The organism is Paraburkholderia susongensis (genome assembly GCF_900177725.1).
GTDB classification, from domain to species: Bacteria; Pseudomonadota; Gammaproteobacteria; order Burkholderiales; family Burkholderiaceae; genus Paraburkholderia; species Paraburkholderia susongensis.
The window spans coordinates 1-57,223 of sequence record NZ_FXAT01000005.1 but is presented as its reverse complement, the minus strand read 5'-3'; the positions used below and the strand labels follow the sequence as shown (position 1 = coordinate 57,223).

Genomic DNA, 57,223 nt, shown 5'->3' with positions numbered 1-57,223 from the left:
CATTTCCCCATAAAAAACAAAAAGTTACCTGGTGGATGCCTGCTGCTTCTACAAGCTGACTGTCATCCATGATTCACATGTCGTCAATTGACGAGTTAAATTTTTGGAGCTATCTTCGCTTCTCGACAGTGGGTCGAATCAGCGGAACGCGACGCGTTCGTTCAACGCGTGGCTCCGTCGATCAACCGCCGCCGTCCACACCTTTTCACCGGGCGAGCGGCGTGAACCTGAAGGCGCAGAGCACATGAAACCCGCGGCATTTTCATATCACCGTCCTCGCACGCTCGAAGATGCGCTGTCGCTACTCGCGCAGCACGGCTTCGACGCCAAGGTCATCGCGGGAGGGCAAAGCCTCGCGCCGATGATGAACATGCGCTTTGCGCAGCCGGCGCATCTGATCGACCTCAACGCATTGCCGCAACTCAGCGAGGTGACGCTGGCGGGTGAGTTGCTTTCCATTGGCGCGATGACGCGCCATCACGAGGTAGCCACGAGCGGCACAGTACGCGCCGCTTGCCCGCTGCTCGCGGAAGCGGCCGCGACCATCGGCCACTACGCGATTCGCCAGCGCGGCACGCTGGGTGGCAGCCTCGCGCACGCGGACCCTGCGGCGCAGATGCCGCTCATCGCAAGCACGCTGGGCGCGAGTATCGATATCGTCGGACCGGCCGGCAGCCGTCAGGTGCCGGCCGCGGAGTTCCTGATTTCGGTGATGACAACCGATCTCGCAGCTGAAGAAATCATTCGAACCGTGCATTTCCCGGTCGCACGTCCGGGCGAGCGGCACGCATTCGAAATCTTCAGCAGGCGGCACGGCGACTTCGCGATTGCGGCTTGTGCACTCACCGCCATGCTTCGTGGCAATCGGTTCTCGAGCCTGCGCATCGGCCTCGGCGGCGTGGCGGACGCGCCGCTCGTGCTGGACGAACTCGCCGCGGGCTTCATGGGCGCTCCCGCCGATGCGCCAACGCTAGCTGCTATCGCCGACGCGGTGGCAGGCGCGATCGATCCGTACGATCAACCGGACATCAGCGCCGCTTACCGGCGCGATCTCGTCAAGGCACTCACGGCGCGCGCGTTGCGACGCGCGACGCAATCGGTCAACACGAGCTCGAATTGAGTCATGGAAAAAAGCACGATTTATCTCAATGTGAACGGCACGCGTCATGAAGTGCATTGCGAGCCTCGCAAGCTGCTTTCCGATGCGCTTCGTGAAGATTGCCGTCTGACTGGCACGCACGTGGGCTGCGAGCATGGCGTATGTGGCGCATGCACGGTGCTGATCGACAACCGTCCCGCGCGTTCGTGCCTCGCATACGCGGTTCAGATGGATGAAGCGCGGATCACCACGATCGAAGCTGTCGCCGAGGAGGGTCGACTTTCTCCGTTGCAGCAGGCGCTGCATGAATGCCACGGCCTGCAGTGCGGTTTTTGCACGCCGGGCATCGTGATGACCTTCGAGGCTTATTTGCGCGAGCATCCGAGCCCTTCCGAGGCCGAGGTGCGCGAGGCACTTTCCGGCAACCTGTGCCGCTGCACGGGCTACCAGAACATCGTGCGGGCGATCCTGCGCGCGGCCGCGCGGATGCGGGGGGGAAGCGCCGATGTCTGAGCCGACGTTTCGCTATCTCAACAAGGCCGTGCCGCGCACGGAAGACTATCGACTGCTGACGGGCTATGGCCGTTATCTCGACGATATCGAAATCGCGGGCGCGCTGCACGTGAGCTTCGTGCGCTCGCCGCATGCGCATGCGCGGATCGTTTCAGTGGACACCACGACGGCTGCCGGCATGCCTGGTGTCGTGACCGTCGTCACCGGCAGGGAACTCGCGCAGTGGACCACGCCGATCCGTGTGGCCGCGCCGGTCGAGGGCTTGTTGCCGGTCGAGTTCACGACGATGCCGACCGAGGTCGTACGCTTTCAGGGTGACCTGGTCGCATGTGTGGTGGCAACTGACCGGTATCTCGCCGAAGACGCGGCGGAGCAGGTGATGGTCGAGTTCGAGCCCTTGCCTGTGGTGACCGACATGTGGCAGGCGCTCGAAGCCGGTGCCGCGCAAGTCGACCCGGGGGTGCCCGGCAACCTCGTATCGCACCAGACATACTCGAACGGCGACCCGCAGGGCGTGAGCGAGCACGCTCATCGCGTGATCGAAGCGACTTTCCGGCAGCAGCGGCAGACCCATGTGCCAATCGAAACGCGCGGCTGCGCGGCGGTGTGGGACGCCGGGCGCGAGCACCTGACGTTCCACATCGGAACCCAGGTGCCGCATCCTCTGCGCACGCAGCTGGCGCAACGGCTCGGACTCAGCGAATCGCAGGTGACGGTGATTTCACCCGACGTCGGCGGAGCGTTCGGTCAGAAAATCGCCTTGTACCGCGAAGAGCTGAGCGTTGCCGCACTTGCGCGGCATCTGAAGCGGCCGGTGCGCTGGCGCGAAGACCGTCTCGAGAATCTGACCGCGGCGGCCAATTCGCGTGAAGACTTCTGCCGCACGCGCGCCGCGGTTGACGAGCACGGCACGCTGCTCGCGCTCGATCTGGAGATCCGCGAAGACTTCGGCGCGTATTGCTTCTTTCCGGCGAACTACCTCGCGCGCGTCGTCGCGATGGTGTTGAGCGGACCGTACCGGTTGCAGCACTACGCGTTCGACGTGAAGGTCGTGCTCAGTCACAAATGTGGCAACGCACCGATGCGCGCGCCGATGTCCATCACCAGCTGGGTCATGGAAGGAACGATCGAAGCGATCGCGCGCGAGCTGAAGCTGGATCCGGTCGAAGTGCGGCGCCGCAATCTGTTGATGCCGGAGGAACTGCCGTACCGCACTGCTACCGGCGAATTGCTGGCCGACATCACGCCGTCGCAGACCTTCGAAGCGGTGCTGAACGCCTTCGATTACGACGCGTTCCGCTTGCGCCAGCAGGCGGCGAGGGCGAGCGGGCGCTATCTAGGGCTGGGCCTGTGCAACGTGGTCGAGCCGACGACATACGGTTCGCGCTTTTATAAATCGGCCGGCATTCCGGGCTCGGGACACGAGGCAAGCTGGATCCGTATCGAGCCGAGTGGTGTCGTGAACGCGTCGGTGGGTCTCGGCCCGAGCGGGCAGGGCTATGAAAGCGCGATGGCCAATGCGGTGGCCGAAGGGCTGGGTGTGGATCCGTCGAGCGTGCACATTCATCTGGGCCACACCGATATCGCGCCCTACGGCATGGGCAGCCGCGGCGCCCGCAGCGGCACGGCGGGTGGCGGCGCGCTTTATCTGTGCGCGCTCGATGCGCGCCGCAAGGTGCTCGCCATCGCCGCCGGTTGTCTCGAACTGCCCGATGGCGACTCCCTTCGCCTCGTCGACGCGCGCATCGAACGCCGCAGCGGCGACGCGTGGATCGACGCTGGTCTGACGCTCGCCGACGTGGCCCGGCGCGCTTATATGGACCCCACGTCGCTGCCACCGGGTCTCACGCCCGGCCTCGAATTTCACCTGGCCTACGATCCGCCGCCGATGACCTACTCGAATTCGACGCATGGCTGCGAGATCGAGCTGGACGTGGCCACCGGCGCGATCCATGTCGTGCGCTACGTGATCGCCGAAGACTGCGGCACGCTGCTCAATCCCACCGTGGTGACGGGGCAGCAGCACGGCGCGGTGGCGATGGGCCTGTCCGGCGCGCTGTTCGAGCACACGCGCTATGACGAGACGGGACAGAACGTGACCGGCTCGCTAGCCGACTACCTGATTGCCACGTCGACCGAATTACCCAACTTCGAAATCATCCCTTTGCACACGCCTAGCCGCGCGACGGCAGCGGGCATCAAGGGGATGGCCGAAGGCGGCGTGATGGGCGCGCTCGGTGCGTTGACCAACGCAGTGAACGATGCGCTGGCGCCGTTCGGCGTGGTGGCGGATCGTCACCCCCTGACTCCCATGCTGTTGCGCGATCTGCTGCGCGACAAACTCTGACCGGATCAAACACTCATGAATCAATCTGCAAGCAAACCCGCCGTCGGCTTTATCGGCCTCGGCATCATGGGCGCCTCGATGGCGGCACGCCTCGCCGCGGCGGGCTATCCGTTGCACGTCTATAACCGTACGCGTGCGAAGGCCGAGCCGCTGATCGAAGCGGGCGCATGCTGGCACGCCACGCCGAAGGCGCTCGCCGAAGCAGCCGATGTGGTCATCACGATCGTCGGCATGCCCGACGACGTGCGCGCGCTGTATCTCGGCGACGACGGTCTGATCGCGAACGCGCGGCGCGATGCCGTGTTGATCGATATGACGACTTCGAGTCCGCAACTGGCCGAAGAGCTGGCCGCGCACGCCGCGGCGCGCGGCGTTCACATGCTCGACGCGCCGGTATCGGGCGGCGATGTCGGCGCCCGCGAAGGACGGCTGTCCATCATGGTGGGCGGGGCGGGCGACATACTCGCGCGCGTCGAACCGATGCTGCGCTGCCTCGGCACGAACATCGTGCTGCAAGGCGGACCGGGTGCGGGTCAGCACACCAAGCTGTGCAATCAGATCGTGATCGCATCGACGATGCTGGGTGTCTGCGAAGGGCTGGCCTATGCGCACAGCGCCGGACTCGATCCGCACACCGTGTTGAGCGCGATCGGTGGCGGTGCGGCTGGCGGTTTCCAGCTGAACAACCTGGGGCCGCGCATCGCGAAAGGCGATTTCGCGCCGGGCTTCTTTATCGAACATTTCATCAAGGACATGCGGATCGCGCATGAGGAAGCCGCTCACATGGGGCGTGAGCTGCCGGGTCTGGATCTGGTGCGCAGCCTGTATCAGAAGCTTGCCGAGCAAGGCTTCACGCGTAACGGCACTCAGGCGCTCTTCAAACTTTACGAACGCTGAGGAGCGGCGATGAATCTGGCTGGTCACTTCATTCTCCCCGCGCGACCCGAGACCGTGTGGCGTGCGCTGAACGATCCTGCCGTGCTCGAAGCGTGCCTGCCCGGGTGTCGATCGCTCGCGATGCTGGACGAGCGGCACTTCGAGTCGACCGTGCAGATTCGCGTCGGTCCGGTGGCGGCCACTTTCAAAAGCAATGTGGAGCTGTCGGATCTCGATCCACCCAGGGCGTACACGATTGTCGGCTCGGGCAATGCGGGCGCGGTCGGCTTTGCGAAGGTCAGCGCGCGTGTGCAACTCGAACCGCAAGCCGGGACGACCGTGCTCGCTTACGACGCCGATGTCGAAATCGGCGGAAAGCTGATGAGCGTGGGGTCCCGCCTGATTCAGTCGGCGGCGGGCAAGAACCTCGACGCCTTCTTCGGCGCGCTGAAGGCGCACATCGAACAGGAGGCAGCGCCCGCGGACTCCGTGCGGGACCTGAAGCCGGTGCCGCAAGCATCGCCGGACGATGCGCCACTGACGGGCGGCGCGCAAGGTCAGCCGCAGGATGCGGCGAAGCCGTCCACCGTCATGCCGGTATCTCGCCCGATACCCGGAGTGCAGGTCTGGATGGCCGCTGCGGGTTCGGGGCTGGTCGGTTTGCTGGTTGGATTTGTGCTGGGGCACGCAGGCTGACTATCCGCGTTTGCTTCATTGAGTTTTGGGATTGCGACAGGAGGCAATCATGCTAGTGGAAATGCGTACATACCAGATCACGGCAGGGAAGGTGGGCGAGTTCCTGCAAATCTACGAGCGCGAGGGGCTGGAGATCATCAGCCAGTACGCAAGGCTCAAGGGCTGCTGGACCAAGGACTCGGGTACGTTGAATTCGATCGTGTTTTGCTGGGGCTATGACGATTACGCTCATCGCGCCGCGCAGCGCGCAAAGCTGGCCGCCGATCCGCGTTGGCAGGCTTTCACGCCGCGCATCCTGCCCTATCTGGTGCATCAGGAATCGGTGTTCCTCGCGCCCGTGCCGTTTTGCCCCGACGACTGACGCTGCGCGTGAATCTCGCCGCTGTTCTGTGCGACAGCGAGGTCTGTAGTCAATTCAAGGAGTAGAGCTTCAATGCAGAACTTTACGTTTCATAACCCCACACGAATTATTTTCGGCGAAGGCCAGATTGCCGCACTCGATGCCCACGTTCCACCCAATGCGCGGGTGCTGATTACGAGCGGCGGCGGCAGCATCAGGAACAACGGCGTGCTCGCGCAAGTGCAGGCGGCGCTTGGCGAGCGCGCGTGGCACGTGTTCGGCAGCATCGAGCCGAATCCCACTTACGAAACGCTGATGGAAGCGGTTGCGCTCGCGCGTCAGAAGAACGTCGACTTTCTGCTGGCGGTGGGCGGCGGTTCGGTGATCGACGGGACGAAATTCATCGCGGCCGCGCTGAAGTTCGACGGCGAGCCGTGGGACATACTCGCCAAACAGTCTCCGGTGCGCGACGCGGTGCCCTTCGGCAGCGTGCTGACCCTGCCCGCGACCGGTTCGGAAATGAACAATGGCAGCGTCATCAGCCATCGCGCGAAAGGCGACAAGCTGTTTTTCACGAGCGATGCGACCTATCCGCTCTTCTCGGTGCTCGATCCGACGACGACTTATTCGTTGCCGCCGCGGCAGATCGCCAACGGTGTCGTCGATGCATTCGTTCATATCGTCGAGCAGTACCTGACCTATCCGGTCGATGCCAAGGTACAGGACCGTTTTGCCGAAGGCCTGCTGGTCACACTGACCGAAGTCGGCCCGCAAGCGCTTGCCGAGCCGCACAACTACGCGGCGCGCGCCAACCTGATGTGGACCGCGACGCTGGCGCTGAACGGCCTGATCGGCGCCGGCGTGCCGCAGGACTGGGCGACCCACATGCTCGGCCACGAGATCACGGCACTGCATGGACTCGATCACGCACAGACGCTCGCGATCGTGCTGCCGGCCATGCTCAGCGTGCGGCATGAATCGAAGCGCGCGAAGTTGCTGCAGTACGCCGAACGCGTGTGGAACATCACCGAGGGCAGCGAGGACGAACGTATCAGCGCCGCGATCGAGGCGACCCGCGGGTTCTTCGAACGCATGTCGGTGGGAACCCGCTTGCGCGACTACCGGATTGACGAACACTCGATCGGCAAGCTGGTCGCGAAGCTCGAGGAGCACGGGATGACGCAGTTGGGCGAACACGGCGACGTGACGCTCGAAGTGAGCCGTCAGGTCTATCAATTGGCTGTCTGACCAGCCCGCGTTCGTTCGGCGGGTCATAGGAGTGTGATGATGAAAATTGGCTTTGTAGGACTGGGCTCGATGGGCGCCGCGATCGCGAAGAACCTCATCGACGCCGGACATGACGTGCAGGTTTTCAACCGGAGTCCGGCACGCGCCGAACCGTTGCGCAAGGCGGGCGCGAGCGTCGCGCCGAGTCCCGCGCAGGCGGCGCTCGGCGCCGACGTGGTATTCACGATGGTGGCCGACGATGCCGCCCACGTGGCGGTCACGTTCGGCGAGCAGGGCATCGCCACCACGCTGAAACCGGGTGCGCTGCATATCTCGATGAGCACCATCAGTGTCGCCACCGCGCAGGATCACGCGGCGAAGTATCGTGAGGCGGGTCTTGGTTTCGTATCCGCACCGGTGTTCGGTCGGCCCGATGCCGCGGCGGCGCGCAAGCTGTTCATCATGGCGGCTGGAGCGCGCGAACACATCGAGGTTGCCGCGCCGCTTCTGGCAACGCTGGGGCAGTCGGTGGGCATTGTCGGCGAGGATCCTTCGCAGGCGAACCTGGTCAAGCTGATCGGCAATTTCATGCTGTCCGTGATCATCGAAACGCTGGGCGAAGCCTGTGCGGTAGCGGGCAAGGCTGGCATCGATCCGATGCGGCTGATCGAACTGTTGACGAGCGCGAACTTCAATGCGGCGCCGTACAAGATCTACGGTCCGCTGATCGCGTCGCAGCAATTCCAGCCGCCTGGTTTTTCATTGCCGCTCGGCCAGAAGGACAACCGCCTGATGCTGGCGGCGGCCGAGGCGCTCGGCGTTCCGCTGCCGCTGGCAAGTCTCGTGCACGACCGGTTTCTGACGTTGCGCTCGCAAGGGCTCGGCGCCGAGCATGACTGGTCGGCGATGGCGCTTTGCGCGCTCTCCGATGCAGGCATGACCCGCGCGCTTGACGGCAACTGAGCGCGGTAGGCGCGATGCCGCTCGTGATGAGCGGCATTCGCCTAAGCAAGCCCCTCCAGAAGCCCTGACCATTCCGATATCGCCGATCACTATTCGATACACGTTCAATATTCAATCAGCGCTGCGTTGCCGTGGCGACGAGCGCGGGGGCCGCAGCCACATGAGCGAGTTCATCGCTCGACCAGCCACCGCCGAGCGCGTGCAGGAGTTGCACATTCGCGCTTAGCTGGCGTGTCTGGATATCGAGCACGCTGCGCTGCGCATCGAGTGCGGCCGTCTGCGCCTGCACGACATCGAGGTAACCCACCACGCCCTGGCGATATTGCCGTAACGCGAGGTCGACCGAGTACTGGGCGGCATTGGCGGCATCCCTTTGCTCGCCCAGCGCAGTGCCGAGATACGCCAGCAGGGCGAGGTTGTCCTCGACCTGCTGGAATGCAGCCAGCACCACACTGCGGTAACGGTCTCCCGCTTCTTCGGTCGCGGCCCTGGCGGCATCCAGCTGTGCACGACGATACCCGCCGTCGAACACATACTGCACGAGCTGTGGCCCGACCGCCCAGAACAGATTGGGCGCGCTAACGAGGCCGGCGTAGGCCGCGCTTTGCACGCCACCCGCGAGGCTGAGCGTGATGTCCGGAAAGTAGGCTGCTCGCGCAACGCCGATTTTTGCGTTGGCCTCGGCCACCCGGCGTTCCGCTGCTGCGACGTCGGGGCGTCGTTGCAGCAGCGTGGAAGGCAGGCCGGTCGGAATCGACGGCAACGCGATCGCGGCGGTCTGGGACGGCAGACTGAATTCGGATGCGGAGGCTCCCGCGAGAACCGCGATCGCGTGTTCGAGCAGAGCCCGTTGCGCCAGGTTCTGCGACAGTTGCGACTTCGTCGAGGAGAGTTGGGTTTGCGCTCGGGAAACGTCGAGGCCCGACACGATCCCGCCGTTGTGCAAGGTTTGCGTGAGTTGCAGAGCCTTCGCATACGCGACGACAGTCTCGTTCAACAATTCGGTCTGCTGGTCGAGACCGCGCAAGCGGATGTAAGTATCCGCCAGTTCGACCTGCAGGCTCAGCCGGACCGAGGCCAGATCAGCCTGGGTCGCCTGCGCCTCGTCCTTGCCGGCCGCCACGGAGTCGCGCACGCGGCCCCACAGGTCGAGGTCGTAGTCGACTTCGGCGCCCAGCGTGATCGAGTTGTAATCGTTCGGGCCGCCCGCGCGCAACGGCCGGTTGTCGGACTGGCGCTCACGCAGCGGCGCGGCGCTCACGCTGACCGAGGGGTACAGTCCCGACTCGACCTGCGCCACGAAAGCCTGGGCCTGCTGATAGTGCGCGTACGCCGCTCGCAAGTCGGTGTTGTTGGCCAGCAGACGCGCTTCGAGATCATCGAGCTGTGCGTCGCCATACATCTTCCACCAGCCGTCGCGGTCAATGCGGTCGGCGGGCTGTGCCGTGGTCCACGGGCCAAACGTCCTGTATTGCGCGGCGATCGGCGTCGGCGGCACCCGATATTGCGGCGCGAGCGAGCAGGCGCAGAGCGCGGCGACGCTCGCGAGCAGCGCCGGAAGTCCATACTTAGCCATGTGCCACTGCCTTGCTGCTGGTCGACGTCGCGGTTTGCACGCTATCGCCGTCCGCGAGTCCATCGGGCGGTGTATCGATGACGCGATCGGTTGCGGCGAGCCCCGCGCCGATCTCGACCGAATCGCCCAGATCGCGGTTGATCTTCACCTGCTTGAACAGCACGTGACCGTTCGGGCCGAGCGTGGCGACCACGACGCCGCGGCTATCGAAGACGAGCGCGCTGGCCGGCACACGGACCGAATTGGCGGAGGCGGGCAGCGAGAACTTCAGGCTCGCGAAGCCGCCCGGCAGCAGCTTGCCGTCGGCGTTGTCGACCAGCAGTTGGACCAGCGTCGTTCCGGAACTCGAATTGACCGAGTCTGCCGCCGCTATCACGCGCGCGGTGAACTTCTGGTCGGGATACTCGGGAACGCTCAGGGTGGCGGTCGTGCCATCGTGTATCGCAGGCGCGTAGTTCTGCGGCACCTGGACATACACGCGTAACTGCTTGACGTCGGAGACCGCGAACAGCTCCTGTCCCGCTCCGCCGCTGCCGGCATTGACCAACGCGCCGACGTCGGTATCGCGGGCGGTCACCACGCCGTCGAATGGCGCGACGATGCGCGCGAAGGCCTTGGTGGCGACGAGGCGCTCGACGTTGGCCTTCGCGGCTGCGACGATCGCTTCCTTGGCGGCGTAGTCGGCGGTGCGTTGGTCGACATCCTGCTGGGCGACGGAATCCGTGCCGCTCAGCGCTTGCCAGCGCCTGGCCGTCGTACCCGCAACCAGAGCATTCGCCTGCGCGCTCTGGAGATCCGCGCGCGCTTGCAGCAGCTGCTGGTCGAGCTCGGGCGTTTCGATTTCAGCAAGCACCTGCCCCGCTTTGACCGGCGTACCGATATCGACACTCCATGATTTCAGATAGCCGCTGACCTGCGCGAAAATCGGCGCTCGCGTAAATGCTTCGAGACGGCCTGGCAATTGCAGCGTGGGCCCGTCGGCATCCCGCAAGGGCTGGATCACGTTGACGGTCGGTATGGCCTGTGCATCGGTCCAGCTTTTCAGCCTGCGTGCCTCCGCGGCTCGCGAGGTGATGCCGGCAACGACGATGCCTGCGACGAGCAGCAGGCCGACCACGCCTGCTAGCAGAAGCGGGCGGCGCGACGTTGTATGGGTGCGAAAGGTCGATTCAGATGACATGGGCGGGATCTTCCGAGACGGATGCCTGGGTAGCCGCGCGCCGGGGACGCGCGTGCACGATACAGAAAATGACAGGGACGAGGAATAGCGAGGCAGTCGTGGCAAACAGCAGTCCGCCGATCACGGCGCGGCCAAGCGGCGCGTTTTGCTCACCGCCTTCGCCGAGCGCGAGCGCCATCGGCATCATGCCGATGATCATGGACAGCGCGGTCATGAGTACCGGGCGAAAACGCGTGAAGCCTGCTTCGAGCGCGGCTTTGAACGGATCACCGTGGGCGGCGAGCCGTTCGCGGCAGAAGCTGACGACCAGGATCGAATTGGCGGTCGCCACCCCCATGCACATGATCGCGCCGGTCAGAGCGGGGACGGAGAGCGTCGTGTGGGTCGCGAACAGCATCCAGACGATACCGGCCAACGCGGCGGGCAACGCGGTCACGATCACGAACGGGTCCGCCCATGACTGGAAATTGACCACGATCAGCAGATAAATCAACACCACCGCGCCAAGCAGGCCGAACAACATGCCGGCAAAGGCGCTGTTCATCGTTTGCACCTGGCCGAGCAGCGCGACGGTAGAGCCCTTGGGCAAGGCGCTCGCGTTGTCGTGCACGATGCGCTGGATATCGGATGCCACCGCGCCGAGGTCGCGGCCCTGCGTGGTCGCGAAGATCTCGACCATGGGCTGGATGTTGTACTGGCTCACGACCTCGTTGCCGCTGGTGCGCTCGACTGTCGCCAAACCGCCGAGGACCTGGGACGTGCTCGCGCCGCTGGCCGTGATCGGCAGATTCTGCAAGGCGGCGAGCGAATCGAGGTTGTATTGCGGCGTTTGCATCACGATCGGATACGACACGCCGTTCGCGTTATTCAGCCAGAACGTGGGCGCGACCTGACTGGAGCCCGCGAGGTTCACCACCATGCTGTTCGTCACGTCGCGCTCGGTGATGCCGAGCAATTGCGCGCGCGTGCGGTCGACATCCACATTGAAGGTCGGGTTGCCGTGCGACTGCTCGATGCGCGCGTCGACCACGCCCGGCACGTCGCGAACCTCGCGCAGCAGGCGGTCCGCGTAGGCGTAATTGGCGTTCAGGTTGTTGCCGCGAATCTGCAGGTCGATCGGCGCCGGCGAGCCGAAGTTCAGGATCTGACTGATGATGTCCGCCGGCGGGAACGAGAACGTCACGCCCGGGAATTCGCGCGGCAATCTCTCGCGCATGACGCGAACATACTCGTCGGTTGGACGATGGCCATCATTCAGCGCAATCTGGATGTCGCCGTCCTGCGAGCCGACCGTACCGGTATTGTTGTACGCGGTATTGATGCCGCTGACGGGCAGACCCTCGTTGTCGACCACGGTGCCGAGATCCGCCGGCGGGATGATCTGGCGGATCGCGCCTTCGACATCCGCGAAAATCTGCGCAGTCTTTTCGACACGAACGCCGACCGGTGCGCGTACATGCATCAGGATCTGTCCGGAATCGACCGAAGGAAAGAAGTTGCGGCCGAGGAACGGCACCAGCGCGAAGGACAGCATGACAAAGCCGAGGAAGCCACTGACGAATCGTCGCCGGTGCGTCAGCGCCAGTTCGAGCAAGCCGCGGTAGGCGCTACGCACCTTCTCGAAGCGCGCTTCGAAGCCGCGCTGAAAACGCGCGAGCGGGCCGGGGCGCTTCGTCTGAACGGCGTGATCGTCGTGCACATGTTGCTTGAGCAGGTATTTCGCCATCGTCGGCACAAGGGTGCGCGACAGGATGAACGACGAGATCATCGCGAAGATCACCGCTTCAGCCATCGGTACGAACAGGAAGCGCGCGACGCCGTTCAGGAAGAACATCGGCACGAACACGATGCAGATACACAGCAGCGAGACGAAGGCCGGCGTGACAATCTGCGCGGCGCCGTCGAGAATCGCCGTCTCCACCTCCTTGCCATGCTCGAGGTGCCAGTTGATGTTCTCGATCGTCACCGTGGCATCGTCGACCAGAATCCCCACCGCTAGTGCGAGACCGCCGAGCGTCATGATGTTCAACGTCTCGCCGAGCGCGGAGAGTGTCGCGATGGAGCCGAGAATGGCGAGCGGGATCGAGGTCGCAATGATGATCGTCGAGCGCCAGCTGCCGAGAAACAGCAGGATCATCAGGCTCGTCAGCACGGCCGCGATCACGCCCTCGCGCGCGACGCCGGTGATCGCCGCGCGCACAAACAGCGACTGGTCGCCAATGGGTTTGATCTGCAGGTTGGCGGGCCACGACGCCTTTCCTTCGGCAAGCCGCTGCTTGATGCCGGAGATGATGCCGAGCGTCGAGACCGAACCGTTCTTGAGCACGGACATTAGTACCGAGCGCCGGCCGTCGACGTGCACGATATTGGTCTGCGGCGGGCTGCCGTCGCGCACGTTTGCAATGTCACGAATATAGACCGTGGTGCCATTGACCGCCTTGATGGGCAGATCGCCCAAGGCTTTGATCTGCGACGGCGCATTGTTCAGTTGCAACGTGTACTCGTAGTCGCCGATCTTTTCTGTGCCAACCGGCGTAATCAGGTTCTGACCGGCAAGTGCATTGGCTACGTCCTGCGCGGATAAGCCGCGCGCCTGTAGCGCCGCCGGGTCTATGTCGATCTGTACCTGACGTGTCTTGCCGCCGAACGGGTAGGGAATCGCCGCGCCGGCGACCGTTGTCAGAACGGGGCGCACCGCATTGAGGCCCAGGTCACCGAGATTCTGTTCGGAAAGACCTTTCCCAGACAGCGCCAGTTGGATGATCGGTACGGTCGACGCGTTGTAGTTCAGGATCAGAGGCGGCGTCGTACCCGCAGGCAATTGCCGCAATTGAGTTTGCGCGACCGAAGTGACCTGTGCGTTCGCCGTGCTGATATTCACCCCGGGCTGGAAGAATATCTTGATGATCCCGAAGCCGGCGACCGATTCGGCCTCGATATGCTCGACGTCGTTCACCGTGGTCGTCAACGTGCGTTCGAATGGCGAGGTAATGCGGCCGACCATCTGATCCGGCGGCAGACCCGTGTATTGCCACACGACGCTGATTACTGGAATCCTGATATCCGGAAAGATGTCGGTTGGCGTCCTCATCGCGGACAATGGGCCGATGATGAGAATGAAGATCGCGAGGACTACGAAAGTGTAGGGTCGCCGAAGGGCGATACGGACTAGGCCGAGCATGAGATATCTTTGGCTGGGGGTAAAACGTAAGAGTGTCCTGATTGAGACTAGTGCGGCATGCGATGAATCGCAGCCGCGTGCTCGCACCCAACACAAGCACAGGACGCGCGTGATGTGCCGCAACTCAAGCGCGAATGTACACAAAGCTCTGCACTTCTGCTGAAGGCCAAATGAAACGTCGGGCGCTCACGGATGTCGGGTGAGATCATTTCAAATTGCCCGCAGGTACCGTGAATCCCTTGTCGTTGCTGGGCAGCGCGGGTCTCGTAAAAGCGGGACACAGTCTCACTATCGTCACTTCCTGCACAGACCAGATCTTTAGCGTCTTTTTATTACCAATTGTTCAAGAGCCTCATGCGCGTGTCTGGCACAAGATCCGGAGTTTCATTCAATTATGATTATTTCCATTCTTGACGTTAATGATTAAAGTCACTGTCGTCTCGTATCGCGAATCGTTTCCGGATAACTGTCTCTTTGAACGATGCAATACGAGTCCGGTCGATTGGTTTCTGCGTGGAAACTATGAAACTGTCGAGTAACTGCTTGTGGTCGAATCGGACGGTGCCCATTGGCCGGCAAAAGCGCGGCCCGATCAGAACCCGCTCGATACTCGCCTCACATATCAAATCGGTAATCTTCTCGACGCTCGCCGGTAAGAACCATTCCCACAGAATCGCTTCATGGCGTCGCTCAGTGGACGCTGGTTCGAAGGAGATGGGAAGCACGATGATGATCTGTTCACGTTCCACCAGCATGCTGCGCGGCGGCTTGCATCCGCTTTCGGTTGCAGCGCTCGTCGGATTCGCGAGTATCTGTCACGCCCCATCCGCAATGAACACTATCCGACCGCGACCGCGAACACGATCGGGACTGCGATTGAGATGGCGGATCGTCCGCCTTTTAACTGTTGATACAACATGCGCTCATTCACATTAAAGATTCTTGTGGCAATGTTCTCCGCCGTTTCTCTTGCTGCTTGCGCGGACCAGGGCGGCATACCGACGGTGGCCGCCAACTCATCATCTGCTTCGAACGGGGAGGTGGATTACACCGGTCAGCCTTGCGCGAATCAATACCTGCACGTCAAATCGCCGCTGTGCGTATTTCCGCGTCCAGAGTAATGCCAATCACGACGGTCGAAAGCGTATTTGCGTGAGCTCTTCGCACACCTGCCACAATCGTCCGGCAGTTGCAGCGTCTTTTGCCTGAGTCGCGATGTTCGCCTCGCCGATCACGCTGCCGCGTGTCTCCAGAAGGCCCTGTGGACCGTAGTAGCCTCCGTCGCTGACGTTGGGCGAAGTCGCCGCGTAAAGAGTCGGCAGCGCGCCAGCGCGATCGGTGTTCAGCGCAGCGCCGATGAAATGGCCAAGGAGTCCCCGGATAGCTCCGGAAATCGCGGAGTGGTTTCCGCTTCGAAACAGATTCGTGTTTGCGACGCCAGGGTGAGCGGCGACCGACATGACACGGGAGCGGGCAGCGCGCAAACGCCGATCGAGTTCGATCGCGAACATCAGATCAGCAAGCTTGGACTGCCGGTAGGACCGCATCGGCGAATACGCCTTTTTCGCCTGGAGGTCGTTGAAATCAATCTGTCCTTGCTTGTGCGCGATGGAAGCGATCGTGACGATGCGTGGCCGGTCGGGCGATTCAGCTGCGGCTCGTTCGAGAGCGGGCATCAGCAGTGCAGTCAGTGCGAAATGACCGAGCACGTTGGTGCCAAACTGCAACTCGAAGCCGTCGGCAGTCTCGAGCCGTTCTGGCGGCGCCATGACGCCTGCGTTGTTGATCAGAATGTGAATGGGGCGTTGCGCGGCGAGCTCGCTCTGCGCGAACTGGCGTACGGCCGCGAGGGATGCGAGATCGAGAATCGCCAGTTCGGCACGAGCATCGGGCGCGCCGGCGTGCAGACGGGCTAAGGCCGCTTCTCCGCGTTGCCTGTCGCGACAGGCAAGCACGATTTGCGCGCCTTTGCGTGCGAGGGTCAGTGCGGCGTGATAGCCAATGCCGCTATTCGCTCCAGTGATGAGAACTCGCTTGCCGATCTGCGGCGGAATATCGCTTATGGTCCACGGGTTGCGCATAGTGCTCCTGCTGGTGGCGAAATGCGGCCTCCGCGCATATGGCCGAGTATGGACGCAATACTCGGCCGCTGCTCGTGAGCCGCGTCATCAACGTGCTGCAGGCTTGCTAGAGGCCGCGACTCGTGCATTGAGCGCCAAGCCTTTTCTCTGCAACTTCCCGGTATTTATCGTTAAAATCCGCTGAAATTCGCGATGTTTTGGGTGAGCGTCACCCAAAATGTCACGCGGCCGGAGTTCATCGACACGTCCCGCTGGTCTCGAATGCCGCCGCGCCAGCTCGCATGGCTGAACGGTCAGACGTGAACCCGGGGCGGGCCAACCGGCGCGAAGGTCCGCGCCCCCGGCGGTGGCCATTTCTCAACATGCCGCGTTATAGTATGCCGAATAGGGCAGGCGCGGTGGTGCGCCTCGACACCGGGCAGGGTGCAAGTTGACCAACGAAACAAAGAAAAGAGCGCAGCGTCGCAAATCGAATGCGATTTCCGTGGTAGATGTCGCGCGCGCGGCAGGAGTATCGACTGCGACCGTTTCGCGTGTGTTGAACGGTAAAGCAACGGTAGCGGCAGAATTGCAGAGCCGTGTGCGCGACATCGCACGGGAACTCGGCTACACACCGCACGCCGCGGCGCGCGCGCTGGCCTCGCAGCGCTCGAAAACGATCGGCGCGGTGATCCCTTCGCTGGAAAACCAGAACTTCGCGATCGGCGTGTTCGCGCTGCAAAAGCGTATCGGGGAAGCCGGCTATACGTTGCTGCTCGGATGCTCGTACTACGATCAGGAAGATGAGTTGAAGCAGGTCCGCGCCCTGATCGCGGATGGCATCGCTGGGCTGATGCTCGTGGGCCGCAGCCACTCGCCCGCGCTCTATGAACTGATCGAGAAGGAGCGGATTCCGCTCGTCAATGGCTGGACAGTCGATCACGACCATCCGTATGTCGGCTTCGACAACGTCGCGGTAGGCCGTCGCCTCGCCGAGTATCTGCTCGATCTCGGGCATACGCGCTTCGGCATGATCACGCAAATGACGCAGCATAGCGATCGGGCGGCCGATCGGATCACCGGCGTGCGCGCGGCGCTGCAGTCGCGTGGACTGCAGTTGCGCCACGAGCATCTGATCGAGATGCCGCACAAGATCATTGAAGGCCAGATGGCGATGAAGGCGCTGATGAACGGCCCCGAGCGTCCTACCGCGGTGATCTGCGGCACCGATCTGCTGGCGATCGGGGCACTGGCCGAAGCACGCGAAGCAGGCATCGACGTGCCGGGCGAGCTGTCGATCGCGGGCATCAACGACATCGAGTTTTCCAGCTTCACGTCGCCGCCGCTGACCACCATGCGGCTCGCCGCCGATGAAATCGGCGCGCGCAGCGCCGAGTATCTGCTCGCGCGAATCGACGGACGGCCGGTCAGTTCGCAGAACATCGTGCCAACCGACCTGATCGTGCGCGGCACGACGGCACGTCCACGCAAGGTCTAGCTCGCCGGCACGCGGCACACCGCTCGCGATCATCCCGAAACCCTTTGAGAGCGCGCGCAATAGTCCGCGCGCTCCCGCCGGCTACGAGGGAATCAGCACGCGGCTGCGCGTGAGCACCTCTTTTGCCAGCTCCACGATGGTATCCGCGCCGCTCAGACACTCTTCCTGATAAGCGACAAAAAACCCCTGCTGGGTGATCGGCCGTTCGGTGTTCAGCACATGAATCAATCCGGCGTCGATCTCCGTGCGCATGATCGCGGGCGACAGCACGGCGGCCGCATGTCCGGCCGCGACCAGCCGCGACATCATGGACAGGGAGTTGCATGAGCTGACGTTGTCCGGATAGCAACCGGCGCCGCGGAACCAGTTCATCACCAGCGAATGGTTCGAGGAGGGTTGCGAAACGGTGATGATCGGTACCGACGCAAGCTCCTGGGGCGTGACATTGCAACTGGGCACGAGTTGCGGCGACGCAACCCAGTGCAGATCGGTGTAGCCGATAGCAGTCTCGACGACGTGAGGTGCGTCGGTGGAATCGTTCAGTATCGCGATGTCCAGTTCGTGCGCGGCAAGCTTGCTGCCGAGTACGATCCCCAGATCGATTGTGAGTTCGATCTTCATCTGCGGATATCGCGTCTTCAGCTGCGTCAGCAGATCAGCAAGCCCCGCATGGGCGATGGACTCGATCGCGCCGAGACGGAGCAGCCCATACATGGGGTCGGTACGCTTCGCAATCTGTTCGAGCTTTTCCGCCAGCTTCAGGACCTGTTCGGCATTGCCGAGCGCCTCGCGGCCCGCCCGCGTGAGTTCGGAACGCGGGCGGCTGCGCGTGAAGAGCTGCACACCAAGATGCTCTTCGAACTCCTGCATTCGTGCGGAAATGGTCGGCTGCGTGAGATGCTGATGGCGCGCTGCCGCATGAAATCCGCCTAATCGCGCGACCCAATAAAAGGTTTCAATTTGCTGGAGAGAAATGCGCATGATCGGGAGTTTCTATCAAAGGGCGTTGCTAACTTTGATTATCTCCCGGACAATTTTCGTTCGTATACTGAGCCGCTCTTTTCGTCGCGCCGAAACGTAGTGCGTTGATGATCATTTGCGGCCGCGCGATCTCGTGCTCCGATTGATCTGCCGGGCAAAGGAGATGTCGCTTGAAGCAGGCAGGCGTCGGCCGCAACGGGCTGCCGACGCCTGCCCGTTCCGCAAAAGGCGACCGACAGTCATCACCACATCTACGATGCGCGCTATCCCGTCGATCCGTCAGCGCAATTGCAGCCGCCCGACGCGACGCGCCATCGAATCCTCGTCAATAATCCCGCGAGGCTTTACGGCTTTTAGCATGTGTGCGTGCGCGCTCTTCGTCCAGCCGGGCGCGCACCCGAAATCAGAAAGGAGTGACGCTTACGCGTGCGACGGCTCTGCCAGATATCCGTCAACGTGCGCCCTGAGCTCACTCAGCACTTGTGCATGCTGTTCCCACGAAAGCCGGTCGACGCTCATCTTCGGCGTCGCGGGCCGGTCGATGCGGCTATCGTCGACTGCCTGCCCGATATCGACGGCCGCAGTCAGATATGCCCGGTCGCGCTCTGGCGTGAAATCTGTCAGCAGCCGCGCCGCCACGTCTCGCGGGGCGACCATCGCCATGGCGGACACAAGGCCCCAGCCGCCCCAGTTCGATACGCTGGACACGATCAGGTAGTCCGCGGGAATGGCCGCACTGATCAACGGGCCGTTGGGAATGTCGTGGTGGATGATCTGCTCGGGCAGCACGCCCATGCCGATTTCATTGCCGCCGTCGCCGATGCCGATCGTGACCCACGGGCGCGACCACTCCGGGTCCTCGAACAGAAGATGCAGCGGAGCGGTATCGTCGGACATGTCCGCGCCGTACTCGCGGTGCGGCTTGCCGTCGCTTGCGGGCGACACGCGCTCGATCGCGATCATATGGGTGACCGGACGTGGCGCATCGCTTAGCCGGGCTCTGAGCGACTTGACCGATGCCGCGCTCACCGAGGTGATTTCGAACGCGACATCCTTCGGCAATTCAGTGGTGACGGCCCAGACCGCCTTACAGCATGGTGCGTCCGAGATCACGGTCACCGGAATGCCGAGATTCGAAAGTGCAGCGGCCAGATGGGCCATGCCGCCCAGACCGTCGGTCTCAGGCGAGGGCGGGACGGCATTGCGTATGAAGAAGCCAGTCACGATGCCGACGTGCGCGTTCGGCGTGCTCATGATCGAACGCGCGGCCGCTTCGAGTTGACCTTCGACGAACCGCTTCATGCGGCCAATGTCGCGCCGGACGGTTTGGCCGATGATGTCTTCGATTTTCGCTATTCCCATGTTCCATTCCCAGTAACAACGTTGTTGATGCGAGGCGCGGCGATCGCTCAAACCGGGATCTTGGTCTCGTAGTCGATTCCGATCGAACAGAGCAGAAGGCCGACACCCATTGCGGCGAAACACATCAGCGCGAGGAAATAGGAGCCCGTAAATTGAACGATTGCACCGATCGCAATCGGGATCACCATGCCGCCGATATTCCCGCCGAAATTGAGCAGTCCGCCGAGCGTGCCGACCTTGTTGCGCGAGGCGAGCATCGCGGGAATCGACCAGTACAGACCGCCCCACCGCAGAAAAAACAGGGTAATCGACAGCAGGATCACGACCATGCTCGGGCTCGTCGCATGGGCCACCGAAAACACCGCAATCGTGGCAATCACGCCGGCGATACCGAAGAAAGTGCGCATCACGCGGTTCGGCGCGGCGCCGCTCGCGAGCCACTTGTCGGCGACGTAGGCACCGGAGAGTTCGCCGACGAAGCCGCAGAAGAAGATCACGAAGCTGGCGCCGCCCATTTGTTGAATGTTGAAGCCCTGGGCTTTCTGCAAATAGGTGGGCATCCAGGTCAACAGCCCGTAGTAAAGCGTCGTGCAACACATGAAGCCGATGAACATCAGCAGCACTGAACGATATCGGAAGAAATCGAGCGCGTTGCCCGACAGGTTTTGGGCTTCCTTCTCGTCTTCCTTGCGTCGGGCCAGTTCGATGTATTCCGCTTCGGCCTCGTTGACTCCCGCGTGATCGCGCGGTTGATTCTTCACGTAGTACCAGGCGCCTATGCCGCACAGGACCGTGCCGACGCCGGCGATTGCGAACGCTGCGCGCCATGAATGCGCGACCGTGATGAGCCAGGTGATCAGAACCGAGCCAAGCGCTGCGCCGAGCGGCGAGCCACCGTCCATCAGCGATGCGCCGCGAACCCGCTCATGCTGCGTGAGCCACATCGCATTGAGCGCGCCTCCCGCCGAGGCCACAGGCGCTTCCGCCACACCGAGTCCAAGTCTCGTCGCGAGCAGGGACATCGCGTTGGTCGTCAGGGCGCCAAGCCCCTGGAATGCGCCCCACAGCAAGGTGCACAGCGCGAGCACGAGGCGCGGCTTGAAACGATCGACGGCCATGCCGCCCGGAATCTGCATCAGCGTGTATGACCAGAAGAATGAACTCATGATGAGGCCCTGCATCACCGGCGTAAGCGTGAACTCGCCCGCGATCATCGGCATCGCGACGGACAGCGATGCGCGATCGATGTAGTTGACCGTCACCAGCAGCAACATGATGAGAAAAATCTTCCAGCGAACCGATGTCTTCGGCTGGGCGTACGCCACAACCGCGGCTGGTGCTCTGCTCATGCCTGCTCTCCTGATTCGCGATTCGGACGTTGGTACGCGCCTCGCGCGTTGCGCATCGGTCGATGTATGAACGAGTGGTCCGCCATGCGGCGGGCGCCTGTTTCATGCTGGTTGGAAGCGAGTATAAAAGCGCGGGTTGGATTGGAGATAATTGAAAGTGACCCACGCAGCCGATAGAAATTGCTGATCATGGGGCTACCGTCGTGCAGGTTCTGTCCGCAGCTGTCGCTGCGGAAAAGCTGACGGAACACGTCGAGGAGGGCGATGAATGGACGCTCCCGCCGACCCGGCGCAAGCGCACGGCCTGATTCGTTTTTATCGCTAGTTGCGCACGGCTTTGCAGTCGTGCGTGTTGCCGACCAGGCTCATGCGCGCCTGGCCAGATAGGCATCCACCAACTCGACGAGCCGTTCTCGCCCGAAGCTGGTGTCGTGTCCCGCGTGCACGACCTGCACGGGCAATTCGCGCAACCGCTTCATCGTGCGCACGTAGGTTGGGATATCGGCGCCGCCGATTTCATCCAGAAGCGGGCCGTCGTAGATGGCATCGCCGGAAAACAGGGTGCCGGTTGCCGCTTCCCACAGACCGATGCTGCCCGGTGAGTGGCCAGGTAGATGCAGTACCTCGAAATGCCGGTTGCCGAGGTCGACGATATTCCCTTCCTTGACGATTTCCGTGACCGTTGCCGCGCGTATCGCATAGTCGGACATCACGTATTCCGCGCTGGGCAGGGCCGTGATCAGATCGCCGTCGAACGGATAGCCCGCTTCACGATACCGGCGTATTGCCTTCTCGCCCAGCACCGATGCCAGCAGCGTGCCGCGCTCGCGTGGCGAACGCAGATTATCGGCCTCCAGTTCGTGGACCAGCGTATGGGCAAACTCATGATGTCCGCCGATATGATCCGAATGGGTATGCGTCGCCACGGCTGTCACGTTGTTCTGCAACAGACGCTGGGCCGCATCCCGCAAACTGGCGATGCCCATTCCGGTATCTATCATCAGGTCGCGGTCGCGACCTCGCACATGCCAGATATTGCAGCGCATCAGCGGCACGACATGAGGTTCCCAGAGCAGGGTGATATCGTCACTGATACGTTTTATCTCGAACCATCGGTCGGCAATCGGCAGCATAGTCATTGGGCTTCGGTAGTAATCGAGAAGCTACTCTGACACAGTCTGCTGCGCTGATCCAGAGCGAGCCGCTGGCGTTCGCCGCGCGTGCCGCGAAGCTTTAACCGTATCCTCCAATGGGTCGCCCCGTCGTGTGACCATGCGGTATCGGCCCGCTTTCCTTTCGATCGAATTGCAGGCGCGCCGCTTCCATTTCGGTCGTGTGAGTTTCGGCCCACTCCCAGATCCCGCAGATTTTTTCCAGAAGGCTCTTGCCGAGCGGCGTCAGCCGATAGTCGACCCGCGGTGGGATGACCGGATGCACGTGGCGCGACACGAGGCCGTCGCGCTCGAGTTGACGCAAGGTCTTCGTGAGCATCTTCTGACTGACACCATCGATCTGCTCGCGTAGGCGCGAAAAACGCATCTCGCCAAGAGTCCCAAGCGCATCGATTACCAGGATGCTCCATTTGTCCGCGATCTGCTCAATGATGTCGCGCGCAAGATCATCGGTTTTCTTTTGCGCATTGTCGTCGGCGCAATGCGTATCGTCGTAAATTGTGTCCATGGGAGAAAGTGCCGGAGCCACGAAGTGTTTTACGGTCGCCGGAATGGGCTGACATGATGATTGGCGTGTTCGCCTGATCAGTATGCGCCAGTTCCTCGAAAGCATCCGGCACGAGTGCCGTTTGTCGAACAGCGAGTATCGCATGACTATCGAAACGCTGTGATTGAAGTACTTCTGCCGCGCATTGTGAGCGCAAGAAGCGATCCTGTGACAAATCGTCGATGGACTGCGTGCTCTGTGCAGACGAAAATCAGGACTCCGACCAGCATGAAGGAGCATGTCATGGGCCACGCGGAAGTCCGCGAGTTGCAGATCCCCAAACCGATCGGCGGACGCTTGCCGGAGCCGCCGGTATTCGCCAGCCTCGACGCTGAGCGGCAACATCGCAAGCTCAAACTCGCCGCGGCATTTCGCATCTTCGCGCGATTCGGCCTGGCCGAAGGCATCGCCGGACATATCACGGTCCGCGATCCGGAGTTTCACGACCGTTTCTGGGTCAATCCGTATGCGCAGCATTTTTCGTCAATCCATCCGGACGACCTCGTTTGCATCGACGAGGAGGCCAATGTTTATCATGGGACCGGCCCCGTCAACGCCGCTGCGGCAGCGATTCACTGCGGCATCCACGGTGCGAATCCCGATGTCGTCGCAGCAGCCCATACGCATACGACTGCTGGTCGCGCATTTTCAGCGCGCGCCCGGCTGCTTGCTCCGCTCAATCAGGAAGCCTGTCTGTTCCATGAGGACCATGTGCTATTTCGTGGTGACGTAGTCGTGCTCGCCACCGAAGAAGGTCGCCGGATCGCGGAGACGATGGGCACGAAGCGTGCGGCCGTTCTGCTCAATCATGGCCTGCTGACTGTCGGGTCTTCGGTCGACGCGGCGGCGTACCGTTTCATTGCAATGGAGCGTTGTTGCCAGGTGCAGTTGCTGGCCGAGGCGGCGGGTCCGATTGAGCCGCTGTCGGATGAGCACGCGCGGACAACGCATGCGCAACTCGGGTCCGACTATGTAGCGTGGCTCAACTTTCAGGGGCTCTACCAGCAACTCCTGCGCGACAGTCCTGACCTGCGCGAACTCGCCTGAAGCCGCACTTCTCCACGCGGGACGTCCTCAGTCTGGCGCCAGCGTCGTTTCGAAGGCTGCCGTTCGATCGCGCCGACAGCCTTCGCGATAATCGCGCACCGCCTCGCTGAGCCATTGATCGAAGCGCTTGAGCGGCTCCCAGTCACGCTTCTGCTCGGGAAACGAATAGTAGATGGTTTCCGGATTCGGGATCGAATGAGGATGCACCTGGACGAGCGCGCCGCTGCGCAGCTCGCGTTCAATCAGGATCTGCGGAAGCAAGGCCACACCGAGTCCTGAAATCGCGGCGTTGATCGCCATGATGAACATGTCGTAGTGCTGGTTCGCCGCGCTATGTTCGGTGATCTGCGTGGATGCGCTTTCGGACCATGCAAGCCACGCGCGCGGCAGATCGCGAGTGTGAATCCAGGGCAGGGCGCTGATTTTTTCGCTGCTCAAGCCATCGCATCTGCCGAGCAACGCGGGCGCGCAGACGGCCAGAATCCGGTCGTCGCTTACGAGCGGTTGTCCCGGCATGGCGGGCCACAAGCTCTGTGAGAAATAAATCGCGGCGTCGAAGCTTGAATTGTCGAAGAAGGTCGGCTGGTCGCGGCCCATGATATGAAGCTGCAGATCCGGGTTCAGCTCGTAGAAGTCATTGAGACGCGGAATCAGCCATTGAGACGCAAACGTGACACCGACCGCCAACTGAATCTTGACTTCACCCTGCTGGCGAATCAGCTCGAGCGTATCGCGGCGAATCTGGTCGAGATGGACGCGAATTCGCCGCGCGTACTCCGCGCCCGCCGCGGACAGCACCAGACGCTGACGCACCCGCTCGAACAGCGGGATGCCCAGATGCGCTTCCAGCTCGTTGACCTTTTTGCAGACAGCACCGTGCGTTTGCGACAGCTCGATAGCAGCCTTCGAAAAACTTTCATGCCGCGCCGCCGCTTCAAAAGCTTGCAGCGCACTGAGACTGGGAACACCGCGACGCATCGGGAATCCTTGCTGGCGAAAAGAAGTGGGCAATGGATTGCTCGATGATAGTCCCAGGCACGGCGACGCGCTCGCCACGCTCACTCGCTGGCAAGCTGTGGCTGGCCAACGTCGCGCCAACGCATCTCGAGCAACATGACCGTGATCGCAGCGAGCACCATCGCCGCGGCAATGCCGACAAAGGCGAGGACAAACGTGCCGGTCGTATCCTTGACCCAACCGATAAAGTACGGCAACAGAAATCCCGACGACACGCCTATGCTCGTGATCAGCGCGATGCCGGCCGCTGCGGCGCGATCGGTGAGGATGCGGCTAGGCAACTGCCAGAAGGTCGTGATGCTGCAGAAGCAGGCCGCGGAGCCGATTGAAAGAGCGATGATCGACTGATACGGAGATTTCAGCAGCAGGGCCACCGAGAGCGCGGCCGCGCACACGAGCTGGGGTCCTGCCACATGCCGGGCGCTGACCTGGCGACGGCTGACCACACGGCCCCAGATCAGTGTCGCGACAAGCGCGACGCTGAATGGAATCGCTGTAATCAGCCCGATATCCACGAGGCTGTACTTCACCCCAAAAGTGCTTTCAAACGTTTTGACGACTTGCGGCAGGAAGTAGAGCAGGCCGATGATGCCGGCGTTGGTGCCGAAGTAGACGAGACCGAGCGCCCAGACTTTAGGATTGGTGAGCGCTCGCGCGGCGCTGGACGGCGAGGTGGCGGCCGCCGCCTCGGCCCGTTCGGCAGCCAGCGCCGCGGCGATTTCACTCTTTTCCTCGCTGGAAAGCCAGTGTGAGCGGGATGGGTCGTCCGTCAGCCGGAAGTAGACGATGCCGGCCAGTATGATCGCGGGAATCCCCTCCAGCAGAATCATCGCGCGCCAGCCGGTGATGCCGAACACGTTCGCGTGTGTCATCAGCCAGGTGGAGACCGGTGCCCCGAGCATGCCGGTCAGCGGGATCGCCGTCACGAACAGAGACATCATCCATACGCGATTGTGCGCGGGCATCCACAGCGTGAGGTAATACACCATGCCCGGAAACAGGCCGGCTTCGAACGCGCCGAGAAAGAAGCGGGCGATATAGAGCCAGCGCGAGTCGGGAACGAAGCCCGTCAGCGAAGAGAGCAGACCCCAGCTCAGCAGAATGCGCGTCATCCATAGCCGAGCGCCAAACCGATGCATGCAGAGGTTGCTCGGTACTTCGAACAGGATATAGCCGAGAAAAAACAGGCTGGCGGCGAAACCGTATTGCGCCGTCGTCATGTGGAGTTCGGCATTCATGGTCAGCGCCGCATAGCCGATGTTCGCGCGGTCGAGCTGGTTCGCGATATACATCACGATCATCAGCGGCGCGAGCCGCCAGGCGATCCGTTTCATCAACCGATCGGAAATCGCGGCTTTGCGCGGCCTGACATCCATGGCTTTCCTCCAGATTTATGCGTTGCGGAATGCTCTCGAGGATGATTAAGCGCCAAGGTCGAGGGGACGACAATGCACGAAAAATATTGACTTTGTGAGCAAACGTCACAGGCCAGGGCAGCTGCTTTCGATCAACGATTCGCCGCCACGATTCCAGCGGCGGCCAACGCGAGCAGCACCCCGCCGAGCGCGAATGCCCCCTTTCGTCTGAACAGATCGGCAAGGATTGCCCAACGGCCTGAGATAATGCAGCGCTGCGCCCGGGCGGACGAAGAAAATCTTCCTCGTACCCGGACGGTATACCCTATCAAAGCATAAGTCGTCATGTGAAGACTTATTTTTCGGAAGCGATGGACACAGGAGCGTCATGAAGGCCAAACCCAAAGATGTCGCGGAGCCGGGGAGCAAGACCGTAAAGAGTCGCGCGCCGATCAAGCGGCCGATGAAAAAAGCGCCGCAGCGTCTGCCACGTGCTGAGCGGCAGGCGCGCGTGCTGGAAAAGGCCGCCGAATATTTCGCCGAACACGGTTTGAACGCGCAGACTCGCGCGATCGCGGAAGCCTGCGGGGTGTCGCAACGGTTGCTGTATAGCCTGTTTCCCAGCAAAGCCGCGCTGATCGACGAAGTTTATAAGCGCGAAATCGTGGGAACCTTCAAGGCGATATGGTTTGTGCAGTTGAAAGACCGCAGTGTGCCTCTTGAAAGCAGACTCAATACGTTTTATCGCGAGTACTATGAGACCCTGCTGACGCGGCAGTGGCTGCGTCTGTTCCTCTACTCGTCGCTTGAAGACCTGCAATTGGCGCCGGCGTACACGAATGCGGTCGTCACGCATGCGCTCGAAATCATCGTCACCGAGACGGCGCACGAACTGGGATGCGGCGTACCCGCCGATCCGGCGCATCTGACCGAGGTCGGCTGGCTGCTGCATGGAGCGGTATCCCACCTGGCGATTCGGCGCCGTATCTATTCGAACGACAACACCACGCCCGTCGACGCGGTCATTGCGATGCAGGTGCGCGCCTTCCTCACGAGCGTGCCGGCGCTGCTTCCGGCGCTGGCAGGCTCCCGGGCGTGACGCGCTAAAGGCCTGATCGAGCGGGACCTGGTGTTCTCAGTCGCCGATCGGCGCGGCGCCGGGCTTGCGGTTCATTTGCCCGAGCATCAGCAAAAACAGCGCGATCAGCACCAGGACTATCGTCAAGCCGGCAAAGAGCAGCGTCGCTCGCTCGATGCCGGCGCGCTGCACGGCGATGCCCAGCCCGATCACAGGGAGTGAGATCGCGACATACAGCACGACGAAGAAGCTCGACGTGACTTCCGCTCGCCGGTGCGCGGGCGCCGCCGACGCGATCTCGCCCAGGCCCGCGCGGAAGCTGATGCCTTGCCCGATTCCCGCCAGCGCGGTGCCGAGCAAAAGCGCGCCGAGCGAGCGTTCGGGCACGCACAGGCCGACCCACATCAGTCCCATCACGAGTCCGATGCAGCCTGTTGCCTGTCGCCATCGGGCGGCAATGATCGCCTGCACGATCTGCCCGAGCGCGGAGCACGCGAACAGCAGGAACACGATCGCGCCTAAGACGATGCCACTGTGAAAGCCGAGAACGACCCGAATCAGTTGGGGCGCGACCGCTGCAAAGAAACCCACCACGACGAAACCGGCAAACCCCGCTAGCGCGGCAGGGATGAACGCAGCGCGGACCTCGGCGGGAAGCGAAATTTTCTGGATGCCGAGCTTGACCCGCGCGGGAATCGCGGCGGTTTCCGGCACCCGGAAGACGGCAAGCGCGGCGATGGCGATCAGCGCCAGATGAACCGTATAGGGCAACTGCATTGGCCGGGGAAACAGTTCGACCAGCACGCCGCTCAGCAAAGGACCGAGACCCAGCCCGAGCATGTTGGAGGCGGTAGCCGCGAACGTGGCTTTGCCGCGCCACGCGGGCGGCGCGAGTTCGATCACGGCGACGGTGGCGGTTCCTGTGAAGATGCCGGCGGAAATCCCCGACAGCAGACGGCCCAGCATCAGAAGCGCCAATCCGTCGCTGAACACGAACGTGAGCGCCGACGCGGCCGACACACACAAGCCCGCCAGCAGCATGCGACGGCGGCCTAGCTGATCGGACCAGTTGCCGATCAGCAGCAGCGCACCGAGCACCCCGATTGCATATGACGCGTAGATGACGGTGATGACGGTCGGCGTAAAACCATACTGCTGCTGGTAATAGCGATAGATGGCGGTCGGTAGCGTGGTACCCATCATGTTGATTGCGAATGCCAACGCTACAGCCAGAAATGCGAGCGGGGATTGCGGTGCGGCGGAAACGACTTTCATAAGATGTCCCAACGATTGCTTCACGACTGTGCGCAATTATGGGCAATTTTTCGAGACTTTGCTGAGTGCCCGGCGCTCGTGCTCAGCATCGAATTCATGCAGCGGCGTGAGTAGATAGTCGAGTTGCGCCGGATTGCCGATTTTCATTTGCGCGTTGCCGTGCGCATATGCCGCGTCGTAGCAATTAGTTTCCGCCGGGAAAGTATGAAACCTTCAGGTGCCTTCTTGTGATCGCCGGATGCCGCTGAAATAATCGGCAAGCCTGCCCGTCCGATGGGCATGTCGCCATTTTCCGGATCGCTTCGACCCGGATGCGGTGCCTGATATAGCGCTTTTGATTTTGAGCTTCAGATGACTATTGAAACAATCGCAATTGAAGGTTTAACGACTCCCGTTTCACGTATCGGCCTTGGCACCTGGGCCATTGGCGGATGGATGTGGGGCGGCACCGACGAGAAAGAGTCGATCGCGGTGATCCGCCGCGCGCTCGACAGCGGGGTCAATCTGATCGATACAGCGCCGGTGTACGGCTTTGGCGCCTCGGAGGACATCGTTGGCAAGGCGCTGGCCGACGGCTATCGGCACAAGGCGGTCATCGCAACCAAGGTCGCGCTGGAGTGGCACGACGGCGCGGTATTTCGCAATTCGTCGCCGGCGCGCATCCGTCAGGAAGTAGAGGACACCCTGAAGCGCTTGCGCACGGATTACATCGATCTGTATCAGGTCCACTGGCCCGACCCGCTCGTGCCGATCGAAGAGACCGCACAGGTGCTCGACGATCTGCGCAAGGAAGGCAAGGTGCGGGCGCTGGGCGTCAGCAACTTCTCGCCTGCGCAAATGGATGCGTTCCGGCGCGTGGCGCCGCTGTCGGCCACGCAGCCGCCATACAACCTGTTCGAACGGGATATCGACCGTGACGTGCTCCCGTACGCGAAACGGCATGGGCTCGTCGCGCTTGCCTATGGAGCGCTGTGCCGCGGATTGCTGGCGGGGCGCATCGGCGTCGAGACGCGCTTCGAGGGCGACGATCTGCGCCTGCGCGATCCGAAGTTTCGCGAGCCGCGTCGCGAGCAATATGTCGCGGCCGTCAAGGCGCTGAACGCGTTCGCGCGCGATAACTTCGACAAGCCGGTGCTCGCGCTCGCGGTGCGCTGGGTGCTCGATCGCGGTCCGACGATCGCGCTATGGGGCGCACGTCGTCCTGCGCAACTGGACGGCATCGACGACGTGTTCGGCTGGCGCCTCGACGAGAAAGCATTCAGGCAGATCGACGCGATTGTCGCGAACTTCGTCAAAGACCCCGTGGGGCCGGAGTTCATGGCGCCGCCGCAACGCGTGCTCGTAGCGTAACGGGAGGGGCATCGAACATGACGAACCTTCGACGCACCTTCATGATCCAGTCGATCGGCGCGGCCGCGCTTGCGCTCGCAGGACGCCCTGTGTGGGCCGCAGCCGTGTCGCTTCAGGAGAGCGATCCCGCTGCGCAGGCGCTCGGATACGTGGCCGATGCAAGCCGCGTCGACCCGGCGAAATACCCGCATTTCAACCGCAACCAGCGCTGCTCGAACTGCCAGTTCTATCAGGGCAAGCCGGCCGACGCCAACGCGCTCTGTGCGCTGTTCGGCGCGAAGCAGGTGAGCGGTGCCGGTTGGTGCAAGGCCTATCAGGCAAGAGCATGAACGACGCTGAGCCTGTCATCAGGTAGCGCCGGCAGCCGTGGCGTGCGTCGACAACAAGGAGTAAACGGATGGAACTGATTGTGAATGGCGTGCATCACAACGTCGACGCCGACGCGAACATGCCGCTGCTGTGGGCGGTGCGGGATCTGCTGGGACTGCATGGCACCAAGTTCGGGTGCGGCGTGGGCGCATGTGGCGCGTGTACCGTTCATCTGGAGGGCGTGGCGGTGCGATCGTGCGTCACGTCGCTGGCGGATGCGCAGGGCAAGTCCGTGACGACGATCGAAGGCCTTGGCAAAGGCGGCGAACATCCCGTGCAGCGAGCGTGGAAAGCGGCCAATGTGCCGCAGTGCGGCTACTGTCAGCCCGGCCAGATGATGCAGGCTGCGTCGCTGCTCAAACAGACACCGAAGCCGAGCGACGAGCAGATCGTCGAAGCGATGTCGGGCAACGTATGCCGCTGCGGCACCTATCAGCGCATCAAGATTGCCATCAAGGCTGCGGCGGAGCAGGCGTCATGAGCGAGATCGTCAATCTGAGCCGGCGCCGGGCACTGAAGGGCACGTTGGCCGGCGGGATGGTGCTGGGTCTGCATGTCGGCGGCACGCGATTCGCGTTCGCCGCGGCGCCGCTCGCGTCGTCGAACGGCGTCGATGCAGTATTCGCCCCGAACGTGTATGTCTCGGTCGCGCCGTCCGGTGAGATCGTGCTGGTCGTGCATCGCTCCGAGATGGGCACCGGCATCCGCACCAGCCTCGCGATGATCCTCGCAGACGAACTCGACGCCGACTGGAACACGGTCAAGGTCCTGCAGGCGCAAGGCGATGCGAAGTACGGCGACCAGAATACCGACGGCTCGCGCAGCATCCGCCAATTCTTCCAGCCGTTGCGCGAGGCAGGCGGCTCCGCGCGGCAGATGCTGATCGCGGCAGCCGCCGCGCAGTGGCGCGTGAGCCCGGCGAGCTGCCGGACCGAACCAGGCTACGTGGTGCATCCGGCGAGTGGCCGGCGCGTTTCATACGGCGCGGTGGCGCGCGCCGCCGCGCGTCAGCCGGTGCCCGGCCGTGACACCCTGCAGTTGAAAAGCGAGGACACGTGGCGCTATATCGGCAAGTCCCTGCCGATCGTCGATCTCGACGACATCGTTCATGGCCGTGCGATATACGGCATCGATATCGTGCTGCCCGGGATGACCTATGCGTCGGTCGAGCGTTCGCCCGTATACGGCGCGACGCTCAAAAGCGTCGACTCGACCGAAGCGATGAAGGTGCGTGGCGTGCTGCACGTGGTGCGCATTGCTTCGGCACCGTTGCCCGCCGGTTTCCAGCCGCTGGGCGGTGTCGCGGTGATCGCAACCAGCACCTGGGCCGCTCTGCAAGGACGCCAGAAACTCAAGCTCGAATGGGACCTCGGGCCGAACGGCACCTACGATAGCAACGCCTATCGCAAGGCGCTCGAAGATACCGCCCGGCAGCCCGGGAAGGTCGTGCGCAACAACGGCGATACTGCGGGAGCGTTCAGGAGCGCCGCACAGCACGTGTCGGCGGACTACTACGTACCGCATCTGGCGCATGCGGCGATGGAGCCGCTAGCGGCAACCGCATCGTTCGCGAACGGAGCAGTCGAGGTGTGGACCGCCACGCAAAATCCGCAGCAGGCACGCACGACCGTCGCGCAAGTACTCGGCGTGCAGGAACAGGCCGTGACGATCAATGTCACGTTGCTCGGCGGCGGCTTCGGCCGCAAGTCGAAACCGGACTACGTGGCGGAAGCCGCGTACCTGGCGCGCGAAGTCGGCGCCCCCGTCAAGCTGACATGGACGCGTGAAGACGACATACGTAACGATTATTTTCATGCCGTATGCGCGCAGCACATGGAAGGCGGCCTCGATGCGCAGGGCAGGACGATTGCGTGGTTGCACCGCAGCGTGTTTCCGTCGATCGCCTCGACGTTCACGCCGAACGTGATTTATGGTTCGGCGGGCGAACTCGGTCAGGGCGTGACCGACATGCCGTATGAAGTCCCCAATGTGCGGTGCGAGAACGGAGCGGCACCCGCGCATACCCGTATCGGATGGTATCGGTCGGTGTACAACATTCCGCACGGCTTCGCGGTGGGCTCGTTCGTCGACGAACTCGCCGCCGCGGCGCGACAAGACCCGGTGCGGCATCTGCTCGCGCTGCTTGGCAGCCCTCGCCATGTCGATCTGCATGCGATGGGGGTCGACTATCCGAACTACGGCGCGTCGATCGACGAGTATCCCATCGATACCGCGCGCTATGCCGCGGTGGTCCGGGCGGCGGCGGTGCGTTCGAACTGGAGCGCTGCGCTGCCCGCTCGCCACGGGCGCGGCATTGCCGTTCATCGCAGCTTTCTGACCTATGTTGCTGCGGTTGCGCAAGTGCAGGTCGCCGAGGACGGCTCGGTGCGGGTGACACGGGTCGATCTGGCCGTCGACTGCGGACGTATCGTCAACCCCGACCGCGTGATCGCGCAGTTCGAAGGCGCGGTGGTGATGGCTCTCGGCAATACGCTATACAGCGAACTGACGTTCAGTCAGGGAGCGGCCGAACAGTCGAACTTCACCGACTACCGGGTCGCACGCATCGACGCCGTGCCGGAAACCCACGTTTATATCGTGCCGAGCGCCGCACCGCCCGGTGGCGTTGGCGAACCGGGGGTGCCGCCGACAACGGCGGCGATCTGCAACGCGATCTTCAATGCGACGGGCACGCGAATTCGGGCATTGCCGGTCGATAGCGCGCTGTTGAAGCGGGCGTGACCGGCACAAGGGGCACAAGAAGCACAAGGGGCAAGCCTGGTCTGTGCGGATATCGCGATCAACTGATCTGCCGATGGTCGGTGCGACATGAAATGCCGTTGTTCGGCCGCATCTCATTGTGTCGCGCCGACGTGGCGTAAAGCGTCCTCTACGGCCGGATTATGTTGTGCGATCGCCATCTGCAATGCGGTCGCCCCGCGCGCATCGACATGATTCGCGTTGGCGCCGTGGGCGACGAGTACCGGAATCATATCGAGCCGGCCGAATAGCGCCGCAAACGACAATGCCGTTTCCCCCGCATTGTTGGGTTGATCGATGTCGCAATGCGTGTCGAGCAACATCATTGCAATGTTCGTCTCGCCTTTGAATAGGGCTCCCATCAGGGCCGTATTGCCGTTGCGGTCGGCCGCGCAGGCATTCGCGCCAGCCGCAAGGAGAGCTTTCAAGCTCTCGGGATGATTGTCGTACGCGCTAAGGATCAACGCGGTATAGCCCTCGTGCGTTGTTGTTTCTAGCGGGAAATGGGCGGAGATCAACGCCTGAACGATATCGGTGCGTCCCGCACGCGCCGCGGCAAACCAGTCTTCGGTGTAATGCGGCGTGTCCGTCATAGCCGAATACATTCCCGACTGGTACACATGCTGCGCGCAACTCGCAGTCAGGAATGCGCTCAGGGCGGTGAGCGCCGCGGTCCGAACGAGGCGCCGGACAGAAAGAGAGTGTCGCATTGCGTCCTCCGTGAGAAAGCAGACCTATTTAGTGGGGAGACCTGCGCGCACAGGTCTCCCCGGTTGCATCAGTTGTCGCTCAGTTGTGCCGCCGCATCTTTCACGCGGGTCAGATCGGCATGGGTCGCTCGTGCGAGGCGAGTGCCATAGTCGGAATCAGCCTTGTAGAAGTACGAGAGCATCGTGTACCTGTTCGCGTCGTTGGTCACACGACCAAGGTCGCCCGACAGCGCCGTAATCAGGTCTGCCTTGTCGGTCTCGGACAGCGTCCGGTAGTACTCGCCGGCCTGACGGAAGTCGAGCGTCTTGTGAATCGCTCTTTGCTGAGTGGTTCCCCTCAGCGGCGTCTGCACCGACTTGTACTTGTCCTGTTGTGCAATTTCGCCGATTCCGGATGGCTCATAGTTCACCTCGCCCTTTCGATCTTCCCCATTCATGAGGCCGTCCTGGTTGTTGTTGTACACCGGCACGATCGGACGGTTGATCGGCAATTGGTTGTAGTTCGGGCCGAGGCGATACATCTGCGTGTCGGCATAGGCGAACAAACGGCCCTGCAACATCCTGTCCTCGGAAGGCTCAATCCCCGGCACGAGCCGGGACGGTGCGAATGCCGATTCTTCCGTGGACTCGAAATAGTTATCGGGAATCCGATCGAGCGTCATCGTGCCCACTTTCTGCTCTGGAATCGAGGACGGCCATTCCTTCGTGTCATCTAGAGGATCGAAATCGAACCTGTCCAGATCCTTCGGCGAGAGCACCTGGACATACAGGTCCCACTTCGGATACGAATGCGCCTTGACCGAGTTGTACAGGTCATTGGTCATCAGATTCCAGTCAGCGCCGATCGAATGCGGGATGTCATGGGGGCGAATGGTCTTGATACCTTGAAGGCTCTTCCAGTGAAACTTCACGTAATGGACTTCGCCTTTCGCATTGACGAACTTGAAGGCGTGCACAGCATAGCCGTCCATGTGGCGATACGAATCCGGCATGCCCTCGTCCGTGTAAAGGTGCGTGAGCATGTTAGTGGCTTCGGGCGAATGGGCGAAAAAGTCGAACGCCAGATTCGGATCCTGAACGCCCGTCACTGCCGATGGTTTGTTCGCATGCACGAAGTCAGGAAACTTGATCGCATCGCGGATGAAGAAGATCGGCCAGTTGATGCCGACCATGTCCCAGTTCCCTTGCTGCGTGTAGAACTTGATAGCGAAACCGCGCGGGTCGCGTGCCTGCTCGGGTGAGCCGCGATAGCCCATCACCGTGGAGAATCTGACGAAGACCGGCGTCTTCGTTCCGGGCGTGAATACCTGCGCGGAGGTCAGGGCGCTGATGTCCGCAGTCGGCACGAATTCGCCAAAGATCCCGGTGCCGCGCGCATGCACCACGCGCTCGGGTATGCGTTCCCGGTCGAAGCGCTGCAGTTTCTCAATGAGATGAGAGTCCTGCAAAAGGACCGGACCTTCGGGGCCGGCGGTTTGGGAGTTCTGGTTGTCGCCGACGGGCGACCCGCTATCACGGGTCATGCCCGCCGCATGCGCAGGTTGAGCGAGCGCAATTGCAGAGACGATCGAGAAAATGCCTGCAGCAATCTGTGTCTTCAGTACTTTCACTTTTTATTCCTGGTTCAGGGAGGGACCAGGGGAAATCCTAGGGTTCAGCTGTTCATTTATCCAATCCTTTTTCCCTATTATTTCGATAGGCGGCGAATGGATTTGAAAAATAAAAGATGATGAAAAAAAAGAAAATTCAATGAGCATGGATAGAGCTATAGAGTGAGAGTTGGCGATGCGCGCAAGATAGCTGGAATAGGCGCAGGTACTGGGCGCACCATACGTTTCATAAAAAATCGGCTTCGTTAAGTATTGTCGCGCATAGATTTATGAATGAAGCGTCGCAATTCATTGAAGTTGAGAAATGCTATCCGGAAGGTTCGTTAACCGCATTAATTGCGTTTTATAATTGCGGAAAACGGTAGATTGGCAACAGTACAGAGGTGTCGCATTTTCTCGACGAACTTATACGTTGCCAACATCCTGCAATCGGCGGCCTTTTTGAGCCGTCATTTCCAGTCGTACCAATTGCGTCGGACGACGCCCTTTGACCGGGACTCTGTGCGCTTCACGCAATCTGGTCGAACGCTTCTTCTCAATCGTTGCGCTCGCCGCTTCTTCCAATGCGGAGTAGCTGGCCGACAATGCGCTCTAGCCGCGCCCCACGAATGGCATGTTGCTCGCCATGACCGTCATGTTCAGAACGTTGGCGCTCAAGGGCAGGTTGGCGATGTAGCGGACCGCTTCGGCAACGTGTTTTACATCCATCATCGGTTCCGCAGCCATCGTTCCATTTGCCTGACGTACGCCGCGCGTCATGCGCTCGGACAGTTCCGTCAGTGCGTTGCCGATGTTGATCTGACTGCAGACGATGTTGAACTCGCGCCCGTCGAGCGCGATGCTCTTCGTGCCTGATTCAGTCATGTTGTCCTCGTAAAAGAGAAGCGGGAATGTCCAGACGTGTATCTGCGTGAAGAGCGAGGCATCGTCAATGTTGCGGATCAGCGCAGCCGTCTCCCGGCTCCGCGACGGCATCGATTTCCACGCGCACGCCGTTGAGCGCGCATCCGATGGTGGTCCGTACGGGGGCGGCAGTGCCCATCACTTCGGCATAGACAGCGTTGAACCGCTGGAAATCGCGCATATCCGACAGATAAGCCTGGACGCGGACCAGCCGGCTGAAATCGGTGCCTGCGTCATCGAGCACCAGGCGCAAGTTATTGAGCACCGCGATGGTTTGCTCTTCGATCGTTTCACCGAGAATGTTTCGTTCGGCGTCTCGCGGGACCTGGCCCGCCACGAAAATCAGTCCGCCAGCGCGACGCCAGAGGCTGTAGTGACCGCCCCGGGACGGTTGCTTGCTGGATTCGATCATTGCTGGTTTGAGCCTTCGAGAATGCTTCGACAGGGGAAGCTTGCCGGCCTCGTGACGATCATCGGGGCAACGGTATGACAGTGCGTTCGCTTCCGAGCTGATCCCGGTACTCCCAGCGACCGTCGAGGGCACGAACGAGCGCGTTGCTGTACAGGTAGGCCGTGGTGCACGTGTGCTCCGGAACCAGCAATAGCCGATCGCCGACGTTGAGCGTGTCGTTGCGCACGACCGTGTGCTCCTCGTTCATCATGACGATTTCGCCGGCCCCCTGAAAACGTTGTGTCTGCGGCTTGTCCGGAGAGATGGCCTTGCTGCCGGCATCCAGCGTGGCCGTGCCATTGCGCGTGGAGATGACCGTCGTCAGCACGAATCCTGCCGCGAGCCAGACGTGGTGCGCGAGTTCTCGCAGGTGCTGGGCGTTCGAATAGACCCAGGTGCCCGGAGACACATACGGCATCGCGGAGCGCGGCCATAGGTCGAACGTGTAGCTGCACCCTCCGACCGCATCCACTTCGATGCCGTCGCGGCGCAAGCCTGACTGAAGTGTGTCCAATGCTGCGGCAAGCTGATGGACTTTTTCCCGGCGCTCTTCAGCGTCGCCGCGGATGTGGCCATCGTAGAGATGCCAGCCCGCGAGTCGGCCGAGCCCGGCGACCGCACGTGCGAGTTCCAGCGCGCTGTCGTCCATCGGGATTCCCGTGCGCCCCATCCCGGGGTCGAGATCGACACGCAGATTCACTGAGCGCGAGGTGCCGTCCAGTAGCGCGGCCCACACGTCCAGTCCGTGGCGGGAATCGACGAGACCGGTGAGTTCGGCGTTGGGAAAAAATCTGGCCAGTTCGACGAAGCGGCCGATGTTTTGCGGATTGACGGTAGGGAAGGCCCAGGTGACGCGTGTGGCGCCAGCCGCCAATACCATCTCGACTTCGGCGAGCGTACTGGCCTTGAACGCGCCGACGCCATGCGCGAGCAGCAAGCGAATGAGCCACGGTGCGCGATGGGTTTTCACGTGCGGCATCAGACGCTCGACGCCGCCGCACGCTTTTGCGGTGACCGCCAGATTGTGCAGGATGCGGTCTTCGGCCACCACGAAGCAGGGTGTTGCGACCGCCGGCGCGAGGTCGGCGGCAATTGGGCTGATCACGTTGGGTGTTGTCATCTGATGAGGGTTATGACATATCCGGGCGGGGCGGTTGATGCATCGCACGGCGCGGTGAGTGTCGCGGGGCGTGGAGAAGGTATTCTTCGTGGAAACAGATGCCGAATAAAGAGATATTTGTGCATAATTCTTCATTCCAAAAGTGGATGGATTGAAGGAGGTGAAAGCGTGGCGCATCGGTTCACTTTCCAGCAGCTCGAAGCACTGGTGGCGATTGCGGACATGGGGTCGTTCGAGGCCGCGGGGCGCAAGCTCGGTAGCGTCCAGTCCGGCGTGTCGAGGCACGTTCGCGAACTGGAGAGTCAATTCCCGAGGCCGTTGTTCGACCGCATTTCGCGCTCGGCGCGGCTGACCGTCGATGGCCTCGAAGTGCTCTCGCAAGCGCGCGCGATTCTTCAGCAACGCGATGTCCTGCTAAGCCAGTACGCGAGCGAGAAAGTACTGCGGCGCTCGCTGAGATTGGGGATGACCGAGCTTGCAGCGCTCACCTGGCTGCCTGGTTTCGTCGATGCGCTGCGATCCACCTATCCGTTGGTGGATGTCGAGCTGGAGGTGGGCGGCGTCGCCGCGGAGCTTTATGAAAAGCTCAGGCTGGCGCAGCTCGATCTGGCGATCTTGCCCGACACGCCTCGCTGGACGAACATGCTGCGATTTCCGCTCGCCACCGTGCGTAACGGCTGGTATTGCAGCCTCGCGTTCGAGCTGAAGCGGCGCAGGCTGACCGTGTCGGAGCTTGGCCAGTTGACGCTGCTGTCCCAGGCCGCGGACTCGGCCGCCGGACATGTGATGAGCGAATGGCTCGAACGCAACGGCGTGCAACCGCGCAACGTCATGACCTGCAATAGTTTTTCCGCGCTCGGCGGCATGGCGAGTGCCGGACTCGGTGTCGCCTGTCTGCCGAATGCCATTGCTGGCGAACTCGTTGCGCTCGGCAGATTGCGGGAGCTCAAGGTGACACCGGTGATGCCGCCGGTGCGATATGTCGCGGTCGCGCGGCACGATGCATTGACGCCATTTCACCGCAGGGTCATTGCGCTCGCGCGTGCGGCATGCGACTACGAGACGCGCTATCAGGATGCCGGCGCGCGCGAATCGCAGGGCCGTCAGGAGCAATAGTGCGATGCTGAGCGTAAAACAGATCGAAACGTTTTACTGGGTAGCGAAGCTCGGCACGGTACAGCGGGCAGCCGACAAACTCCATATCACCCAGTCGGCCGCGACCAAGCGTCTGCAGGATGTCGAGGCAAAGTCCGCGGCACCGCTGTTCGAAGCGGGGGGAAAGAAGGCACGGCTCACCGCGAAAGGGCACGAGATGTTGACGCTATGCGAGAGTCTGCTCGACAGCATCGGGCGACTACAGGCCTATCGGGACGCGGACCGGCACGTGGCCCGGGTCGTGCAGATCGGACTGACGGAGCTCGTCGCGCTGACGTGGTTTCCGGCGTTCCTGAAAGAGATGCATGAACTTTTTCCGCATCTCACTCTGCAACCCTACGTCGACATGTCCGGCCCACTGCGAGAGCAGGTGATCGACGGACGCCTCGACCTGGCGATCCTGCCTGAGCCGGAGCTACCCGCGTTCGTCACCCGGGTGGCGCTGGGCAGCGCGAGTTTCGCGTGGTTCTGCCGTCCCGGTCAGTTCGACGGCCAGCGCACAGTGTCGCTGCGCGAACTGGGCACCGTCCCCGTGATCGAGCAGGTTCCCGTTTCCATCGTGACCATTCTGGGTTCGCGGGTCCTGGAGAGCGCGGGTGTCGATCCCGAGCGTATTTGCGGCGGCAACAATGCGGTTGCGGTGGGCGGTCTGGTGGCGGCAGGCGTGGGCGTTAGCCTGCTGCCAGTCGATCTGTTCAGAAAGCAGGTCCGGAGCGGGCTGATGCAGATCGTGACGACCGAGCCGGCCGTACCGCCGGTTCGCTACGATGCAATTTTTCTGAAGCAGTCACATTCCGCGTTGGGCTACATGGTCGCCGATGTTGCGCGGCGCTGCTGCAACTTCAGTCTGGACACCTGACGACGGACAGAGCGTGGAGCGCAGCCCCCTGCATCGCGGACCGCGCAAGGAAGCCGCGCTAATCGGCTCACGCAGCGTTTCACGACGCGCTGCCCGAGGGCCGTGTATCGAGTTGCGAGATCGTGCGAGCCGAGCGTTCGATCAGTACCACCACAACGGCGGAGAGACACATCAGCGCGGCGACGAGCAGCATGGGCGCTTGATACGATCCCGTGATGTCGCGCAGCCAGCCCGTGGCATACGGTCCAAGGAAGCCGGCGAGCGTCCCGATCGTATTAATGAGGCCGATGCCGGCAGCCGCTGCTGCGCCGCTCAGGTACCGTGGCGGCAACTGCCAGAATGACGCGTGCGGTGTATAGATGCCAACTGCGCCAAGTGTGAAGGCGAACATGACCTCGTAAGGCGACGAAAGAAAGAGCGCGGCGGCGAACGACAGTCCGCCTATCGCGGCGGGTATCGCGACATGCCATGCGCTGACGGTCGTGCGGCGCGCGTAGTGTCCCCAGGAGACGATCGTGACAGCCGAGACGGCAAACGGAACCGCGGTGATCAGACCGATCTGGAATACCGAATATTTGACCGCGAACATCTGCGAGAAGCCGGCGACGATCTGAGGCAGAAAGAACGACAGCGCGACCACGCCACTGTTGATGCCGAAGTAGACAAGCCCGAAGGTCAGGATACGGCGGTCCGCCAGCGTGCGCCAGGCGCCCTGGGGCGAGTGGCGTTGCGCTTCGGCACGCTCGACGGCGAGGGCCCGGTTGAGCTGGTCTCGCTCGGCCGCGCTCAGCCACGTCGCTTCCTCGGGCCGGTTCTTCATCACGATCGCGGTGACGACGCCCAGCGCAATCGCCGGCAGGCCTTCAAGAAACAGCATCGCGCGCCACCCTGACCAGCCGAAAACCCGCACGTGCTCCATCACGTAGGTCGAGAGCGGCGCGCCAAGCATGTTCGACAGCGGAATCGACAGGAACAGCAGCGACATCAGCCACACGCGTTCCTGACGCGGCAGCCAGAACGTCACGTAGAGGATCATCCCGGGAAAGAAGCCCGATTCGGCGACCCCGAGAAGAAAGCGCAACAGGTATAGCATGCGCGCGCTGTCGACGAACGCGGTCAGAGAAGCGACCACGCCCCAGCTCACGAGAATGCGTGTCATCCACAGGCGCGCGCCGAAGCGCGCCAGCATCAGGTTGCTCGGCACCGCGACGAGGATATACCCGGCGTAGAACAGTCCCGCAGCCAGGCCGAACTGCGAGGCCGACAGGCCGAGTTCATGATTCATCGTCAAGGCGGCATAGCCGACATTCGCCCGGTCCATCTGATTGACGACGTACAGCAGGATCAGCAAGGGTGCCAGACGCCATATCACTTTCCGGGCGATCGCCGGGTCCAGGTGTACGGCCGTGTTCGCGGGCTCACTCATAGCGGTTTCTCCTCAGGTCGAGACTCAAGCTCGGCGCGCGCTGTGCGGCGCCCGGCGGGCAATGCAACGAAGCTGCGCGGCACAGTCGCAGGGCTGTCTGCAAACGGCCGATCGTGTGCGCCAATTTCAGGGGCGCGGCGCCTACCAGCCGCTGAAGCGTCGCCAGCGCGCGAAAACGTCACGACTTTCCGGCCTCACCGCTCGACGCGGAGCGAATTGAGATGGGCATGCAGACGCTTGATGTTGCGCTCCATCCGCACCTCGTCGAGCAACAGGCAGGGCGTATCGAGCGTCTGCAGCGTATCCGCCTGAGTCGTGTCGAATGACATTTCGCGGTTCATGCGCGCTCCCCTGGAATGATCGTGCGGGCATTGGCCTGCCACGCCGGGAGCGTATCGAGCGGCACCACCGGACGCGGCAGCTTTCTGAAATCGAATCGCGAGAGCATCGGCGAAGTGAGCCCTGGCGCATCGACGCTGATGATTCGATCGTCAGAAAAATATTCGTCGAATGCCGCCCGGAAATGACCGCGGGATTTCAGTGCGACGACGCGCGCGCCCGCAATGTCGATGCCGAACATTTCGAAGAACATGGGCTCGTGGCATTGATGCCGCTTGCTGATGACAATGACCGTCACGCCGCCCACCTGCAGCGCAACCGATGGGCCAAGATCGAAGCGGCATCCCGCGAGCTGTCCGCGCCGACCGACACCTTTGCCTTCGTGCAGACGCCGCACGCGGGCGGGCGCCTCGAAGCGCTCCGAATGCACGGTGTTTTCGCTGCGATTGAAGCGGGCGAGCAGTGTTGCGCCGACGCCTGCCTGCACGGCGTCCGCCACGAGCTCCGGATCGGTGACGACGCCCAGAATCGCGCCGTGGACCTCTGCTTCGAGCAGCGCGCGCAGTATGAACGGCGTGTTGCCGCGGCCGCCGCCGCCGGGATTGTCGGCGACGTCAGCCAGCAACACCGGCGCGCGTGTGGCGTCGTCGGCGACGGTCTTCGCGAGGCGGATCGCAGCGTCGAGCGGCGTGAGCTGCGGCACGAATGCAGCGCGTTCCTGCCAGCCGTACGACGCGAGTTCGTTGGCAATGCGGGCCGCGAGCGGCGCGTCGTTGCGCGTCGTCACGAGCACGGTCAGTCCGTTTTTCGGGGTGTCCGCGAACGCGAAGCCGCCGACGACGGAAACGTTCACCACGCGCGCGTCGTCGATCTGTTCGGCACGCCGGATCATCTCCGCATAGGGGCCGGTGCCGGGGGCCGTCAACAGTTGCGTCGGCGGGGCGCAGACCGGCAGCCGCACATGGGCGACCGCGGTATGCATGCCGTTGACGAGCTCGCTCAGAATGCGCGCCGCGTCTGCGCCGCGCTCGGCCATGTCGGTGTGGGGATTGCGGCGATAGGAAATCAACGCGTCCACCGAATCGACCATCCGGTCGGAGACGTTGGCGTGAAGGTCCAGCGTGGCGACAATCGGCACGCTGGGCCCGACGATGCTGCGTACGAGCGCAAACACGGCGCCATCGGGGTCATCCTCTTCGGTCGTGATCGCCGCGCCGTGCTCGCAGATATAGACGGCGTCGAGCGGGAGCGCCAGACGCAAGCCGCGCTCGAACTCCGTCATCGTGTCTTCGAAGAATGCATGCTCGACGGCGCCACCCGACTCGGCGTTGGCAAACAGGACAGGCACAGGTGTCCACGGCCCGATGCTGTCCAGCGTGCGGACGAAGGCGGGGATTTCGGGTGTCATGACTGGCGCGTCGCGCCGTGCGTCGGTCATCAGGTCCGCGCCTTTCAGCCACGCGCGCGAGAGGAAATCCTCACGCGTGGAGACGGGAGCAAACCGGTTGGATTCGATCGCGAAGCCAAGAATGGCAATGCGCGGGCACTTCATGGATGACCTCCTGACGGGAACGGCGTTGAAAAAATTATTGGTAGCCAATAAGCGGGCGGGGTTAACATCGGCTGATTCCTACGTTAAGCCCGCCTTAATGCTTTCCACTGACGATTTGCGATTCTTCGTCGTTCTTGCATCGGCAGCGTCGATGGCCGATGCGGCGCGCAAGCTCGATGTCACGCCGCCGGCCGTGACGCAGCGGCTGAAGCAACTCGAATCACGGCTGAGCATCCGCCTGCTCGACCGCTCCGGTCGGCGTCTCGTCCTGACGGACGAAGGTGAACTGCTCGCCGCGCATGCGCGCAGGATTTGCGGGGATATCGACGACCTGGCCGACTTGCTGTCGTCGCGGCGCAGCACGGTGGCTGGGGACTTGCGCGTGATCGCACCGCTAGGCTTCGGGCAACGCTATATCGCGCCTGCCATTGCGGGCTTTCGCAGCATGTATCCGGAGGTGACGGTGAGCCTGACGCTCTCCGATCGCCCCACGCGCATTGCGGACGACATGTGGGAGCTCATGATCCACATCGGCGAGATGCGCGACTCGTCCCTCGTCAGCAAATATCTCGCTCCGAACCGCCGCGTTCTCTGCGCGGCGCCGCAGTATCTCACCCGGCACGGCGTGCCGGCGCATCCGGACGACCTCCGCGCCCACGACTGCATAGCGCTGCGCGAAAACGACGAAGACGTGACGATGTGGCGCTTCACGCCAGGCGAGCGGGGAACGGCAGCAAACGTGAGGATCGAACCGGTGCTATCGAGCAATGACGGTGGCACGGTTCGCGATTGGGCGCTCGCAGGACTCGGCGTCATCGTGCGTTCGGAATGGGATGTGGCCGAGCATTTGAGGGCGGGCGCGCTCGTGCCCCTGCTCGAGGACTGGAAGCTCCCCGACGCGGATATCGTCGCGCTGGTCAATTCGCGGCACGGCCGCTCGGCGAGGGCGACGCGTTTCCTCGACTATCTGCGGGAGTCGATGTCGCCGCCGCCATGGCTACCTTCGGCAGGCGGCGAGGGCAAACGCCCGCGCGCTGAGGGAACGCAGCGGACCGCGGCCCGCTGAAGCGCAAGTGAGCCACCCGGCAGAGCCTCGCGGCTTTACCACGGCCACGCGATCGAGGTGCCGAGCTTTTTCTGAGCCGCACGTTCCCGTAGCAGGCTTGCCACCGTCAGGTCCTGCAAGGCGAGGCCGGTCATATCGAATACGGTGATGTCCTCGCGCTGGCGCTCGACGCGCACCTTGCCGTCCAGCACTGCTCCGAGCTCGATGGTCCGGGTGTCCGGCGCCCATTGAGCCTCGCCGATTTGCGCTACCTGGCCCGCGTCGTCGACGAAGAGCCGCACGCGTTTCAGGAGACCTTCCGGCAGTTCCCGTTTGCCCTTCGTGTCTGCACCGACGCAATTCAGATGCGTGCCCGGCCGCACGGCATTTGCGTCGAACAGCGGCCCTCTACCGGGCGTTGCGGTAATGACGATGTCGCTGTGCTCGACGGCCGCGTTGCGCTCCAGCGCGAGCGAGATGTCACAGCGTTCGCGGAAAAGCGATTCAAATGCCTCGTCATCCTTTCCATTGGACGTGACGTACCGCACCTTCCCGATGGAAGAGAAGATGCGAAGCGCGAATGTCAGCTGGATGCGTGCCTGCACACCCGTGCCGAATACGCAAACGGTCTTGCTGTCGGCACGGGCAAGCAGCTCGAGTCCCAAACCGCCCGCTGCGCCCGTGCGCATCGTGGTGATCGCATTGCCATCGATCACGCAAGTCGGACGGCCCGTCAGCGGATCGACGAGCATGATCGTGGCCTGGTGGGGCTCCCCGCCGATCTCGCGGTTGTCGGGCCAGAAGCCCGCGGCCTTGAAGCCGAGCAGCGACTGGGTCTGGACATCGCCGGATTTGATCCCGAAGATTCCGCCGCCTTCGAGCCGTTCGCGCACGACCTGGAACACCCGGCCTTGCCGCCGGCTGTGCAGCACGAATGCCTCGCGCGTCGCGGCTAGCGCGTCGTCCATGGACAGCAGGGACTCGACAGCGTGCTTGTCGAGAAGGAGCAAATCTTGATGCCGGGTGGTTATGGTCATGGCAGGCGGGGATTCGTGGCGCAAAACGCGAGATCAAGTATCGCGGCTGCGCGCGGCGATCGGGTTAACCGCGCCTAACTTTGTCATTAAGCACGAGTTAATAGTGACCGTGCGGCGTCCCGGCTCATGTCCACGCGGTGTTCACAACCGCGTGGCCGCCTCCGGGCAGGTGATATTCACGAGCGCCACGAATTTCAACTGCCAAAGAAAATGTCGCAATAGCTCGCCGGGCCAACACACGACGACGGCGCCGGCTTGGGCAGATGCAGATGTGAGCCAGCCGCGGACGTGCCAGACATCGTCGTGCCGCCAACGGCATCGTTTGCCATATGTTTGTTGTCTTGCGCTGCAATCCTGGTTTCCGCGGCCTGAATGTCCGCCGGATAGTTCACGTCGTCCGCAGCCGACGGGTTATAGCCGGCTTGCTCGACGCGGATCAGGTCTGCACGTACTTCGGCACGGGTAAGAGGGGCGTTGCTTTGCGCGAAGCTGATGACAGGACTGGCAAGAGCACCGGCGGCGATGAGAAGGCAGGTAAGAGTTTTCATGGTCAACTCCTTGGATATATGGGATGTACGAGTGAGGGGGGCGTTGCAATCAGCTGCCGAAATACGGTGTGCAGAAGCTGACTGGGCCGACGCAGTCGGACTTCTTTGCCGAATGAGTCGTCACGCGCTGCGCGCCAGCCTCCGAGGCACCTGCCGTCGCGCCGCCGGTACTTTGGTCACGCAGCTTTTGCTGGGCAACCTGCTGGGCGAAGACCGGGCTCACGTCGGGGTACGACGTATCAGTGACGAATGGCGAGCCGTTTCCCTCGGCTTGAATCAATTGCTGACGTACTTCAGCACGAGTGAGGCCTTGTGCTGACGCAGCCGAAGCGAACCCAGCAATTGCCAGTGCAAGAAACGGAAGTGCGATGATTTCACGGGTATTCATTTTGAACTCCTGATTAAAAATGTGACTTACCTAAGTGGACTTGGACCTTTGTTCACTCCTGATCTACATGAGGGCAAACAGCAATTTTGAGAAACTATTCCGATCCATCGGCAATAAGAATCTCCGTCTCGGATTTCGGCTACATTGATTCATCAATCGGGTGATTCTGGCCGTCAATTACGAGCCGATATGGACAGGTTAGCCAAACAGCGGGTATATCGAAAATACGAAGTTGGGATGCGTGCGATGCCTGGAAGTTATGTCGCAACGATGGCATCTTCTTGGTGACGACCTTGACGCGCTTGGAGCGAACGCCGGAAGGAGGAAAGTACGAGCAGACGGGGGCGGAAGCAGGGGCGCGACGGTGACCGTATAGATTCGGAACGATCGCACGTGTGCCTGAACCTGGTTCGCGCATGATGACTACGGTTCGCCACGCAGGGTGATGAACATCTCATCGAGGTGCCAAGTACCACCGCACCGCATGACTGATGATCGTCGCCGGGAACCGGTGGCCGTGATAAAGCGATTTCGTTTTCGTCCTCGCATCATGTTACGCGAACACCCCGCCCAACGTGACAGCACCGCGCCCAGCATGGGGCAATCTTGTTCCGCTACAGGGCCTCTTCCGCCTTTCAACAATCACAGCGCTGAACAACAGAATTAGTTCCCGACGTTCGGAATAAGTCGACGCCCGATGGGTTCACTCGATTGAAACATGTGACAACACGAAAAAGGAGGGACACCCTTATGCCAGCCTCGATCCGTCTGTCTGTCCCAGTGTTACTGAGGGCAGCTGTCGTGCTTGCCATGTCTGGAGTTGGAATACCCCTGTTGTTCGCCGCTGGATCGCAGGCCGCAAGCTCGGACGAGGCGCCGTTTCTTCAAGAGAATGATGCCGCGATGACGAAGATGATGGCCGACATGTCTATCAGGCCGACAGGCGATGTTGACCGGGATTTCGTCGCGATGATGGTACCTCACCACCAGGGAGCCATTGACATGGCACAGGCCGAATTACGCTATGGACTCAACGAGCAATTGCGTCGCATCGCGCAGGAAATCGTCGTCGAGCAGCAACAGGAGATTGTCGCGATGTACCTCGCGCGTGGTCAGCCCTTGCCGCCGTCGACACCCGCACCAGACCAGCAAGAGCCTGCATCATCCTCCGCGGGGGGCGCAGACGCGATGTCCCACCACGGCACGCGGATGAACATGCCGAGCCACACGCAAAAGGAGCCGCAATGAAACACACGTCCCTTCTTAGTTCGGCGCTGGCCATGGCAGCGCTGACTGCAGCCCAGTTCGCATGGGCTGGACAGGCTCCTGGTTCGTCGTCGGACCCAGATATTCCGGTCAGCCACCATGATCGCGTCTATGCCGCCGAGCAATTCTCGAACACCGTCTCCGTTATCGATCCGGCGGACAACAGGGTGGTCGGAGTGATTCGTCTGGGAGACCCGTCGCAAGGCAACTTCAGTCCGTTGGCACCGGCAACATAGAAGCGCTGGCGAACTTCATGACCAATCCAGCCGGCTCTGCGATTGTGAATGCGCTCGGCCAAATCCGCCAACTGGTCACCCCCGGTGTGGGCACTGCTGGGGATAGGCACCGCTACCTCGTGATTGCGCCGCAAGTTTCAGGCAAACCGGGAGCCCCGGTACAGGTACAGGTACAGGCGCTGCTCGCGTCGTAGGTCAATCTCGATGCGTGTGTTACCGGCACAGGCGGAGTTCGGTGACACTTGAGTTTTGCAGCAGAACCCATGATGGTGACTTCGCTGCATAACCAACCAAAGAGCTTCACGCGAGGCGTCCACCATTGCGTCCGAGCGCCTTGCTGGCGGCCATCGAGACAACGCGGGTGCGTTTGACAGCGGCGCCTCGGCCGCCTGATACCGAACCGCGCCACCTCGCCCGCGCTTGCCGGCCGGCAAATGCCGGTGCCATGGACGAAAAAGCATCCGGGCGAAGCGCGTGAGCCGGGGCATCGGATTGTCCCGACATCGGCAAATGCGCGGGTCGAACCTTGAATAGATCCGCCTGCAAATCGCCGGTACTCTCGTGGACGGAGGGCAGGTAGGCGGTTGGCAACACTTCTTTCAAGCATGCCGCCGCTGCATCGACGCCAGCTTGCAGTTCACCTGCATGCTGGTGAACGGTCCGCTCGACCGTGCCCTGCGCGTTGGTCACCGCCAGTTCGATACCTTCCTTCATCTTGCGCAGCTCGTCGATCCGGATCTGCTGGTCTACTTCTGCCCGCACGCTATTCAGGTAACGTTGCGCGTGCCCCAGTAACGCGCCGGCAGTGCGCGCGATACGGGGAAGTCGTTCCGGACCGAGCACGACCAGTGCAACCGTGCCGATGACGGCCATTTTGGAAATGTCGATGTCAAGCATGGCAACCGTCCCTCCAGATCGTTACGAATTCAATCACATGCATGAGTCATTGTTGCGCAACGGCACGATGATCCTGCCGAAAACTAGTGCAACGATTGCCAGGACGATCAGCCAGTGCGCAATGCCAAGGCTACCCATGATCAAACTCCTTTCATATGCAATGAACTTAACAGCAACCTGTTCCAGGTCGTGTGCTGATCGTAGTGCCATTTGCATGTAGCGTGTATCAGACGTTCTTATGGCTTCTTCAAAGAATTCCTGATTGTTCATTTGAGCCGCATGTTTCTAATATTTGCCGCACGGAGCGGATGGCGATGTCCCGATTCTGCAGTGAGCCCTCCAGGTTGAGCGACGGCTCACTGCAGCACAAGCCAGGCCGGTTCCTGCCCACACCTGTGTCGTACGGGAGCTCATCCTGACCACCGGGAATTGTTAAATAGGAATACTTACGAGAGAGCAATCATGACTGACCTGAAACGTCGCAGTGTACTAGCCGGGGCGGCCGCAGGTGCTGTGGCACTCGGTGCAACGGCCGTCGCCAGGGCCGCCGAGTTCGGTAACCCGGACCGTCCTTTGCAGGGAAGTATCAACTCGACGCCCGTTGCGATTTCCGAGCCCGGTCCGCAGAATCCGCAACTGCGCGATGTCTTGCCGTCGTTCAACAACCCGCCGCCGACGGACGTCGGCGGAATGCCGATCCCATGGGCATCCTTCAATGAGGCGCACAAGCGTATACAAGCGGGTGGCTGGGCGCGCGAAGTGACGACGAAGGCGTTCCCGGTGTCGAAGGACATCGCGGGCGTGAACATGCGCCTCGGACCAGGCGGTGTGCGCGAACTGCACTGGCACCAGCAGGCTGAGTGGGCCATCGTGGTTAGCGGCGAGGTTCGTATCACGACTATCGACACCAAGGGTCGCGCTGAAGTCGCCGATGTGCAGGTCGGCGACATCTGGTACTTCCCGCCAGGTCTGCCGCACTCGCTGCAAGGCTTGGGCAGCAACGGCGGTGAATTCGTCATAGCCTTCGATAACGGCGCGTCAGGCGAATTCAATACGCTGATGGTGTCGGACTGGCTGGCGCACACGCCGCCAGACATCCTGGCGCAAAACTTCGGCGTACCGGCCGAGAAGTTCAAGGAAATCCCGCTCGATCAGTTGTGGATTTATCAGGGTGCCAAAGCAGGCCCGCTCGCGGCCGACCAGGCCTATGCGGCAGCGCCGAACGGCCGCCCGGACCATCCGTTCATCTTCCGCATGGGTTCCATGGCGCCGACGCTGGCTCAGCCGGGCGGTGAAGTGCGCATCGTCGACAGCAATAACTTCCCGGTCTCCAAGACCGTGGCGGCCGCGATGGTGACGCTCCGTCCGGGCGGCTTGCGCGAGATGCACTGGCACCCGGATGCGGATGAATGGCAGTACTTCATTCAGGGTACCGGTCGTATGACGGTGTTCAACACCGGCCCGGCGGCCCAGACGGTCGACTTCAATCCAGGGGACATAGGCTACGTCGAGAAGAACCTGGGGCACTACGTGAAGAATACCGGGACGACGGACCTTGTATTCCTTGAAATCTTCAAGTCGGATCACTTCTCCGAAATAAGCCTGGCGCAGTGGTTGGCCAATACGCCGCGCCAACTCGTACGTGAACACCTGCGCGTCGACGACGCCACGCTCGACATTATCCACAAGCTGAAAGACCGCCGCGACGTGGTCGCCTGAAACGCGGCACTTTCGCCATAGTGTGGCGCCGTGTGCCCGACCGTTCGACGTGAACAAGGCTCATGGCGCCCAATCAGGATTCAATGCCGTCTCGCCGCAATTGCGTGGCGAAAGTAGCCGGCCCACACCAGCGCGACGCAGCACTTTGAGGATGCACGCATTATGTTGATAACGATAAAGCGAACCGCCAGCTATGCCCTGTCCGCAGAAGCAACGGCCGACACGGTGACGGCGATGCGCGATACCCTCGACAACAAACGTCGTGGCGTGCGTGCGCTGCTGCCGTTTGCGGGCCCGGCGGTGATCGCCTCGGTCGGCTACATGGACCCGGGCAATTTCGCCACCAACATCCAGGCCGGTTCGACCTACGGTTACGATCTGCTTTGGGTGGTACTGCTGTCGAGCCTCGTGGCGATGCTGTTTCAGGCAATGTCAGCCAAGCTCGGGATCGTGACGGGCCGCAGTCTTGCGGAACTCTGTCGCGACGAGTTTCCGCGTCCAGTCGTGATCGGCATGTGGATCGGCTCGGAGATCGCCGCGATGGCGACCGATCTGGCAGAGTTCATGGGCGCGGCGATGGGTATCTCGTTGCTGTTTCATCTGGCGCTCGGATGGGGGCTGCTGATTACCGGCGTCGTCACTATCTGCATTCTTTCGCTAGATAAAAAGGGTTTTCGTCCGCTCGAAATCGTCATTGCGGCGCTCATCACCGTCATCGGTCTGAGCTATCTATGCGAACTCGCGATCGCACCGCCTAACTGGCATGCCGCGATCTTTCACACCTTCGTACCGCGTCTGCATGACAACGCTGCACTGATGCTCGCGGTGGGTATTATCGGCGCGACCATCATGCCGCACACGATTTATCTGCACTCGGGTCTGACGCAGAACCGCGCACCGGCGCGCAACAACGATCAGCGCCGCAAGCTGGTGCAGTTTTCCAATCGTGAAGTGGTGATTGCACTAGGCTTTGCCGCCTTCGTGAATCTGGCGATGGTGGCCATGTCGGCTTCCGTGTTCAGCAGGAGCGCGCCGGGCATCTCCGACATCGCGACGGCGTATCACACGCTGACGCCCGCTCTTGGCACCGGAGCCGCGGCACTGTTCCTTGTTTCACTGCTGGCGTCCGGCATCTCCAGTTCGGTGGTCGGAACGATGGCCGGTCAAAACATCATGCAAGGCTTTGTCGGATTCAAGACCCCGGTGCTGGTGCGACGTCTCATTACGATGGTACCGGCGATTGTTGTCTGCATGACCTGCAATCCGATGAATGCAATGGTGGACAGTCAGATCGTGCTCAGCATCATCTTGCCCATCCCGCTCGTTGCGCTGGTTGTGCTGTCGTCGCGCCGCTCAGTGATGGGTCGATTTACTGCGTGCCGGAAGCTGGTCGGCACCACGGTCGTCGCCACCGGCGTGATCCTGGCTCTGAACGCGATGCTCATCTGGCAGTGCGTCGCCTCGTAACAGCGCGCGAGTGCGAAGCGCGACTTCGTGGCTGGCGCTACTGGCAGCAATCGCCTTTGTTTCTAAAGCAGTGTGATCAGGCCGCTGAAGATCCATGCCCGTATGCACCCTCTCGATACCCGTAAAATGTTCAAGCCGTGTGCCGGCCTCGGTCAGAAGAAACTGCCGGAAGTCGCGAGCCACCGGCGGCAGGGGGCGGTCGACGCGATGTGCTACGCACCAGTGGCGTTTAAGCGGAAAGCCCTGTACATCGAGCACCTTGAGTAAGCCGGCACGCACTTCGGACTGAACTGCTTGTGCTGACAGAAAGCTGATACCCATGCCTGCCATGACCGACTGCTTGATTGCTTCTTCGCAACCGATTTCCATAAAACGCGGTGTCGATTCGCGACCGCGGAATGTGTCGTTGGCGGCGTTGCGGGTGTCGGTACCACTCTCCCTTACAATCAGGCATTCGAGCGCGATGCGTGCATATGGGATGTCGTTTTCGTAAGCGAGCGCATGCGTCGGCGCCGCCACCAGTACGAAGGGATTAGGTGCAAACGGCTCGGCAACGATGGCAGGTCCGTCCGGCGCGTGCACCATTACGGCGAGGTCGATCTCGTCGCTTCGCAGCAAGGTGATGAGTTGATCGCGACTGCGCACCGTCATGTCAAGATCGACCCTGGCGTTGCGTTGCATGAAGGCGTTGATCAGATGCGGAAAGAAGTAGCTGCCCGAGGTGATCAATCCGACTCGCAGACGCTGGATGCCACCTGTCATGAGGTCCGCCAGTGATTGCTCGGCGGTCTTCAGATCCGCAAGAATCACCTGGCAATGACGCAGAATCAGCATGCCCGCTTCGGTCAGCGAGATCCGCTTACCTGTGTGGCGGAACAGCGGCAAACCGGCTTGGTCCTCCATCTGCCTGATCTGCATGGATACGGCTGGCTGGGTCAGGTGAAGGTCCTCGGCCGCGCGGGAAAAACTCAAGTTGCGCGCCACACTTTCGAAAGTTTTGAGTTGTCGAATCGTTATATTTCTCATGTAAGACCGTGCGTCTCCATTCAGGTCCGCAAAAACACCCACGAGAAATCCGAGGGCTCCACGACGGCAGTGACGGGATGTAGCGCGCCTGGCCGGCCTTGCACGTGGAAAGCTCAAACGCGATCAGTTTCGGGCACGATTAGTTCGTGCGGGCGCGGTTGCCCGCCGCCGGCATACGTGCATTCGACGGATGACCTATGCCGCCCTCCTGAAGCCAATAGCCAAGACCCAGGAAAATCCCACCGCCGGCGAGATTGCCCAAGGTGACGAAGAGTTCGTTGTGTACGGCACCGGCGAATGTGATATTGGCGGGGTGCTCGCTGATCAGCGCGAGCGCGAACACGAACATGTTCGCGACGCTGTGCTCGAAGCCGCTTGCAACAAACGCGAATACGGGCCAGAAGATCAACCCGAGCTTCGCCGCGTCACTATTGGTACGGGCGGCCATCCAGATCGCCAGGCACACGAGCCAGTTGCACAGGAGACCCCTCGCGAACAGCTGACCCGCCGGGGCGGCCATCTTCGCTTCAACCACCTTGAAGAACACCTCGGAACCGTCAGTCAGCAGCACGCCCCCTCCGGCGGCGTGCAGGATTGCCGCGAGCGCCACCGCGCCGATCAGATTGCCGATCCAGCACACCGCCCACACCAGCACCATGCCACCGACTCCGGTCTCTCCGCGGAGTACCGCAAACGGCATATACATCGCCGTGCCGGTGAACAGTTCGGAACCGGCGAACACAACGATCGTCAACGCGCAGGCGAATACCGCACCCATAATCAGGTGCATATAGGCCTGATTGAGATGCGAGCCGACCGAAAACATAAGGATGTCGCCAAAGCCAATGTAGGCGCCGGCCATCGCCGCGCCGACCAGAAAGGCAAACGGCGAGCGGACGATAGTCAACGCTTTGTGCGCGCCGATCTTCGCGAACTTATCGATACTATCTGCGTACATTACTGCTCCACAAGAATAAGCTGCATCCGGATCGAGGAGGTATCCGGACTACCTCGCCCTGGTCCTGTTGCAAGTCAATTCAACGCCTCAGGCAAGACCTGATCAATGTCCGGAGAGCTTCGCGCCCACCGGGTACCCCATTCTCGGCCGCTCACTCTGGCGGCCCCATGACACTGCGATTACAAGCCTGTTATCTTGACGCCAGCCACGCAGCACTTCAGCGAGTCCGGCAGCACGCAAAGTGACAAACTTCTCACGGGCAGCGCAATGCACTCTCCCTTTGAGAGTCGCTAACACAAGTCGTCGACGAAGCGTGAACAGATAACGGCAGCAGCAAGGCAGCGCAGCGCAACATGAATGTCGAGACGACGCTCAAAGCGGATGCGCAGTTTGCCCGGGTGTTTGCGGGGTTGGCCATTCAGGCCCGACACCGCTGGAATTGCATCGGGCGTGGACTCGAATGCATCGAGTCGTGCCGGTTGGTGCCCGTGACCGTGATGGCCAGAGGAATGCCTCGCGCATCTACGACGATGTGCCGTTTCGACCCGAGCTTGCCACGGTTTGCCAATCCCGTAGTCGTCGCCAGCATGTCATCCCGCTGCCGAAACCAGGCTCCTGCGGCAGGTCTTTATGGAATGCCCGTTTGCAGGACAGACAGGATGCCGTTCAATGCTGCGCGGTCGTCGACCGTACATCGGCGACCGCCTTTGGGTGACGGTTCGAATACGGGAATCAATGGTTCCAGCGCCGTCCACAATTCGTTACTGATTTTTCGTCTTGCCATGTCGCCATGGGTATGGCGTCCATGGCTTGATGTCCAGGTTGTGTTAGCGATTCTTATAGGGTTCGTCTTGCGGTTCGGCGTTCAGCAGTAGGGGATAGGTCAGCTTCATGGAGTTCTCCTTGACGGACAACTACCCTGAAATTCACCCGCAATTTACCCGCAAGGCGCTACCGCTGTCTGCAGCGATGCTTTGAGGGTTCGGTCTGCTCAAATAGACGATTTCGAGCGTTGCGAGTCAGTTGTGGGGCCGCCAGGGCAGCGGCTAATCCGGCTGTGGTAGCCAGCAAGCTTCATTGGTCAGATTCGAAGAGGATCATCGAGGAGTAACTCGGTATCGCACCGAGTCTGGAACCGGAAGGCTGGCTTTCCATGCTTTCTATCTAAAAACATGAGAGCATTGTCCGCTGAGATCCGCTATAGCTCGAGGCAAGCCGAGTTTCGGTTTCAGACGGTATCGCTCAGTCGGATGCAACACGTGGCCTGCGCGATGGCGACCATGCCGCTCTAATGCTTCATATTTTCCTAACGTTTGAGGAAGTGGAGGCTTATCAACATGTCCGAAGTTAAGGTGCTCATTTGCGGAAAGCTCTTCGATGGAACCGCAGATTCCGTTGTGGGGCCAATTGAGTTGCTGGTCGAAGACGACACCATCGCAGCTATCGGTGATTCGGTAGGCCGTCCGTCGAACGCACAGTTAATCGACTTATCGGACCGTACCGTGACTCCCGGCTTCATCGATACCCATGTCCATCTCTTCCTTGACGGTATGAATTTGAGAATGCAGATTCTCGAATCCAGCGCGTCGAAAGCGCTCTCTGGACTACACTTAGCCCGAAAGTACATGCGCTACGGCTTTACGACTATGAGGGACCTTGGGACCTTCGACGAAGCGTGGCCCGGCATTGACCTCCGGAACGCGATCGACGCAGGCATCTTGCCGGGACCTCGCTTAATCGTTGCTCCACACATGATTAGCGCGTCCGGTGGCCACGGCGACATGCAAGGGGCGTTCCCCTGTCGTTGCCATCGAGGTCTCTCGAAAACTGCGGACTCGCCAGGCAAGATTCGCGAACTGGTCCGCTCCGAGCATGCTCATGGAGCTGATTGGATCAAGACGATGAACACCGGCGGTTACATGAGTTTCGGAGACGACCCTGCTCGAGTAACCTGGTTTGACGAAGAGATGCAAGTAGTTGCCGACACTGCTAGTCAACTAGGTGTTCCTGTTGCCGTTCATACTGGTGCCGCCGAGGGCTGCAAGCAAGCCCTGCGGGCTGGAGCACGCAGCTTGGAGCACTGCTATCTTATCGATGACGAGGGCATAGCCTTGGCCGAAAGGTCCGGGGCGTTCCTTGTGCCAACGATGGAAATGACTCGAATCGATAAGACCATGTTGTCTGCCGGTACGCTACCCAAACAGGCGGTTTGGAAGTTCGAGCGTGATCTGAGCGAAATCGAAAGGTCTCAACGGAGAATGACGGCGAGCAGCGCAAAGATCGCATTCGGTACGGATTGCGGGATGTTTCCGTTTTCGCGAGGCATCCTCGAATTTCAGGCAATGGTCGAGGCCGGCCTTTCTAGCGTCCGCGCGCTGAAGGCAGCCACGAGTGTAGCGGCAGATCTGCTGCAACGAACTGACATCGGCGTGCTCCAGGTCGGTCGGCGTGCAGATATCGTTGCAATGGACGGCGATCCGATCGCTGACATCACTGCCACGACAAAGGTCGACTTCGTGATGCGTGATGGACGCGTCTACTGCCACGGTACATACGATCTACTGGTCTGAGTGACGTCTGACATGGAAGGCCGGACACGGAGAGATGGTGCAAGGGAAACCCGCAAAATCGATCTGCTCATGGCCGTACAAGTACGCTAGTACGTCGAATGGCGCTGTCACGTTGGACGGGGTGTTCGCGTAACAGGATGCGATGACGAAAACGAAATCGCTTTATCACGGCCACCGGTTCCCTGCGACGATCATCAGCCATGCGATGCGGTGGTACTTCCGGTTCCAGCTCAGTCTGCGCGACATCGAGGAACTGTTCTTCGAAAAATGCGACTGTGGTGGCTTCCACCAGGGCAGGCAGGTCCAAGGTTGTCCAATTTTCAGTACTGTGCACGCTACATGGACAGGCTGAAAAAATAGACAGTACTCCGTCCAGGACTTTCGTGTGTTCACGTAACGTGTACAGAGGATTTTTTTGGACGGTAACGACCGGTTGCTCCTGTCGCGCTGTTGGACGCCATGGAAAGTGAGAAATCCGGTTGATTGTGGCGCACGACATGAAACACTTGGCGATCAACGTAGAGCGTTACGAGCGAACATGTTACGCATATTCAGCTATGATTTCCCTATCAGCGGCCTGTTACGAACGGTCGCCTGTCCGACCAACGCATAGACGAAGAAGGGATTTCGATGGCTACCCTACGAACCGGGCACCGTTACCGTGATGCACATACTGGCAAGACTATCGACGTCTGGTTTCCTGCCTCGGGCGTCGTCAAAAAC

The 57,223-nt window shown here is 61.6% G+C and carries 48 protein-coding genes and 5 pseudogenes; 24 read left to right on the top strand and 29 right to left on the bottom strand.

From position 1 onward, the window contains the following. Positions 1-244 precede the first annotated feature (244 nt). The 8 genes from B9Z01_RS16525 to B9Z01_RS16490 all read left to right on the top strand — a co-directional run bounded on the left by B9Z01_RS16525 (position 245) and on the right by B9Z01_RS16490 (position 8,061). On the top strand, positions 245-1,120 hold the full coding sequence (locus B9Z01_RS16525) for an FAD binding domain-containing protein (RefSeq protein WP_085484905.1): 876 nt from the start codon (positions 245-247) through the stop codon (positions 1,118-1,120). 3 nt (positions 1,121-1,123) lie between these two features. Then, a complete protein-coding gene (locus B9Z01_RS16520; protein WP_085484903.1) occupies positions 1,124-1,612 on the top strand; it encodes a (2Fe-2S)-binding protein in 489 nt (162 codons plus the stop codon). After that, positions 1,605-3,959: a xanthine dehydrogenase family protein molybdopterin-binding subunit gene (locus B9Z01_RS16515; RefSeq protein ID WP_085484901.1), complete on the top strand. Its 2,355-nt coding sequence runs from the start codon at positions 1,605-1,607 to the stop codon at positions 3,957-3,959. Before B9Z01_RS16520 ends, B9Z01_RS16515 begins: the two co-directional genes overlap by 8 nt. A 15-nt stretch (positions 3,960-3,974) precedes the next feature. Then, positions 3,975-4,856, top strand: a complete 882-nt coding sequence (locus B9Z01_RS16510; RefSeq protein WP_085484899.1) for an NAD(P)-dependent oxidoreductase — start codon at positions 3,975-3,977, stop codon at positions 4,854-4,856. A 9-nt stretch (positions 4,857-4,865) separates the two neighbouring features. Beyond that, entirely contained in the window at positions 4,866-5,531 is a 666-nt protein-coding gene (locus tag B9Z01_RS16505) for an SRPBCC family protein (protein ID WP_085484897.1), read from the top strand. A 49-nt stretch (positions 5,532-5,580) separates the two neighbouring features. Beyond that, the gene (locus B9Z01_RS16500; protein WP_085484895.1) at positions 5,581-5,892 is read left to right on the top strand and encodes an NIPSNAP family protein; all 312 of its coding nucleotides are present in this window, start codon (positions 5,581-5,583) and stop codon (positions 5,890-5,892) included. A 72-nt stretch (positions 5,893-5,964) separates the two neighbouring features. Continuing rightward, the gene (yqhD, locus tag B9Z01_RS16495) at positions 5,965-7,119 is read left to right on the top strand and encodes an alcohol dehydrogenase (protein WP_085484893.1); all 1,155 of its coding nucleotides are present in this window, start codon (positions 5,965-5,967) and stop codon (positions 7,117-7,119) included. A gap of 39 nt (positions 7,120-7,158) precedes the next feature. Further along, positions 7,159-8,061, top strand: a complete 903-nt coding sequence (locus B9Z01_RS16490) for an NAD(P)-dependent oxidoreductase (RefSeq protein ID WP_085484891.1) — start codon at positions 7,159-7,161, stop codon at positions 8,059-8,061. 115 nt (positions 8,062-8,176) lie between these two features. On the opposite strand, the gene B9Z01_RS16485 is transcribed toward B9Z01_RS16490, so the two are convergent. From B9Z01_RS16485 to B9Z01_RS16465, 4 genes are all read right to left on the bottom strand, one after another. Next, entirely contained in the window at positions 8,177-9,637 is a 1,461-nt protein-coding gene (locus B9Z01_RS16485; RefSeq protein WP_085484889.1) for an efflux transporter outer membrane subunit, read from the bottom strand. Next, positions 9,630-10,817, bottom strand: a complete 1,188-nt coding sequence (locus tag B9Z01_RS16480) for an efflux RND transporter periplasmic adaptor subunit (RefSeq protein ID WP_085484887.1) — start codon at positions 10,815-10,817, stop codon at positions 9,630-9,632. The genes B9Z01_RS16485 and B9Z01_RS16480 overlap by 8 nt, the downstream gene beginning before the upstream one ends. Next, a complete protein-coding gene (locus B9Z01_RS16475; protein WP_085484885.1) occupies positions 10,807-13,998 on the bottom strand; it encodes an efflux RND transporter permease subunit in 3,192 nt (1,063 codons plus the stop codon). The genes B9Z01_RS16480 and B9Z01_RS16475 overlap by 11 nt, the downstream gene beginning before the upstream one ends. Positions 13,999-15,125: 1,127 nt before the next feature. Beyond that, complete coding sequence (locus tag B9Z01_RS16465) at positions 15,126-16,079, bottom strand: oxidoreductase (protein WP_085484881.1); 954 nt, start codon at positions 16,077-16,079, stop codon at positions 15,126-15,128. A 484-nt stretch (positions 16,080-16,563) separates the two neighbouring features. Here B9Z01_RS16465 and B9Z01_RS16455 point away from each other — a divergent pair, with 484 nt between their 5' ends. Then, positions 16,564-17,556, top strand: a complete 993-nt coding sequence (locus tag B9Z01_RS16455; RefSeq protein WP_167387499.1) for a LacI family DNA-binding transcriptional regulator — start codon at positions 16,564-16,566, stop codon at positions 17,554-17,556. A gap of 81 nt (positions 17,557-17,637) precedes the next feature. Here B9Z01_RS16455 and B9Z01_RS16450 read toward each other — a convergent pair whose 3' ends face one another. From B9Z01_RS16450 to B9Z01_RS16430, 5 genes are all read right to left on the bottom strand, one after another. Further along, positions 17,638-18,537 carry a LysR family transcriptional regulator gene (locus B9Z01_RS16450; RefSeq protein ID WP_085484877.1) on the bottom strand — a complete coding sequence of 300 codons (900 nt, stop codon included), beginning with the start codon at positions 18,535-18,537 and terminating at the stop codon, positions 17,638-17,640. Positions 18,538-18,957: 420 nt separating this feature from the next. Then, a complete protein-coding gene (locus B9Z01_RS16445; RefSeq protein ID WP_085484875.1) occupies positions 18,958-19,899 on the bottom strand; it encodes a glutamate cyclase domain-containing protein in 942 nt (313 codons plus the stop codon). A 47-nt stretch (positions 19,900-19,946) separates the two neighbouring features. Further along, positions 19,947-21,248, bottom strand: a complete 1,302-nt coding sequence (locus tag B9Z01_RS16440; protein WP_085484873.1) for an MFS transporter — start codon at positions 21,246-21,248, stop codon at positions 19,947-19,949. Positions 21,249-21,613: 365 nt separating this feature from the next. Further along, positions 21,614-22,387, bottom strand: a complete 774-nt coding sequence (locus B9Z01_RS16435) for an MBL fold metallo-hydrolase (protein ID WP_244196040.1) — start codon at positions 22,385-22,387, stop codon at positions 21,614-21,616. 94 nt (positions 22,388-22,481) lie between these two features. Then, positions 22,482-22,928 (bottom strand): winged helix-turn-helix transcriptional regulator, encoded by a 447-nt coding sequence (locus B9Z01_RS16430; RefSeq protein ID WP_085484871.1) that lies wholly within the window; start codon positions 22,926-22,928, stop codon positions 22,482-22,484. A 114-nt stretch (positions 22,929-23,042) separates the two neighbouring features. Here B9Z01_RS16430 and B9Z01_RS16425 point away from each other — a divergent pair, with 114 nt between their 5' ends. After that, entirely contained in the window at positions 23,043-24,014 is a 972-nt protein-coding gene (locus B9Z01_RS16425) for a class II aldolase/adducin family protein (RefSeq protein ID WP_244196039.1), read from the top strand. A gap of 27 nt (positions 24,015-24,041) precedes the next feature. On the opposite strand, the gene B9Z01_RS16420 is transcribed toward B9Z01_RS16425, so the two are convergent. Next, a complete protein-coding gene (locus tag B9Z01_RS16420) occupies positions 24,042-24,992 on the bottom strand; it encodes a LysR substrate-binding domain-containing protein (protein WP_085484867.1) in 951 nt (316 codons plus the stop codon). A gap of 80 nt (positions 24,993-25,072) precedes the next feature. Further along, on the bottom strand, positions 25,073-26,407 hold the full coding sequence (locus B9Z01_RS16415) for an MFS transporter (RefSeq protein WP_085484865.1): 1,335 nt from the start codon (positions 26,405-26,407) through the stop codon (positions 25,073-25,075). 367 nt (positions 26,408-26,774) lie between these two features. Here B9Z01_RS16415 and B9Z01_RS16410 point away from each other — a divergent pair, with 367 nt between their 5' ends. Continuing rightward, entirely contained in the window at positions 26,775-27,485 is a 711-nt protein-coding gene (locus B9Z01_RS16410) for a TetR/AcrR family transcriptional regulator (RefSeq protein ID WP_085484863.1), read from the top strand. 36 nt (positions 27,486-27,521) lie between these two features. Here the strand turns inward: B9Z01_RS16410 and B9Z01_RS16405 are convergent, their stop codons facing one another. Then, positions 27,522-28,739 (bottom strand): MFS transporter, encoded by a 1,218-nt coding sequence (locus B9Z01_RS16405; RefSeq protein ID WP_085484861.1) that lies wholly within the window; start codon positions 28,737-28,739, stop codon positions 27,522-27,524. A 351-nt stretch (positions 28,740-29,090) separates the two neighbouring features. Between B9Z01_RS16405 and B9Z01_RS16400 the strand changes: the two genes are divergently transcribed. The 4 genes from B9Z01_RS16400 (at position 29,091) to B9Z01_RS16385 (ending at position 33,200) form a co-directional block, all read left to right on the top strand. After that, complete coding sequence (locus B9Z01_RS16400) at positions 29,091-30,089, top strand: aldo/keto reductase (protein ID WP_085484859.1); 999 nt, start codon at positions 29,091-29,093, stop codon at positions 30,087-30,089. Between the two features lie 17 nt (positions 30,090-30,106). Next, entirely contained in the window at positions 30,107-30,418 is a 312-nt protein-coding gene (locus B9Z01_RS16395; protein WP_085484857.1) for a high-potential iron-sulfur protein, read from the top strand. Between the two features lie 68 nt (positions 30,419-30,486). Continuing rightward, positions 30,487-30,939 carry a (2Fe-2S)-binding protein gene (locus B9Z01_RS16390; protein WP_085484855.1) on the top strand — a complete coding sequence of 151 codons (453 nt, stop codon included), beginning with the start codon at positions 30,487-30,489 and terminating at the stop codon, positions 30,937-30,939. Beyond that, the gene (locus B9Z01_RS16385; RefSeq protein ID WP_085484853.1) at positions 30,936-33,200 is read left to right on the top strand and encodes a xanthine dehydrogenase family protein molybdopterin-binding subunit; all 2,265 of its coding nucleotides are present in this window, start codon (positions 30,936-30,938) and stop codon (positions 33,198-33,200) included. Before B9Z01_RS16390 ends, B9Z01_RS16385 begins: the two co-directional genes overlap by 4 nt. A 113-nt stretch (positions 33,201-33,313) precedes the next feature. On the opposite strand, the gene B9Z01_RS16380 is transcribed toward B9Z01_RS16385, so the two are convergent. From B9Z01_RS16380 to B9Z01_RS16360, 5 genes and pseudogenes are all read right to left on the bottom strand, one after another. After that, positions 33,314-33,928, bottom strand: coding sequence for an ankyrin repeat domain-containing protein (locus tag B9Z01_RS16380; protein WP_085484851.1), 615 nt, complete (start codon positions 33,926-33,928; stop codon positions 33,314-33,316). Positions 33,929-33,996: 68 nt separating this feature from the next. After that, positions 33,997-35,451, bottom strand: coding sequence for a catalase (locus B9Z01_RS16375; RefSeq protein WP_208626081.1), 1,455 nt, complete (start codon positions 35,449-35,451; stop codon positions 33,997-33,999). Between the two features lie 678 nt (positions 35,452-36,129). After that, positions 36,130-36,387, bottom strand: a pseudogene (locus B9Z01_RS16370) (3-oxoacyl-ACP reductase); the annotation flags it as partial. 79 nt (positions 36,388-36,466) lie between these two features. Then, positions 36,467-36,853, bottom strand: a complete 387-nt coding sequence (locus B9Z01_RS16365; RefSeq protein ID WP_085484849.1) for a RidA family protein — start codon at positions 36,851-36,853, stop codon at positions 36,467-36,469. A gap of 58 nt (positions 36,854-36,911) precedes the next feature. After that, positions 36,912-38,012: an alanine racemase gene (locus tag B9Z01_RS16360; protein WP_085484847.1), complete on the bottom strand. Its 1,101-nt coding sequence runs from the start codon at positions 38,010-38,012 to the stop codon at positions 36,912-36,914. Positions 38,013-38,180: 168 nt separating this feature from the next. Here B9Z01_RS16360 and B9Z01_RS16355 point away from each other — a divergent pair, with 168 nt between their 5' ends. Together B9Z01_RS16355 and B9Z01_RS16350 are read left to right on the top strand one after the other, a co-directional pair. Next, positions 38,181-39,128: a LysR family transcriptional regulator gene (locus tag B9Z01_RS16355; RefSeq protein ID WP_167387498.1), complete on the top strand. Its 948-nt coding sequence runs from the start codon at positions 38,181-38,183 to the stop codon at positions 39,126-39,128. Between the two features lie 4 nt (positions 39,129-39,132). Then, positions 39,133-40,026, top strand: a complete 894-nt coding sequence (locus tag B9Z01_RS16350; RefSeq protein WP_167387497.1) for a LysR family transcriptional regulator — start codon at positions 39,133-39,135, stop codon at positions 40,024-40,026. A gap of 79 nt (positions 40,027-40,105) precedes the next feature. Here B9Z01_RS16350 and B9Z01_RS16345 read toward each other — a convergent pair whose 3' ends face one another. The 3 genes from B9Z01_RS16345 to B9Z01_RS16340 all read right to left on the bottom strand — a co-directional run bounded on the left by B9Z01_RS16345 (position 40,106) and on the right by B9Z01_RS16340 (position 43,343). Beyond that, a complete protein-coding gene (locus B9Z01_RS16345; RefSeq protein ID WP_085484841.1) occupies positions 40,106-41,452 on the bottom strand; it encodes an MFS transporter in 1,347 nt (448 codons plus the stop codon). A 194-nt stretch (positions 41,453-41,646) separates the two neighbouring features. Then, positions 41,647-41,793, bottom strand: a complete 147-nt coding sequence (locus B9Z01_RS35590) for a hypothetical protein (RefSeq protein ID WP_167387495.1) — start codon at positions 41,791-41,793, stop codon at positions 41,647-41,649. Beyond that, positions 41,790-43,343, bottom strand: coding sequence for a M81 family metallopeptidase (locus B9Z01_RS16340; protein ID WP_085484839.1), 1,554 nt, complete (start codon positions 43,341-43,343; stop codon positions 41,790-41,792). The genes B9Z01_RS35590 and B9Z01_RS16340 overlap by 4 nt, the downstream gene beginning before the upstream one ends. Here B9Z01_RS16340 and B9Z01_RS16335 point away from each other — a divergent pair. Further along, positions 43,342-44,409: a LysR substrate-binding domain-containing protein gene (locus B9Z01_RS16335; RefSeq protein ID WP_420814681.1), complete on the top strand. Its 1,068-nt coding sequence runs from the start codon at positions 43,342-43,344 to the stop codon at positions 44,407-44,409. The genes B9Z01_RS16340 and B9Z01_RS16335 overlap by 2 nt on opposite strands. Before the next feature lie 35 nt (positions 44,410-44,444). Here the strand turns inward: B9Z01_RS16335 and B9Z01_RS16330 are convergent, their stop codons facing one another. The 4 genes and pseudogenes from B9Z01_RS16330 to B9Z01_RS36910 all read right to left on the bottom strand — a co-directional run. Then, the gene (locus B9Z01_RS16330) at positions 44,445-45,425 is read right to left on the bottom strand and encodes an ornithine cyclodeaminase family protein (RefSeq protein WP_085484835.1); all 981 of its coding nucleotides are present in this window, start codon (positions 45,423-45,425) and stop codon (positions 44,445-44,447) included. A gap of 194 nt (positions 45,426-45,619) precedes the next feature. After that, positions 45,620-45,973: a DUF4148 domain-containing protein gene (locus tag B9Z01_RS16325; RefSeq protein ID WP_085484833.1), complete on the bottom strand. Its 354-nt coding sequence runs from the start codon at positions 45,971-45,973 to the stop codon at positions 45,620-45,622. Between the two features lie 49 nt (positions 45,974-46,022). Then, positions 46,023-46,361 carry a DUF4148 domain-containing protein gene (locus tag B9Z01_RS16320; protein WP_085484831.1) on the bottom strand — a complete coding sequence of 113 codons (339 nt, stop codon included), beginning with the start codon at positions 46,359-46,361 and terminating at the stop codon, positions 46,023-46,025. Positions 46,362-46,830: 469 nt separating this feature from the next. Then, positions 46,831-46,899: pseudogene (locus B9Z01_RS36910) on the bottom strand (transposase); the annotation flags it as partial. A 212-nt stretch (positions 46,900-47,111) separates the two neighbouring features. On the opposite strand from B9Z01_RS36910, the gene B9Z01_RS16315 reads away from it, so the two are divergent. Continuing rightward, entirely contained in the window at positions 47,112-47,609 is a 498-nt protein-coding gene (locus tag B9Z01_RS16315) for a DUF305 domain-containing protein (protein WP_085484829.1), read from the top strand. Positions 47,610-47,641: 32 nt separating this feature from the next. Further along, positions 47,642-47,848 (top strand): annotated as a pseudogene (locus B9Z01_RS16310) (hypothetical protein); the annotation flags it as partial. Positions 47,849-48,163: 315 nt separating this feature from the next. Here B9Z01_RS16310 and tatB read toward each other — a convergent pair. Further along, positions 48,164-48,760 (bottom strand): Sec-independent protein translocase protein TatB, encoded by a 597-nt coding sequence (gene tatB / locus B9Z01_RS36785; protein ID WP_085484827.1) that lies wholly within the window; start codon positions 48,758-48,760, stop codon positions 48,164-48,166. 33 nt (positions 48,761-48,793) lie between these two features. Next, positions 48,794-49,030: a Sec-independent protein translocase family protein gene (locus B9Z01_RS16300; RefSeq protein ID WP_085484825.1), complete on the bottom strand. Its 237-nt coding sequence runs from the start codon at positions 49,028-49,030 to the stop codon at positions 48,794-48,796. Between the two features lie 192 nt (positions 49,031-49,222). Between B9Z01_RS16300 and B9Z01_RS16295 the strand changes: the two genes are divergently transcribed. Then, positions 49,223-50,479 (top strand): cupin domain-containing protein, encoded by a 1,257-nt coding sequence (locus tag B9Z01_RS16295; RefSeq protein ID WP_085484823.1) that lies wholly within the window; start codon positions 49,223-49,225, stop codon positions 50,477-50,479. Positions 50,480-50,641: 162 nt separating this feature from the next. Then, positions 50,642-51,946, top strand: a complete 1,305-nt coding sequence (locus B9Z01_RS16290; protein WP_085484821.1) for an Nramp family divalent metal transporter — start codon at positions 50,642-50,644, stop codon at positions 51,944-51,946. Here B9Z01_RS16290 and B9Z01_RS16285 read toward each other — a convergent pair. The 3 genes and pseudogenes from B9Z01_RS16285 to B9Z01_RS16275 form a co-directional block, all read right to left on the bottom strand. Further along, a complete protein-coding gene (locus tag B9Z01_RS16285; protein ID WP_085484819.1) occupies positions 51,833-52,972 on the bottom strand; it encodes a LysR substrate-binding domain-containing protein in 1,140 nt (379 codons plus the stop codon). The two genes, B9Z01_RS16290 and B9Z01_RS16285, sit on opposite strands and share 114 nt — an antisense overlap. 139 nt (positions 52,973-53,111) lie before the next feature. Continuing rightward, on the bottom strand, positions 53,112-53,930 hold the full coding sequence (locus B9Z01_RS16280; RefSeq protein ID WP_085484817.1) for a formate/nitrite transporter family protein: 819 nt from the start codon (positions 53,928-53,930) through the stop codon (positions 53,112-53,114). A gap of 290 nt (positions 53,931-54,220) precedes the next feature. After that, positions 54,221-54,714, bottom strand: a pseudogene (locus B9Z01_RS16275) (transposase). A gap of 553 nt (positions 54,715-55,267) precedes the next feature. Here B9Z01_RS16275 and B9Z01_RS16270 point away from each other — a divergent pair. Continuing rightward, positions 55,268-56,500: an amidohydrolase family protein gene (locus tag B9Z01_RS16270; protein ID WP_085484815.1), complete on the top strand. Its 1,233-nt coding sequence runs from the start codon at positions 55,268-55,270 to the stop codon at positions 56,498-56,500. A gap of 142 nt (positions 56,501-56,642) precedes the next feature. After that, a pseudogene (locus tag B9Z01_RS16265) lies at positions 56,643-56,768 on the top strand (IS6 family transposase); the annotation flags it as partial. Positions 56,769-57,223 lie beyond the last annotated feature (455 nt).

Bases quoted from the DNA above. Each gene is read 5' to 3' on its own strand.
- B9Z01_RS16525 (WP_085484905.1), top strand. From the start codon at position 245: ATGAAACCCGCGGCATTTTCATATCACCGTCCTCGCACGCTCGAAGAT.
- B9Z01_RS16520 (WP_085484903.1), top strand. From the start codon at position 1,124: ATGGAAAAAAGCACGATTTATCTCAATGTGAACGGCACGCGTCATGAA.
- B9Z01_RS16515 (WP_085484901.1), top strand. From the start codon at position 1,605: ATGTCTGAGCCGACGTTTCGCTATCTCAACAAGGCCGTGCCGCGCACG.
- B9Z01_RS16510 (WP_085484899.1), top strand. From the start codon at position 3,975: ATGAATCAATCTGCAAGCAAACCCGCCGTCGGCTTTATCGGCCTCGGC.
- B9Z01_RS16505 (WP_085484897.1), top strand. From the start codon at position 4,866: ATGAATCTGGCTGGTCACTTCATTCTCCCCGCGCGACCCGAGACCGTG.
- B9Z01_RS16500 (WP_085484895.1), top strand. From the start codon at position 5,581: ATGCTAGTGGAAATGCGTACATACCAGATCACGGCAGGGAAGGTGGGC.
- yqhD (WP_085484893.1), top strand. From the start codon at position 5,965: ATGCAGAACTTTACGTTTCATAACCCCACACGAATTATTTTCGGCGAA.
- B9Z01_RS16490 (WP_085484891.1), top strand. From the start codon at position 7,159: ATGAAAATTGGCTTTGTAGGACTGGGCTCGATGGGCGCCGCGATCGCG.
- B9Z01_RS16485 (WP_085484889.1), bottom strand. From the start codon at position 9,637: ATGGCTAAGTATGGACTTCCGGCGCTGCTCGCGAGCGTCGCCGCGCTC.
- B9Z01_RS16480 (WP_085484887.1), bottom strand. From the start codon at position 10,817: ATGTCATCTGAATCGACCTTTCGCACCCATACAACGTCGCGCCGCCCG.
- B9Z01_RS16475 (WP_085484885.1), bottom strand. From the start codon at position 13,998: ATGCTCGGCCTAGTCCGTATCGCCCTTCGGCGACCCTACACTTTCGTA.
- B9Z01_RS16465 (WP_085484881.1), bottom strand. From the start codon at position 16,079: ATGCGCAACCCGTGGACCATAAGCGATATTCCGCCGCAGATCGGCAAG.
- B9Z01_RS16450 (WP_085484877.1), bottom strand. From the start codon at position 18,537: ATGCGCATTTCTCTCCAGCAAATTGAAACCTTTTATTGGGTCGCGCGA.
- B9Z01_RS16445 (WP_085484875.1), bottom strand. From the start codon at position 19,899: ATGGGAATAGCGAAAATCGAAGACATCATCGGCCAAACCGTCCGGCGC.
- B9Z01_RS16440 (WP_085484873.1), bottom strand. From the start codon at position 21,248: ATGAGCAGAGCACCAGCCGCGGTTGTGGCGTACGCCCAGCCGAAGACA.
- B9Z01_RS16435 (WP_244196040.1), bottom strand. From the start codon at position 22,387: ATGACTATGCTGCCGATTGCCGACCGATGGTTCGAGATAAAACGTATC.
- B9Z01_RS16430 (WP_085484871.1), bottom strand. From the start codon at position 22,928: ATGGACACAATTTACGACGATACGCATTGCGCCGACGACAATGCGCAA.
- B9Z01_RS16420 (WP_085484867.1), bottom strand. From the start codon at position 24,992: ATGCGTCGCGGTGTTCCCAGTCTCAGTGCGCTGCAAGCTTTTGAAGCG.
- B9Z01_RS16415 (WP_085484865.1), bottom strand. From the start codon at position 26,407: ATGGATGTCAGGCCGCGCAAAGCCGCGATTTCCGATCGGTTGATGAAA.
- B9Z01_RS16410 (WP_085484863.1), top strand. From the start codon at position 26,775: ATGAAGGCCAAACCCAAAGATGTCGCGGAGCCGGGGAGCAAGACCGTA.
- B9Z01_RS16405 (WP_085484861.1), bottom strand. From the start codon at position 28,739: ATGAAAGTCGTTTCCGCCGCACCGCAATCCCCGCTCGCATTTCTGGCT.
- B9Z01_RS16400 (WP_085484859.1), top strand. From the start codon at position 29,091: ATGACTATTGAAACAATCGCAATTGAAGGTTTAACGACTCCCGTTTCA.
- B9Z01_RS16395 (WP_085484857.1), top strand. From the start codon at position 30,107: ATGACGAACCTTCGACGCACCTTCATGATCCAGTCGATCGGCGCGGCC.
- B9Z01_RS16390 (WP_085484855.1), top strand. From the start codon at position 30,487: ATGGAACTGATTGTGAATGGCGTGCATCACAACGTCGACGCCGACGCG.
- B9Z01_RS16385 (WP_085484853.1), top strand. From the start codon at position 30,936: ATGAGCGAGATCGTCAATCTGAGCCGGCGCCGGGCACTGAAGGGCACG.
- B9Z01_RS16380 (WP_085484851.1), bottom strand. From the start codon at position 33,928: ATGCGACACTCTCTTTCTGTCCGGCGCCTCGTTCGGACCGCGGCGCTC.
- B9Z01_RS16375 (WP_208626081.1), bottom strand. From the start codon at position 35,451: ATGACCCGTGATAGCGGGTCGCCCGTCGGCGACAACCAGAACTCCCAA.
- B9Z01_RS16365 (WP_085484849.1), bottom strand. From the start codon at position 36,853: ATGATCGAATCCAGCAAGCAACCGTCCCGGGGCGGTCACTACAGCCTC.
- B9Z01_RS16360 (WP_085484847.1), bottom strand. From the start codon at position 38,012: ATGACAACACCCAACGTGATCAGCCCAATTGCCGCCGACCTCGCGCCG.
- B9Z01_RS16350 (WP_167387497.1), top strand. From the start codon at position 39,133: ATGCTGAGCGTAAAACAGATCGAAACGTTTTACTGGGTAGCGAAGCTC.
- B9Z01_RS16345 (WP_085484841.1), bottom strand. From the start codon at position 41,452: ATGAGTGAGCCCGCGAACACGGCCGTACACCTGGACCCGGCGATCGCC.
- B9Z01_RS35590 (WP_167387495.1), bottom strand. From the start codon at position 41,793: ATGAACCGCGAAATGTCATTCGACACGACTCAGGCGGATACGCTGCAG.
- B9Z01_RS16335 (WP_420814681.1), top strand. From the start codon at position 43,342: ATGGATGACCTCCTGACGGGAACGGCGTTGAAAAAATTATTGGTAGCC.
- B9Z01_RS16340 (WP_085484839.1), bottom strand. From the start codon at position 43,343: ATGAAGTGCCCGCGCATTGCCATTCTTGGCTTCGCGATCGAATCCAAC.
- B9Z01_RS16330 (WP_085484835.1), bottom strand. From the start codon at position 45,425: ATGACCATAACCACCCGGCATCAAGATTTGCTCCTTCTCGACAAGCAC.
- B9Z01_RS16325 (WP_085484833.1), bottom strand. From the start codon at position 45,973: ATGAAAACTCTTACCTGCCTTCTCATCGCCGCCGGTGCTCTTGCCAGT.
- B9Z01_RS16320 (WP_085484831.1), bottom strand. From the start codon at position 46,361: ATGAATACCCGTGAAATCATCGCACTTCCGTTTCTTGCACTGGCAATT.
- B9Z01_RS16315 (WP_085484829.1), top strand. From the start codon at position 47,112: ATGCCAGCCTCGATCCGTCTGTCTGTCCCAGTGTTACTGAGGGCAGCT.
- tatB (WP_085484827.1), bottom strand. From the start codon at position 48,760: ATGCTTGACATCGACATTTCCAAAATGGCCGTCATCGGCACGGTTGCA.
- B9Z01_RS16300 (WP_085484825.1), bottom strand. From the start codon at position 49,030: ATGAACAATCAGGAATTCTTTGAAGAAGCCATAAGAACGTCTGATACA.
- B9Z01_RS16295 (WP_085484823.1), top strand. From the start codon at position 49,223: ATGACTGACCTGAAACGTCGCAGTGTACTAGCCGGGGCGGCCGCAGGT.
- B9Z01_RS16290 (WP_085484821.1), top strand. From the start codon at position 50,642: ATGTTGATAACGATAAAGCGAACCGCCAGCTATGCCCTGTCCGCAGAA.
- B9Z01_RS16285 (WP_085484819.1), bottom strand. From the start codon at position 52,972: ATGAGAAATATAACGATTCGACAACTCAAAACTTTCGAAAGTGTGGCG.
- B9Z01_RS16280 (WP_085484817.1), bottom strand. From the start codon at position 53,930: ATGTACGCAGATAGTATCGATAAGTTCGCGAAGATCGGCGCGCACAAA.
- B9Z01_RS16270 (WP_085484815.1), top strand. From the start codon at position 55,268: ATGTCCGAAGTTAAGGTGCTCATTTGCGGAAAGCTCTTCGATGGAACC.